This is a genomic window from Limnothrix sp. FACHB-1083 (genome assembly GCF_014696485.1).
Lineage (GTDB): Bacteria > Cyanobacteriota > Cyanobacteriia > CACIAM-69d > CACIAM-69d > CACIAM-69d.
In genome coordinates, this window is sequence record NZ_JACJQD010000004.1 from 1 (window position 1) to 57671 (window position 57671).

47 protein-coding genes, 1 tRNA gene, 1 rRNA gene and 1 riboswitch (1 of these 50 running past the window's edge) are annotated in these 57671 nt (G+C 54.8%); of the genes, 27 read left to right on the forward strand and 22 right to left on the reverse strand.

What is annotated here, in order from left to right:
• The 10 genes from rrf to H6F46_RS06255 all read left to right on the forward strand — a co-directional run.
• Window positions 1-114: ribosomal RNA gene (gene rrf, locus H6F46_RS06210) — 5S ribosomal RNA — on the forward strand; the annotation flags it as partial.
• Between the two features lie 197 nt (window positions 115-311).
• Complete coding sequence (locus tag H6F46_RS06215) at window positions 312-1118, forward strand: ABC transporter permease (protein ID WP_190353983.1); 807 nt, start codon at window positions 312-314, stop codon at window positions 1116-1118.
• A 152-nt stretch (window positions 1119-1270) separates the two neighbouring features.
• Entirely contained in the window at window positions 1271-2707 is a 1437-nt protein-coding gene (locus H6F46_RS06220) for an ABC transporter ATP-binding protein (protein ID WP_099535212.1), read from the forward strand.
• Window positions 2708-2878: 171 nt separating this feature from the next.
• The gene (locus H6F46_RS06225; protein WP_255508926.1) at window positions 2879-3916 is read left to right on the forward strand and encodes a sulfotransferase; all 1038 of its coding nucleotides are present in this window, start codon (window positions 2879-2881) and stop codon (window positions 3914-3916) included.
• 12 nt (window positions 3917-3928) lie between these two features.
• Entirely contained in the window at window positions 3929-5047 is a 1119-nt protein-coding gene (locus H6F46_RS06230) for a glycosyltransferase family A protein (RefSeq protein ID WP_199291429.1), read from the forward strand.
• A 149-nt stretch (window positions 5048-5196) separates the two neighbouring features.
• Window positions 5197-5985: a sulfotransferase domain-containing protein gene (locus H6F46_RS06235; RefSeq protein WP_190353985.1), complete on the forward strand. Its 789-nt coding sequence runs from the start codon at window positions 5197-5199 to the stop codon at window positions 5983-5985.
• Window positions 5986-6115: 130 nt separating this feature from the next.
• Window positions 6116-7474, forward strand: a complete 1359-nt coding sequence (locus tag H6F46_RS06240; protein WP_190353986.1) for a four-carbon acid sugar kinase family protein — start codon at window positions 6116-6118, stop codon at window positions 7472-7474.
• A gap of 303 nt (window positions 7475-7777) precedes the next feature.
• Window positions 7778-9004 (forward strand): pentapeptide repeat-containing protein, encoded by a 1227-nt coding sequence (locus H6F46_RS06245; RefSeq protein WP_099535202.1) that lies wholly within the window; start codon window positions 7778-7780, stop codon window positions 9002-9004.
• Window positions 9005-9342: 338 nt separating this feature from the next.
• Window positions 9343-10806: an Asp-tRNA(Asn)/Glu-tRNA(Gln) amidotransferase subunit GatA gene (gatA, locus tag H6F46_RS06250; RefSeq protein WP_099535200.1), complete on the forward strand. Its 1464-nt coding sequence runs from the start codon at window positions 9343-9345 to the stop codon at window positions 10804-10806.
• 33 nt (window positions 10807-10839) lie between these two features.
• A complete protein-coding gene (locus H6F46_RS06255; protein ID WP_099535198.1) occupies window positions 10840-11628 on the forward strand; it encodes a sirohydrochlorin chelatase in 789 nt (262 codons plus the stop codon).
• 214 nt (window positions 11629-11842) lie between these two features.
• Here the strand turns inward: H6F46_RS06255 and tkt are convergent, their stop codons facing one another.
• Entirely contained in the window at window positions 11843-13852 is a 2010-nt protein-coding gene (tkt, locus tag H6F46_RS06260; RefSeq protein ID WP_190353987.1) for a transketolase, read from the reverse strand.
• A gap of 711 nt (window positions 13853-14563) precedes the next feature.
• Window positions 14564-14748, forward strand: a riboswitch (guanidine-I (ykkC/yxkD leader).
• 149 nt (window positions 14749-14897) lie between these two features.
• On the opposite strand from tkt, the gene H6F46_RS06265 reads away from it, so the two are divergent.
• The 6 genes from H6F46_RS06265 to H6F46_RS06290 all read left to right on the forward strand — a co-directional run bounded on the left by H6F46_RS06265 (window position 14898) and on the right by H6F46_RS06290 (window position 20758).
• The gene (locus tag H6F46_RS06265) at window positions 14898-16076 is read left to right on the forward strand and encodes an agmatinase family protein (RefSeq protein WP_190354194.1); all 1179 of its coding nucleotides are present in this window, start codon (window positions 14898-14900) and stop codon (window positions 16074-16076) included.
• Window positions 16077-16196: 120 nt separating this feature from the next.
• Entirely contained in the window at window positions 16197-16586 is a 390-nt protein-coding gene (gene hypA / locus H6F46_RS06270) for a hydrogenase maturation nickel metallochaperone HypA (protein WP_190353988.1), read from the forward strand.
• A 283-nt stretch (window positions 16587-16869) separates the two neighbouring features.
• Window positions 16870-17598, forward strand: coding sequence for a hydrogenase nickel incorporation protein HypB (hypB, locus tag H6F46_RS06275; RefSeq protein ID WP_190353989.1), 729 nt, complete (start codon window positions 16870-16872; stop codon window positions 17596-17598).
• A 231-nt stretch (window positions 17599-17829) separates the two neighbouring features.
• On the forward strand, window positions 17830-18876 hold the full coding sequence (locus H6F46_RS06280; RefSeq protein ID WP_190354195.1) for an ABC transporter substrate-binding protein: 1047 nt from the start codon (window positions 17830-17832) through the stop codon (window positions 18874-18876).
• A 70-nt stretch (window positions 18877-18946) separates the two neighbouring features.
• Window positions 18947-19804, forward strand: a complete 858-nt coding sequence (locus tag H6F46_RS06285; RefSeq protein WP_190353990.1) for an ABC transporter permease — start codon at window positions 18947-18949, stop codon at window positions 19802-19804.
• A 159-nt stretch (window positions 19805-19963) separates the two neighbouring features.
• Entirely contained in the window at window positions 19964-20758 is a 795-nt protein-coding gene (locus H6F46_RS06290) for an ABC transporter ATP-binding protein (protein ID WP_190353991.1), read from the forward strand.
• 93 nt (window positions 20759-20851) lie between these two features.
• Here the strand turns inward: H6F46_RS06290 and H6F46_RS06295 are convergent, their stop codons facing one another.
• The 9 genes from H6F46_RS06295 to H6F46_RS06335 form a co-directional block, all read right to left on the reverse strand.
• Window positions 20852-21025: a hypothetical protein gene (locus H6F46_RS06295; RefSeq protein WP_158234544.1), complete on the reverse strand. Its 174-nt coding sequence runs from the start codon at window positions 21023-21025 to the stop codon at window positions 20852-20854.
• Between the two features lie 245 nt (window positions 21026-21270).
• A complete protein-coding gene (locus H6F46_RS06300; protein WP_190353992.1) occupies window positions 21271-22314 on the reverse strand; it encodes a tRNA (5-methylaminomethyl-2-thiouridine)(34)-methyltransferase MnmD in 1044 nt (347 codons plus the stop codon).
• Between the two features lie 38 nt (window positions 22315-22352).
• Entirely contained in the window at window positions 22353-22715 is a 363-nt protein-coding gene (locus H6F46_RS06305) for a response regulator transcription factor (RefSeq protein WP_099535178.1), read from the reverse strand.
• 625 nt (window positions 22716-23340) lie between these two features.
• On the reverse strand, window positions 23341-24609 hold the full coding sequence (locus H6F46_RS06310) for a response regulator (RefSeq protein WP_190353993.1): 1269 nt from the start codon (window positions 24607-24609) through the stop codon (window positions 23341-23343).
• A gap of 224 nt (window positions 24610-24833) precedes the next feature.
• Window positions 24834-25376: a chemotaxis protein CheW gene (locus H6F46_RS06315; RefSeq protein WP_190353994.1), complete on the reverse strand. Its 543-nt coding sequence runs from the start codon at window positions 25374-25376 to the stop codon at window positions 24834-24836.
• 1185 nt (window positions 25377-26561) lie between these two features.
• Window positions 26562-27497: an ornithine carbamoyltransferase gene (gene argF, locus H6F46_RS06320; RefSeq protein WP_099535218.1), complete on the reverse strand. Its 936-nt coding sequence runs from the start codon at window positions 27495-27497 to the stop codon at window positions 26562-26564.
• A 288-nt stretch (window positions 27498-27785) separates the two neighbouring features.
• Window positions 27786-28277, reverse strand: a complete 492-nt coding sequence (locus H6F46_RS06325) for a Crp/Fnr family transcriptional regulator (protein ID WP_099535169.1) — start codon at window positions 28275-28277, stop codon at window positions 27786-27788.
• Between the two features lie 275 nt (window positions 28278-28552).
• On the reverse strand, window positions 28553-29218 hold the full coding sequence (locus tag H6F46_RS06330) for a HEAT repeat domain-containing protein (RefSeq protein ID WP_190353995.1): 666 nt from the start codon (window positions 29216-29218) through the stop codon (window positions 28553-28555).
• A 166-nt stretch (window positions 29219-29384) separates the two neighbouring features.
• Window positions 29385-29972, reverse strand: a complete 588-nt coding sequence (locus H6F46_RS06335; RefSeq protein ID WP_158234543.1) for a DUF3611 family protein — start codon at window positions 29970-29972, stop codon at window positions 29385-29387.
• A 172-nt stretch (window positions 29973-30144) separates the two neighbouring features.
• Here H6F46_RS06335 and H6F46_RS06340 point away from each other — a divergent pair, with 172 nt between their 5' ends.
• Entirely contained in the window at window positions 30145-30687 is a 543-nt protein-coding gene (locus H6F46_RS06340) for a cofactor assembly of complex C subunit B (protein WP_099535163.1), read from the forward strand.
• Between the two features lie 105 nt (window positions 30688-30792).
• On the opposite strand, the gene H6F46_RS06345 is transcribed toward H6F46_RS06340, so the two are convergent.
• The gene (locus tag H6F46_RS06345) at window positions 30793-32490 is read right to left on the reverse strand and encodes an AIPR family protein (protein ID WP_190353996.1); all 1698 of its coding nucleotides are present in this window, start codon (window positions 32488-32490) and stop codon (window positions 30793-30795) included.
• A gap of 105 nt (window positions 32491-32595) precedes the next feature.
• On the reverse strand, window positions 32596-35184 hold the full coding sequence (gene leuS, locus H6F46_RS06350; protein ID WP_190353997.1) for a leucine--tRNA ligase: 2589 nt from the start codon (window positions 35182-35184) through the stop codon (window positions 32596-32598).
• Window positions 35185-35264: 80 nt separating this feature from the next.
• On the opposite strand from leuS, the gene H6F46_RS06355 reads away from it, so the two are divergent.
• Window positions 35265-35759 carry a Uma2 family endonuclease gene (locus tag H6F46_RS06355; protein WP_242027815.1) on the forward strand — a complete coding sequence of 165 codons (495 nt, stop codon included), beginning with the start codon at window positions 35265-35267 and terminating at the stop codon, window positions 35757-35759.
• Between the two features lie 57 nt (window positions 35760-35816).
• Here the strand turns inward: H6F46_RS06355 and H6F46_RS06360 are convergent, their stop codons facing one another.
• On the reverse strand, window positions 35817-36632 hold the full coding sequence (locus tag H6F46_RS06360) for a glucose 1-dehydrogenase (protein ID WP_190353999.1): 816 nt from the start codon (window positions 36630-36632) through the stop codon (window positions 35817-35819).
• Window positions 36633-36913: 281 nt separating this feature from the next.
• Here H6F46_RS06360 and H6F46_RS06365 point away from each other — a divergent pair, with 281 nt between their 5' ends.
• Entirely contained in the window at window positions 36914-37543 is a 630-nt protein-coding gene (locus tag H6F46_RS06365) for a Uma2 family endonuclease (RefSeq protein WP_190354000.1), read from the forward strand.
• Between the two features lie 27 nt (window positions 37544-37570).
• Here the strand turns inward: H6F46_RS06365 and crtH are convergent, their stop codons facing one another.
• Window positions 37571-39127 (reverse strand): carotenoid isomerase, encoded by a 1557-nt coding sequence (gene crtH / locus H6F46_RS06370; RefSeq protein WP_190354196.1) that lies wholly within the window; start codon window positions 39125-39127, stop codon window positions 37571-37573.
• A gap of 826 nt (window positions 39128-39953) precedes the next feature.
• On the opposite strand from crtH, the gene upp reads away from it, so the two are divergent.
• The 6 genes from upp to H6F46_RS19790 all read left to right on the forward strand — a co-directional run bounded on the left by upp (window position 39954) and on the right by H6F46_RS19790 (window position 47330).
• Window positions 39954-40607: a uracil phosphoribosyltransferase gene (gene upp, locus H6F46_RS06375; RefSeq protein ID WP_099535149.1), complete on the forward strand. Its 654-nt coding sequence runs from the start codon at window positions 39954-39956 to the stop codon at window positions 40605-40607.
• A 216-nt stretch (window positions 40608-40823) separates the two neighbouring features.
• Complete coding sequence (locus tag H6F46_RS06380; RefSeq protein ID WP_190354001.1) at window positions 40824-41180, forward strand: hypothetical protein; 357 nt, start codon at window positions 40824-40826, stop codon at window positions 41178-41180.
• Between the two features lie 228 nt (window positions 41181-41408).
• Window positions 41409-41482 (forward strand) — tRNA-Pro (locus H6F46_RS06385).
• Window positions 41483-41730: 248 nt separating this feature from the next.
• The gene (gene folP / locus H6F46_RS06390; protein WP_190354002.1) at window positions 41731-42684 is read left to right on the forward strand and encodes a dihydropteroate synthase; all 954 of its coding nucleotides are present in this window, start codon (window positions 41731-41733) and stop codon (window positions 42682-42684) included.
• Window positions 42685-42740: 56 nt separating this feature from the next.
• Window positions 42741-44855 (forward strand): pentapeptide repeat-containing protein, encoded by a 2115-nt coding sequence (locus tag H6F46_RS06395; RefSeq protein WP_190354003.1) that lies wholly within the window; start codon window positions 42741-42743, stop codon window positions 44853-44855.
• Window positions 44856-45074: 219 nt separating this feature from the next.
• Complete coding sequence (locus tag H6F46_RS19790) at window positions 45075-47330, forward strand: Piwi domain-containing protein (RefSeq protein ID WP_190354004.1); 2256 nt, start codon at window positions 45075-45077, stop codon at window positions 47328-47330.
• Between the two features lie 74 nt (window positions 47331-47404).
• On the opposite strand, the gene H6F46_RS06405 is transcribed toward H6F46_RS19790, so the two are convergent.
• The 8 genes from H6F46_RS06405 to H6F46_RS06440 all read right to left on the reverse strand — a co-directional run bounded on the left by H6F46_RS06405 (window position 47405) and on the right by H6F46_RS06440 (window position 56302).
• Window positions 47405-47956 (reverse strand): Uma2 family endonuclease, encoded by a 552-nt coding sequence (locus H6F46_RS06405; RefSeq protein ID WP_190354005.1) that lies wholly within the window; start codon window positions 47954-47956, stop codon window positions 47405-47407.
• Between the two features lie 115 nt (window positions 47957-48071).
• Window positions 48072-48623, reverse strand: a complete 552-nt coding sequence (locus tag H6F46_RS06410; protein ID WP_190354006.1) for a Uma2 family endonuclease — start codon at window positions 48621-48623, stop codon at window positions 48072-48074.
• A 284-nt stretch (window positions 48624-48907) separates the two neighbouring features.
• Window positions 48908-49210: a 30S ribosomal protein S14 gene (rpsN, locus tag H6F46_RS06415; protein WP_099531687.1), complete on the reverse strand. Its 303-nt coding sequence runs from the start codon at window positions 49208-49210 to the stop codon at window positions 48908-48910.
• Between the two features lie 207 nt (window positions 49211-49417).
• Window positions 49418-52111, reverse strand: coding sequence for a glycosyltransferase family 39 protein (locus H6F46_RS06420; RefSeq protein WP_190354007.1), 2694 nt, complete (start codon window positions 52109-52111; stop codon window positions 49418-49420).
• Window positions 52112-52272: 161 nt separating this feature from the next.
• Entirely contained in the window at window positions 52273-52494 is a 222-nt protein-coding gene (locus tag H6F46_RS06425; RefSeq protein ID WP_099531689.1) for a hypothetical protein, read from the reverse strand.
• Between the two features lie 226 nt (window positions 52495-52720).
• Window positions 52721-53833: a polysaccharide deacetylase family protein gene (locus tag H6F46_RS06430; protein ID WP_190354008.1), complete on the reverse strand. Its 1113-nt coding sequence runs from the start codon at window positions 53831-53833 to the stop codon at window positions 52721-52723.
• 779 nt (window positions 53834-54612) lie between these two features.
• A complete protein-coding gene (locus tag H6F46_RS06435; RefSeq protein ID WP_242027817.1) occupies window positions 54613-55842 on the reverse strand; it encodes a cysteine desulfurase family protein in 1230 nt (409 codons plus the stop codon).
• On the reverse strand, window positions 55835-56302 hold the full coding sequence (locus tag H6F46_RS06440) for an MgtC/SapB family protein (RefSeq protein ID WP_099531692.1): 468 nt from the start codon (window positions 56300-56302) through the stop codon (window positions 55835-55837). The genes H6F46_RS06435 and H6F46_RS06440 overlap by 8 nt, the downstream gene beginning before the upstream one ends.
• 339 nt (window positions 56303-56641) lie before the next feature.
• On the opposite strand from H6F46_RS06440, the gene folK reads away from it, so the two are divergent.
• Entirely contained in the window at window positions 56642-57208 is a 567-nt protein-coding gene (folK, locus tag H6F46_RS06445) for a 2-amino-4-hydroxy-6-hydroxymethyldihydropteridine diphosphokinase (RefSeq protein ID WP_190354009.1), read from the forward strand.
• A 19-nt stretch (window positions 57209-57227) separates the two neighbouring features.
• On the forward strand, window positions 57228-57671 hold the 5' portion of the coding sequence (locus H6F46_RS06450; RefSeq protein WP_099531695.1) for an NUDIX hydrolase. It continues 111 nt past the right edge of the window; 444 of the gene's 555 nt are visible here — the first part of the coding sequence; it begins with the start codon at window positions 57228-57230; its stop codon lies beyond the right edge, outside the window.

The following is a 57671-nucleotide window of genomic DNA, read 5'->3' on the forward strand; positions in this document are numbered from 1 at the left end:
GGTGTCAATGGTGCAGTGGTCCCACGCCGATCCATCCCGAACTCGGTTGTGAAACGCTGTTACGGCGACGATAGTTGGGGGGTAGCCCCCTGCGAAAATAGCTCGATGCCAGGTTAATAATTGAAGAGAGGGGAGGGGGGGTCTAGATAATGCTCTAGAACCCCTTCCCCTTTTTTCGCGCTGTTTAATGAATGGTGAGATTTGACCAATTTTGAGAATTTCTTGGTTCTCTTTAATAAGAAAATAAACTGAGCTAGTCTGTACCGTAGGCTGTAGCAGTCCCGGTCTGTGTTGTTCAGAGATGATTGATAATGTTATTACTCAGCGATCAGCAAGTTAAGCAATTGGGGTTGTTGCGTGCTCTAGTTGTTCGAGACTTGGAGGCTAAATATAAAGGATCAAGTTTGGGAAATTTGTGGACGATCGCCCATCAAATTTCCCAAATTTTTATTTATACCTATGTTTTTTCAATTGTTCTCAAAGTTAAGCTCAATCTCGTTGGAGTTGATTCAAATAGCTTTACGTTTGGTCTATGGCTCTACGCGGGACTATTGCCTTGGACTGCGATTACGAATGCCCTTGTTCAAGCGTCTACGGTTGTTTTAACCCAACCGAATCTAGTTAAGAAGGTTGTTTTTCCTTTGGGGTTATTACCCCTTGTTCCTGTACTATCTGCATTTATGGAGAGTCTTGCAGGGTTTCTGCTTTTGGTGGCGATGTTAGCAGTAAGTCACCAGGAACTACAGTTAACTTTAATTTTGATGCCGTTGATTTGGATTCCACAACTATTGCTGACGATCGGGCTGAGTTATTTGGTTGCTGGCTTAACGGTTTTTATTCGAGATTTAGCGCAGTCTTTACTGGTTGTGCTGAGTATGCTGTTTTATTTGACCCCAATTGTTTATCCACTCTCAGCTGTGCCGGTTGAGTGGCGTGATTGGTTGTTGTGGCTGAATCCGGCTGCGGTAGTCGTTGAAATTTACCGAGAGCTGGCGATTGTAGGGCAAATCACGCACTGGGGAGAATGGCTGGCAACGGTTGGCTATTCGCTCGTGGCTTATGTTGTGGGGCGTTGGGTTTATCGCCGGTTGCGGCCAGGTTTTGCGGATGTGCTTTAGGAGACGCTGGATCCGACCGGGTGAATGCATCAATGCTGAGTAGTTTCTGCTAAGGTGTTTGGAACCTGCAAATTCGCGGTTTACCGGATCTGTGTCGCGGCGCGAAGATCTGGTAACTATCCTTGGTTGGAGTCTGACCGTCCTTAGCCCTAATGAACGATATTGTTATTTCGCTTCAGAGTGTTTCCAAGTCGTTTCAGCGGTATGCGAAGCCGGTCGATCGCCTAAAGGAGTTGCTGTTACCAAATCGTCAGCAAGCGAATGCGTTTTGGGCGGTTAAAGATCTTAACCTTGAGGTTCCCCGAGGACAAACCTTAGGTATTGTGGGCCGAAATGGCTCTGGGAAAAGTACAACCTTACAGATGGTTGTGGGAACGTTGCAGCCCTCCAGTGGTTCTGTGCAAGTGCAGGGGCGAATTTCCGCACTTTTGGAGTTAGGAAGTGGCTTTAACCCAGAATTTACGGGTCGGCAAAATGTATTTTTCAATGCCCAAATGTTGGGTCTGTCACGCCGAGAAGTAGAGGCAAAGTTTGACCAAATCGCTGCATTTGCGGATATCGGTGAATTTTTAGATGAGCCAGTCAAAACTTACTCGAGTGGCATGTTTGTACGGCTAGCATTTGCCGTTGCCATTCATTCGGATCCTGATATTTTGGTGGTTGACGAAGCTCTCTCGGTAGGAGATGAGGCTTTTCAGCGAAAGTGTTTTGCGAAGATTCATGCAGTGCGAGATGCAGGAGGAACGATTCTCTTTGTTTCTCATGGAGCATCGACAATTATTGAGTTGTGCGATCGCGCTATCTTGCTGGATCGCGGTGAATTGCTATTAGATGGTAATCCGAAATTAGTTGTTGATAAGTATCAAAAACTTAGCTACGCTCCACCCAATAAAGCTCAGGAGCTACGAGAAGAAATTCGGCGCTTAAACGGCTCAGAAGCTAATGTTTTTAGCCACAAAGAACTGACCATTATTGAAAGCATGGCAGCTTCAACGGATCTACTGCAACCGGTTGCGCCCCGGACTCCGCAGAAGCACCTGGGAACAACTCGGCTTAAGGCCTACTTTGATGCTCAGATGCAGCCGCCACAGACAATCGCCTATATTTCTCGGGGCGCGAAGATTCAGGATCCAAAAATTACAACTTTAAATGGCGAGGTGGTGAACTATCTTGTTGGTCGGGATGAGTATCTGTACACTTACACCGTGAAATTTGAGCAAGATGTGACGCAAGTGCGCTTCGGAATGCTCATTAAAACTGTGAGCGGCTTGGAGTTAGGTGGCGCATCGTTGGTGGGGCGTAACTTTGCGATCGAGCAGGTGAAAGCTGGCTCGGTTGCCAAGGTCAAATTTCGATTTAAGTGCCTGTTAAATGCAGGTGCTTACTTTATGAATGCTGGAGTTTCTGGAACAATTGATGGGCATTTTGGTTATTTAGATCGCTGGATTGATGCGGCCATGTTTAAGGTGCAGGTGGAAGATTTTTCCCATGCTAGTGGCATTATTGATTGGGTAGTGGATCCTGATGTGACGGTTTATGCGGGGCCTGCATCTGCCGTGACATTGCCGCTCAAGGCTTCAGAACCGTGAGAGTTTTGAAGGTTTAATTGGTTTAAGGATTGACATTTTTCTGAATCATTTAACCCATGGGGTAATTTGCATCCTACTGGAAGCACTGCCATCGTTTTTTTGATTCATCTGTTGATTTATTTGTTAATGGTTATGGCTCATTCGGGATCTGAAAATTTACTGCCCAGTAACATGCCGCTGATTGTGGCAGGAATGCATCGATCGGGCACTTCTCTGATGACGGCGGTAGTGGGAGCGCTCGGTGTAGATTTGGGCGATCGCCTGTTAGATGGCGATATTCATAATGCCAAGGGCTATTTTGAGGATGTTGATTTCCTAGAATTTCAACGCCGAATTTTGCAGGAGCGATCGCCTGCGAATGATCTGGGTTGGCCAGATTGGGGCTGGACGGAAAGCGAGCAGCTCAATTTACAAAATCTGGATGCTTATCTGCCGGATGCTAAAGCTTTAATTGCCAGTCGATCGAGTCAAGGATTGTGGGGATGGAAAGACCCAAGAACAACGCTGCTCTTAGATTTTTGGGCTGATTTATTGCCCAATGCTCGCTATCTGCTGGTGTATCGATTCCCTTGGGATGTGGCAGATTCAGTGTTGCGAGTTAATCATCCAACATTTGTGGCAAACCCCGATTATGCGCTACGAAGTTGGTATGTTTATAATCGATCGCTCCTGCGCTTTTATGAAAAACATCAAGACCAAAGTTTACTGATTAATGTCAACGCTTTTTTAGAAAACCCAGAAACTGGGCTAAAGCTACTACAAACTAAGCTGAACTTAGCTATTCAAGCAGATCAAGCTGAACCCGAAGTTCTTTCTCAAATTTTTGACCCTAAACTGTTTGCAAGCTTGGGTTGGGATTACCCGCTGGTGCGATCGCTCTATACAATTGCGCCGCGATACTTTTCACTCTTAAAAGCCTTAGATCAAGCAGCAGATCTATCCAGTTCTATGCCGGATTGGGTCACTGTTGCGCCCAGTATTGATGACAATCCACCGATTTATGACGGTGTACCGCCAGAACGTGCTGTGTTGGCCCTGCATGGTTGCTTGATTCAGAATAATTTTCGCCATCAACAGGAAATGCATCAACTATCTCAGCAGTTTGCGGAAAAACTAGATCAGACGCAAGCGCAGCTCAAAACGGTTGAGCAATCTAAAGGTTGGCGGATGCAGCAAGCTTTGAAACGTCTGAAAGCCAAGTTTGTGTAGGGCGATTAGATCATGAACTCAGGTATGCCTCAACAGGAATTTGTGATTCCTACGGTTGTTGAAAAGCCAGTGCTGTTATCTGTGGTGATTCCCTGCTACAACCATGGCGAATTTCTGAATGAGGCGATCGCCAGTGTGGAAAGCTGTGGCGGGAGTCATTGGGAAATTATTGTTGTGAATGATGGCTCAACGGATCTACTGACTCTTGAGCAACTCTCAGTTCTTAAAGCTCAGGGCTATCAAGTTATTGACCAGGAAAACCAGGGTTTATCGGCAGCCAGAAACTGTGGAATTCGAGCAGCAAAAGGTTGTTATATTTTGCCCTTGGATGCGGACAATTGTGTCAAGCTTCCATACCTGACTCGGGCGATCGAACTGTTAGAGCAACATCCAGACGTGGGTGTTGTTTATGGCAACCTAGAGCGATTTGGAGCCGAATCTGGGTTGGTACAAGTGCCTCGATTTTCAGTGGATTTGCTGCTGCGAGGTAATGCGATCGATGCCTGTGCGGTGTTTCGTCGCTCAATCTGGTCAGACATTGGCGGTTATGACTCCAAAATTCCCGATCAATTGGGCTATGAAGACTGGGATTTTTGGCTTAGTATTGCTGAACGGGGCTGGCAGTTTTTGCACTTGGAAGCGGTGGGGTTTGCCTATCGTTGTCGCCCGGCTTCGATGGTCAGCGGTTGTAATATTCCCGAGCAACGATCGCGCCTGTTTGAATATATTTGTGCCAAACATGCCAAGCTTTACGCAACACATTTTCCAGCGGTATTTGCGGGCAAGGAGGCGGAAAGACTAGCGGCGGTGATTGAGTGTGAGCGGCTGCAAAATGATTTGTTGGATGCTCAAGAGGCGTTAACCCTAGAGCGCGATCGACTGCAACAGTTGCACGATCGCCAAGTCAGTCACCTGGCTGAGTTAGCTGAGTTGCGACAATCGCAATCGTTTCTGAAAGCAGAACTCGATCGCCTGCTTGTACATTGTGCGGCTCAGTCAGAGCAAATTCAAGCGCAACAAATGCAACTTCAGCAAATGTCTACCACCCTCGAATCAACCCGAACAACGGCACAAATGTCCTGGTGGCGGCGGCTCAAAAGACGGCTTAAGCGTGGTCTAATGCTTAACTAGTTTTGGGTTGGTTTTTGATCAATTTTTGACCAATCAATTCTTTGAAGAGTCTATTCATTAACTCAAAGCCGGTTGCCAGGTTAAAATCAGAAAAATTCCTAACTTATCAACCATTTCAGTCACAAGTAGTTTCAAGAAACTAGTTTAGTATGAAGCCTAGCTTTTTAATTATTGGTGTGCAAAAGGGAGGAACCACTTCTCTTTATCAATATTTGCTGCAACATCCTCAAATTCAATCGGCAGCAACTAAAGAAGTCCATTTCTTCGATTTGCAGTGGAACCAGGGAATTGATTGGTATCTGCAACAGTTTCCTGCCAATTCAGAACCTCATGAAATGACTGGTGAAGCCAGTCCCTACTATATTTTTCATCCTTTGGTGGCTCAACGGGCTTGGGAATTTGATCCAAGCTTAAAAATTATTGTTCTATTACGAAATCCAGCTGATCGCGCCCTGTCCCACTACTACCATGAGGTGCGGTGGCAGTTTGAATCTTTAGACTTGGAAGCGGCTTTGAATGCGGAATCGGAGCGCTTGGCTGGCGAAGCTGATCGTTTTCTATCTGATCCAGCCTATCAAAGCTATGCCTATCAGCATTACAGCTATGTGGCTCGGGGACGCTACGCCGAGCAGCTCGAACCTTGGCGATCGCGCTTCGGATCTGATCAACTGCTGATTCTGAACAGTGAAAAATTCTACCAACATCCCCAAGGAACTCTGGCGCGAGTTGTGCAATTCTTAGGATTACCAGCCCATGAATTTTCAGGATTTACTAAATATAATGCCGGTGACTATCCCACTCCGGATCTCGTAATTTATGAGCGCCTTAAATCACGATTCCTTGAAGCCAATCAAGATCTCAAGCATTACCTAAAGCAGCATTTCCCAGAAACTTGGCAAGCTGAGTTTGCTAATCAATCAGATTGGTTAATTGAATAAGACCCATTAAAAGCTAATCACCAGCTCAGAAATTTAAGCTCTAGCATCATCTTGCTGCAAAGCGTGATTTTCAGGACTATTGCAGGCAAAATAGAAAGGTTGTCTTGCGATTTTCCCTGAGCGAACCGCAATGTCTAGCGCCTCTCCCTCTGACCAGACCAAAGCGCCCAAAATAATTGTTTTGGACGATGACCCAACGGGATCCCAGACGGTTCATAGTTGCTTGCTGTTAATGCGTTGGGATGTGGAAACCCTTTGTTTGGGGTTGGAGGATGCGTCGCCAATTGTATTTGTGCTGACTAATACGCGGGCTTTGACGGCGGAGGCGGCCGACGCGGTGACGCGGGAGGTTTGTCGTAATTTGAAGCAGGCGATCGCCCAAGTGGCGCTGACGGATTGGCTGGTGGTGAGTCGATCGGACTCAACCCTGCGTGGCCACTACCCCGTGGAGACTGACGCGATCGCGGAGGAGTTGGGGCCCTTTGATGCTCATTTCCTGGTGCCGGCCTTTTTTGAAGGGGGTCGCGTCACCCGCGACAGTGTGCACTATCTGAAGGTGAACGGTGTGGATACCCCCGTCCACGAGACGGAATTTGCCCGCGATTCGGTGTTTGGTTATCGCCACAGCTACTTGCCGGATTACGTGGCGGAAAAGACGGCGGGGCGCATTCCCTCAGACCAGGTGGAGCGGTTTCAATTGGCCGATTTGCGCGGCGACCGGCTGACCCTGGAGCAACGACTGCAAGCCTTGACCGGGAATCGATGCTGCGTGGTGGATGGGGAAGTGCAGGCCGATTTAAATCAATTTGCGGCGGCCCTGTTGTCTCAGGCAAGCCAGGGGAAGCGATTCCTGTTTCGATCGGCCGCTAGCATCCTGACGGCTTTGGCGGCCCTGCCACCCCAGCCGGTGGCCGCTGAAGCGATGGCCCAGTATGTCCGAGACGGGCGATCGGGAGTGGCGATTGTGGGTTCCCATGTGCGCAAAACCACCGAACAGCTTCAGCAATTGCTGGCGGAGCCGGGGGTGGTGGGCATTGAAGTGCCCGTGGCAGAACTGCAAGGGCCCGATCGCGCTGCCATTGCCGCTAGCCTGTGCGATCGCGCGTTGACAGAGGTGCAGCGGGTGCGTGCTGATGGTAAAACACCTGTGATCTACACCAGCCGCCAGGAGCTGACCTTTGAGACGGTGGACATTCGCTTGGAATTCGGGCAAGCGGTCTCAGCCCTGCTGATGGCGATCGAGCGGGGACTGCCGGAGGATATTGGTTACCTCATTAGCAAAGGGGGCATTACCTCCAACGACACCCTCAGCGACGGTTTAGCCTTGCGATCGGCTCGACTGCTAGGCCAGATCTTGCCCGGTGTTTCCGTCGTCAGAACCGCCGACCATCATCCCCAGTTTCCGAACTTGCCTGTGGTTTTATTCCCGGGCAATGTGGGCGATGCCAATGCGCTGGCATTGGTCTATCGCCGTCTCAGCCAAATTTAGTGCAATTTCTCGGTCTGAGCGATTGCTTTTCAATCACAGTTCAGTAACTGCTCAGTGACTACTCAGTGACTACTCAGGTGCTGTTCGGCTTTTGCCCGATCGGTTGCGCTAGCCCAAATTTCCTCGCCCATGACTGGCGATTGAAGGGGCCCGACCCACCAACAACGCATCGGAGCACTGAAGTACAACAGAAAAAGAATCAGGAGGTTTAAATTTGCCTCAAAACCCTGAAATTTCTTTGAAATCCCCCGATCCCATCCTTTTGCAATTGCCATCGACGATGATCCGACTGAGGAGGACACCTTGACTGACAATCCACGGCTTGCCCTGATTGAACGGATCGCCACCGCGAGACGTGAGTGGCGCTGGGCTAATTCTGAGCTGGTGCATTTGGAAAAAGGGGTGAACGCTTGGAACCACTGGCGCTCTCGTCAGTCGGAGGCGAAACCCGACCTCAGTGGCATTGATCTGCGCGGTGTGGATCTCAAGGGGGTGAACCTGAGCCATGCCAAGCTAATTCGGGCAGATCTCTCGGGGGCGGACTTAACCGGGGCCAACCTGACCGGGGCGGATTTGGGCCAAGCAAACTTGACCCGGGCCAATTTGCAGGGAGCGATCTTGGTCGATACGGATTTGATTTGGGCCAAGTTGGTGGAAACCAATTTGCGCAAGGCTGATTTGCGGCGATCGAAGCCGATCGAAGCGGAATTTATCGGGGCTGACCTCAGCGAAGCGAGCTTGGCCGATGCCAAACTCAGCCGCGCCAGTTTTATGGATGCGGTACTTTGCCGGACGGATTTCAGTCGATCAAAGTTGCTGGAAGCCAACTTTAGCGATGCCATCTTGGCCCAGTGCAGTTTTGCCGATGCCATTTTGATTGGGGCGGATCTGTGGCGTGCCCAGTTAACCGGCGCGAATCTGACCAGTGCGACCTTGACGGGAGCCAAGCTGAATAAGGCTGATTTCACCCGGGCGAATCTGTCTTCGGCGGATTTGACGGAGGTGGAAGCAAGGGGCGCAAGGTTCATGGGAACGGTGCTGACGGGGGCTTGCATCCAAGGCTGGGAAATTGATTCTGAAACGTCCCTCAGTGACGCGGTTTGCGATTATCTGTACCTGACGAGGGGCGATCGCCTGCCGGAAGGAACCCGATCGTTCATGCCCGGCGAGTTTGAGCAAACGGTTCGCAACGAGCTGATGGCGATCGAGTGGACTTTCCCCCAGGGAATTGACTGGTCTGCTTTTGTGAGTGCCTGTCAATCCGTGAGTGCGGTGAATCCCGACTTACAGTTGGGCTTGCAGTCTTTTGAGCAGCGGGCCAGTGGAGAGCTGGTTGTGCGGCTGGATGCCACGGGGGCGCGCGATCGGGCGGCGGTGTTCCAGCAACTGCGCACGGCCTATCAGGCGGCCCTGCCTTCTCCCAAGCCTTCCGCCAAGGGAGCACCCCCGGAACAGGAACCCAGTTGCCATAGCCTTTGGGCGATCGCTCAAACCCTGTCGCGGGTGCAGCATCTGCCCATGGTTCCCTAGGGGCGAGGTTCCCTAGGGGCGAGATCGGGGCGATCGATCCCTGGTTGCCCACCTCCCCAGGGCCGAAATGGAGAAACCACCCTCAGAACCCCCTTTGGGGCCAGGGGGTTCAACAATGGTTTGGTATCCTAGAGACGGCCATCTGTGCAGTCGTCCTATTTTTTCCATCGATTATTGTCAGAATGTTGCCCAGCGGATCTTGTTAACCTCCTAATCAGATCTGGTTTATGGCGCAATTGATGACCCAAATTGATGCAATTGGGCGCTGTGCCGCTTGCCTAATCCATCCGAAAGCCTGAGAATTTTGCAGCCTTTCTACGCATCCTGAAGCATTCCCAATGGCATCCATCCGCGAGCTACACCAACAACTCGTTCGCAAAGAGCGCTCGGCCGTCGAGATCGCCCGCGAAGCGCTTGACCACATTGCCCAGACCGAGCCACGGGTGAAGAGTTTCTTGACCCTCACGGCTGATTTGGCCCTGGAGCAAGCCCAGCGTGTGGATGCCAAAATTGCAGCGGGCGAGTCGATCGGCCCCCTAGCTGGCATCCCGATCGCCATCAAAGACAACATGTGTACGCGCGGCATTCGCACCACCTGCGCGTCCAAAATGTTGGATAACTTTGTGCCGCCCTACGAATCCACCGTGACCCAAAAGCTCTTCGATGCGGGCGCGGTGATGGTCGGCAAGACCAATCTGGACGAGTTTGCCATGGGCAGCTCCACAGAAAACTCCGCTTTCCAAGTGACAGCGAACCCCTGGGACTTGGAGCGTGTGCCCGGTGGTTCCTCCGGTGGGTCGGCGGCGGCCGTTGCAGCAGGCCAATGTCTGGTCTCGATCGGTTCTGATACCGGTGGCTCGATCCGTCAGCCCGCTGCCTTCTGTGGAGTGGTTGGCCTGAAACCCACCTATGGCCTGGTGTCCCGCTATGGGCTGGTGGCCTTTGCCTCTTCGCTGGATCAAGTCGGGCCCTTTGGGCGATCGGTGGAAGATACGGCCCTGCTTTTGGGGACGATCGCGGGGTATGACCCCAAAGATTCCACCAGCTTGAATGTGCCGATTCCCAACTATGCCAAAAGCCTGCTTCCGGATTTCCGCCCCAAGAGCAAGCTAAAGGTAGGGGTGATTCAAGAAACCTTCGGTGCTGGCCTGGACGCGGAAGTGGAAAAGGCCGTTGAAGATGCCCTGAAGGTGCTTCAGGAGCTGGGTGCTGAAATTGAGGTGGTCTCCTGCCCCCGATTCCGCTACGGGCTGCCAACCTACTACATCATTGCGCCGTCGGAAGCTTCAGCGAACCTGGCGCGTTATGACGGGGTGAAGTATGGTTTCCGGGCCCCCGGCGAGAACCTGCTCGAGATGTATGAAAAAACCCGCGCCGCCGGATTTGGCTCCGAGGTCAAACGACGGATTGCGATCGGGACCTATGCCCTGTCAGCGGGTTACTACGATGCCTATTACCTGCGGGCCCAAAAGGTGCGCACCCTGATTAAGCAAGACTTTGAGCGAGCTTTTGCAAGGGTGGATGTGCTGATTTCGCCCACGGCCCCAACCACGGCCTTCAAGGCGGGTGAAAAGACTGATGATCCGGTGTCCATGTACCTGTCGGATTTGATGACAATTCCGGTGAACTTGGCCGGCTTGCCTGCCCTGAGCTTGCCCTGTGGTTTTGATCGCAACGGGATGCCGATCGGGATGCAAATCATTGGCGATGTGCTGCGGGAAGATTTGGTGCTGGAAGTGGCCCATGCTTATGAACAGGCAACTCACTGGCATGTGAAACGACCGGAGATCGCCCCCGACTAATGACGCTTCGTTTAGCGGTTTTCGACAGACTCCATGGGCTATCCCCGATCGATTAACGATCCTTCGCGACCGGTTTTGCGTGCTGTGGTGTTAGTAGCCCATGGCAGTCGCGATCATCGTCCCCGTCAAGCGGTGGAGTTGTTGGCGAGTCGGCTTTCGGCAACGCTGGCGGCGGCCAACGTGCGATCGATTGTGGCTGTGGCCCAGTTGGAGGGGGCTAGCACGCCGCTGCATCAGCAGTTAGTGGGGTTCGCCCAACGTGCGCGATCGGCCGGGGCGGTGCGGGTGGAAATCATTCCCCTCTTTTTGTCGATGGGAGTCCATGCCACGGTGGATGTCCCCGAGGAAGTGGCCTTGGCAACCCAGAGCATGGGGCCCCAATGGGGCGATCGATGGCAGCTCTATCCTCCCCTGGGCGTATGGCCCGGCTTAGATCGGGTCATGACGGAGGAGTGGCGCAAGGTTGCGGTGGAGTTGCCGCGCCGGGCTTGGGTGCTGGTGGCCCATGGCAGCCGGAATCCGCTGGGCAATCAATTGGTGGAACAGTTGGCGGAGCAACTGGGCCTCACGCTGGCTTACTGGGCGATCGCCCCAACGCTGCTCGATCGGCTCACGGAGTTTGCTGCTGCCGGCCACCGGGCGATCGGCATCTTTCCCTATTTCCTGTTTGCCGGTAGTCTCACCGATGCCTTATTTGAGCAGGTATATAGCTGGCAGCGCGATCACACCGATGTGGATGTGCAATGGCTGGAGCCGATCGGCCCGGCGGCCTCCTTGGTTCGGCTCATGGCCAGTCAGTTGCTCGACGACCTCAACGACTGAACGCTTTTCTTGGGAAAGCAATTCCTTGAGAAACAAAGTCCAAGCAACCAAAAACAAGACCAAAACGCGAAAAACAAAATCGGGCTAGCCACAAAGACTAACCCGATTGTTTGTTCAAAAAATAAATTGTCGAACGAGATTCAGTGGTCTGCCGGGTCACAAGGGGCCGTGACCCCTTGCAACCGAACATCCAAGCTGAGTGTTGGTGCGGGGATTAGCCGAGCAGGGCCTTAGCCTTGTCCAACACGTTCTCGACGGTGAAGCCGAACTTCTCCATCAACACGCCACCGGGAGCCGAAGCGCCAAAGGTGTCCGTCCCGATCGAAGCGCCGGCCGAACCCACGTAGCGGGCCCAACCGAAGGTCGTGCCAGCTTCCACCGACAACCGCTTGGTGACGGCAGCGGGCAGCACCGATTCCTTGTATTCGGCGCTTTGCTCGTCGAACAGTTCCATGCAGGGCATCGACACCACGCGCACCTTGTGGCCGGCAGCGGTCAGTTGCTCGGCGGCGGCGACGCAGAGGCTGACTTCCGAACCAGTACCGATCAGGATCAGTTCGGGCGTGCCTTCGCAATCGGCGATCACGTAAGCACCTTGGGCCACCTTGTCAGCGCTGGAACCGGCCAGGTTGGGCAGGTTTTGGCGAGTCAGGGCCAGGGCACTGGGACGCTTGCGGTTAGCCACGGCCACCTTGTAAGCACCGGAGGTTTCCGTGCCGTCGGCGGGGCGCAGGGTCAGCATGTTGGGGATGATCCGCAACGAGGCGATCGTCTCCACCGGTTGGTGGGTCGGGCCATCTTCACCCAGGGCGATCGAGTCGTGGGTCAACACGTAGATCACACCGGCTTCCGCCAGGGCCGACAGACGCATTGCGCCGCGCATGTAGTCGGCGAACACCAGGAAGGTGGCGCAGTAGGGAATCAAGCCCGAGTTGTGCAGGGCGATGCCGTTGCAGATGGCGGCCATGCCGTGCTCGCGCACCCCAAAGCGGACGTTACGGTTTTCGTAAGCGCCCTTTTGGAAGTCGCCGGAGCACTTCAGCTCGGTCAGGTTGGAGTGGGTCAAGTCCGCCGAACCGCCGATCAATTCAGGCAGTTTGGGGGCGATCGCATTCAGGCAGATTTCCGAATGCTTCCGGGTTGCTACCGCCTTGTCAGCGGGGGTGTAGGTGGGCAGATCCGCATCCCAACCTTGGGGCAGTTCACCGCGCAGCAACCGCTCAAATTCAGCGGCATCGGCGGCGTACTGGGTCTTGTATTGGGCGAAGATGCTGTTCCACTCGGCTTCCAGGCTGGCACCGGTTTCGATCGCTTTCTTCGTCCAACCCTCGGCCACTTCGGCGGGCACTTCAAACTCGCCGTAGCTCCAACCCAAGCTTTCGCGGGTCAGCTTCACTTCGTCGGGGCCCAGCGCCGCACCGTGTACGCCAGCGGTGTTGGCTTTGTTGGGCGAACCGTAGCCGATCGTGGTGGTGACCTTGATCAGGGTCGGCTTGTCGGTGACGGCCTTGGCTTCTTCGATCGCCTTCGCGATCGCGGCCAAATCCGTGTTGCCGTTGGTCACGTGGATCGTGTGCCAGCCGTAGGCTTCAAAGCGCTTGCTGACATCTTCGGTAAAGGAAATATCCGTGTTACCGTCGATCGAAATGTGGTTGTCGTCGTACAGCGCGATCAGCTTGCCCAAGCCCCAGTGGCCAGCCAAGGAGCAAGCTTCACCGGACACGCCTTCCATGTTGCAGCCATCGCCCAGGATCACGTAGGTGTAGTGATCGACGATCTTGGCATCGGGCTTGTTGAATTTGGCAGCCAAGTGGGCTTCCGCAGCGGCCAAGCCCACAGCGTTACAAATCCCTTGACCCAGGGGGCCGGTGGTAACTTCCACGCCGGGGGTTTCGAAGTTCTCGGGGTGGCCGGGCGTGCGCGATCCCCACTGACGGAAATTTTTGATGTCTTCAATGGTCACGCTGTCATAGCCCGTCAGATGTAGCAGCGCATACTGCAACATACAGCCGTGGCCAGCCGACAATACGAAGCGATCACGGTTAAACCAGTTCGGATTCTTGGGATTGAAACGGAGGAACTGATTCCACAGCACATAGGCCATGGGAGCCGCGCCCATCGGCAGACCGGGGTGACCCGAGTTCGCCTTCTGAACGGCATCGATCGCCAAAAAGCGAATGGCATTAATAGACAGTTCGTCGAGGGATTGGGTAGCGACAGCCATACTTGCTCGAACTCGTTCGACTGGAGAAGGTGAGTGGGGGACAGCGATCGGCGCGCGCCGCGATCTCAAGAAACAGCTAAATCCCGGGGTGTAGAGCGCGCGTCGCAGTAGGCAGATGGACTACGACCGCCCGAGTTAGCCCCTACACTATCTCACCAGAGGGGAATGGGAGCAAGCAGACCGTGGAATTGCTACATGGGGAAGTCTTTGGGAGCCTGAGTGGGGCCCCGGAGTGATTAAAAAAGGTGTGATGACGGGGCGATCGGGACGGAAATTGACCCAGGCAGCGGGCGATCGACCAATTGATTAACCCGCTCAATTAACCCGCGAATTTTCTAACCCGCGAATTTTCATTAATTTGCATTGGTTAACCGACGCTTATGACCGGTGCTTAAGCTGCGCCGTGCCTAAGCCGCCTTGGGGAAGCACTCAAGAACGTCTTCATGGCCGATCGCTTCAGTGGGTGAGGCTGTGGGTGGATGGATCGGGAGGGGAGCTGATGGATTTGACGATGGATTTAGCGTTGAGGAGGAGGGTGGTGGGCCATGATTTTTCATGCAGCGAGATGATTCTTAATTGACTGGTAACCTTTGTTGTCATTTTGAGTTGTTATTTTGAGTTGCGATCGGGTTAGTTAATTTGCATCCCGTAGTGGGGGATACAACTTTTGGGTTGGCTTTTGCCTAGGGTATGTTTGAGGGTAAGCTAAACATACATGGCTTCTAGGGTTCCGGCAGCTTCCAGGTAATTCCAAAAGAATTTCAGAGTGCTGTGACTGGTCCGAGAGAAGCAAGCTGATGGCTCAGTGGCGTGACCAGTGGATTTATCCCCAATTCTCTGGCCTTGAAAACCAGCTTTGAGCATCAGCTACACGGCGGGATAAAAGCCCGGGAGGTCAAAGGCACATCGCGTGGATTGCCTGGAACCCCCGGGCTTTGTAGTTCGGATTTTCGGGAAGTTCGCGCAGGTGACCTCAGCCGAATGGAGCGATCGATTCGGCCCCATTTCCGTAGTCATTTGCAAACCCAAACCCCCATCGCGATCGATGAATATTTTTGAACGTCCCAACTATCAGGGTGGCGAATCCGAAGCAAAACGTGCCTTGGATTTAGAAGCTCGGCTGCCCATGACCGGCTGGCAGCAGGAAGTAGATCAGGCCCTGCGGTTTGGTTTGGAAGCCGCCGACAGCATCAAAGACCGGACAATTTCGACCTTTTCTCGGGGAGAATTGCCGCACTATGCTGGAATTAATACCTTCATGAAAGCGCCCTATCTGGAAGATGTGAACCAGGTGGGAAATTATGACGTGGCCATTGTGGGCGTGCCCCACGATTCCGGCACAACCTATCGCCCCGGAACGCGGTTTGGACCCCAAGGAATTCGGCGCATTTCGGCTCTTTACACGCCCTACAACTTTGAGCTGGGCATTGATTTGCGGGAACAAATTACCCTCTGTGATGTGGGGGATATTTTCACAATTCCCGCCAACAATGAGAAGTCTTTTGATCAGATTTCTAAGGGAATTGCCCACATTTTTGCATCGGGCGCGTTCCCGATTATTTTGGGTGGTGACCACTCGATCGGCTATCCCACAGTGCGGGGCGTTTGTCGCCATTTGGGGGACAAAAAAGTGGGCATTATCCACTTCGATCGCCATGTGGATACCCAAGAAACCGACCTCGATGAGCGGATGCACACCTGTCCTTGGTTCCACGCCACCAACATTCAGAATGCGCCGGCCAAGAACCTGGTGCAGTTGGGCATTGGCGGTTGGCAAGTGCCGCGCCAAGGCGTGAAGGTTTGTCGAGAACGGGCCACCAACATTCTGACCGTGACGGATATCACGGAGATTGGGCTAGACGCGGCGGTGGATTTTGCCTTGGAACGCGCCTTGGACGGCACCGATTGCGTTTATATCAGCTTCGATATTGATTGCATTGATGCGGGGTTTGTGCCGGGAACGGGCTGGCCGGAGCCGGGCGGGTTGCTGCCTCGGGAGGCGTTGTATCTACTGTCGCGGATTATTCGCCAAGCGCCGATCTGTGGCTTGGAGGTGGTGGAGGTGTCGCCGCCCTACGATATCAGCGACATGACTTCCCTGATGGCAACGCGGGTGATTTGCGATGCGATGGCGAATTTGGTGCTGTCGGGACAATTGCCGCGCCGGGAAAAGCCGTCCTATATCCATGAGGAAGCGCAGATTTTTGAGGATGGCTGGTCTTAGTGGCCCTTTAGTGGCCCTGACGTTTTTGGGGATTGGTCATGAACCTCAGATATCTCGCCCAGTACCTGATATCTCAACCCAGTGCCAGACCTCTAACCCAGTTAAGGAATAGGTGCGCCCATGCATGAAGTCGATATGACCCGATCGCTCGTGTTGACGTTGCGGGATTGGTGGGAGTCCCAGCCCGATCGCCCGCAAATTTCGCGGGTACATCTGCGGGTGGGAGATTTCACCTGCGTGGAACCAGCGGGGCTAGTGTTTGCCTTCGATGCTTATCGAGAAGGGACATTTCTGGCGGCGGCGGAGTTGGTGGTTGAGTCGGTGCCGCTGGTGGCCTTTTGCCACACTTGCCAAGCGGAATATCGGCCGGAGGTGGGGTTGCACTACGCCTGTCCCACTTGTGACGCACCGATGGAGGACATTCGATCGGGTCGGGAGCTGAAAATTTCCCACATCGAATACCAGAACGCTCATCAGGAAACCCAAACTGATCGCTGGGCTGCGGCCTAGTGGCGTTGCCGAGGGGAGCGCTGCGGTGGCGGTGGCGGATCCCCTCCAGAGGGACGGCATTGAAACGGCTGATCCCAATTTGGTTTAACGCCAATCCACCCTGAGCGGCCGTTTCTGGCGATCTCGAATGCTGGCTATTGCTAGGTCTGGCTATTTTTGGGCGATCGGGCTTTTGATCCTGATTATTGGTTTTCCTTTTCATTGCCTGATTTCTTGCCTGATTTCTTGCCATTTTTTTGTTTTGCTGTCGTTTTGCTGTTGCTTGCCCTAGGAGTTGATCGCCATGCACCAAACCTTTGACGCGGCCTTGGAAATGAACCTGCTGCACGCGAACCAGGCGGGGGCAGACCACAACCGCGAGCATTTTGACGAGTGGGGAATCACTTGCCTGAATGTGATGAGCAGCCCCGGAGCAGGGAAAACCTCCCTGTTGGAGGCGACCCTGAGCGCGTTGCAATCGGAGTTGGCGATCGCGGTCATTGAAGGGGACATGACCACGGAACTGGATGCCGATCGACTGCGGCGGTGTGGCGTGCCGGTGGTGGCGATCAATACGGGGCGATCGTGCCATCTGGATGCGCGGATGGTCTCTGGGGGCATTCATCAGCTCAAGACGTTGGTGGATCCCCAAACGATCGATTTGGTCGTGGTGGAAAACGTTGGCAACTTGGTTTGCCCCGCCGAATTTGAGGTGGGGGAACATGCCAAGGTGGCGCTCCTGAGCGTCACGGAGGGAGAAGACAAGCCCCTGAAATATCCGGTGATGTTTCGGGAGGCCGACTGCTTGCTGATCACCAAAACGGATTTGGCCCCCTATTTGGAGGTGGATCTCGATCAAATCATGGCCAACGTGCGGCAAATCAACCCAGAGGTGGCAATTTTCCCGGTTAGCGCCAAAACCGGCGAAGGGTTAGCCGATTGGTTGAACTGGGTGCGCCAGGCCACGGGGCGATCGATCCAGCCGGCCACGACTCAACCGGGCGATCGGGTCGCCACCCTGGCCACCGTCTAAAACCTTGCAGGGCAGTTCTTCGGAATTGCCCTGTGTTTTTTGGAGGGTTAAGGATTGAGGCAATCTCGTTTGCTCAACTTCTGGCTCTGGAGCCGATGGCCTTGAGTTCCCTTGTTTTAAGTCCCCTGGTTTTGAATTTCTCATCTTTTTGTCCATTCACGAAAACTGTCCATTCACGAAAATCCTCCTGAAAGCCCCTGAAAGCCTATGAATGCCCTCAAGCTGAATGCCCTGAAACGTCGTCGATTGCTCAGTTGGTTGGGCTGTTTTTTGGCCGCCCTGTTTCTGTCCATTAGCTGTGCGCCCGCGCCTGACTCCGGTGGCAGTCCCAACGGCACTCCCGGCAGCACCACCGCCCCGATCGTCCGAATGGGTTTTAGCGTTTGGCCCGGTTGGGTTCCTTGGCAGGTGACCCAAGAAGCCAAAATCTTCGATCAAAATCAAGTCAATGTGGATTTGAAATGGTTTGACGGCTATTTAGATTCAATTAACGCCCTGAATGCGGGGCAGTTGGATGCCAATGCCCAAACCCTGAACGACACGATTAGTTCTTTGGCCGCTGGGGCCGATCAGGTGATTGTTTTAACCAATGACAACTCCACGGGCAATGACAAAATTATTGTCAGTGCTGAGATTAAAACAATTGCTGATTTGAAAGGAAAACGGGTTGCCGTTGAAGAAGGAACCGTTGACCATTTCCTATTGCTATTGGGCTTGAAAAAAGCCGGCTTGGCCCCGGAAGATATTCAAATTCAGCCGTTGGAAACTGGCGCGGCGGCGGCGGCTTTTGTGGCCGGTCAGGTGGATGCGGTGGGCGTTTTTGCACCCTTCACCACGAAGGCTTTGGAGCGACCCGGCAGCCGTGAACTCTTCAGTTCTCGAGACTTCCCGGGAGCCATTTCCGATCACCTGGCAGTTAGCCGCAAGCTGGTGGATGAGCAACCGGCGGCTGTGCAAGCTTTGGTGGATAGTTGGTTTGCCACGCTGGATTACATTAAGCAAAATCCCGAAAAATCCTACAGCATCATGGCCCAACGGGCGGGAGTTTCCGTTGAGGAATATCGGGAATATGAAGCGGGAACCAAGATCTTTACCCTGGAGGACAATTTGAAGGCCTTCCAGCCGGGAAATGATCGCTCTTCGTTGGTGTTTGCTGCCCAAGAAATTTCGGACTTTTTAACCAGTTCTGGATTGGCAAAATCGAAGCCGAATCTGAACAAACTCTTTGACGATCGCTTCGTGAAGGCCTACGCCGCCAAACGCCAACCGGCAACCTAGGGCGAGCCTGTCATCTGCTGCCCGATCGCTCCTTTCATGGCCCTGCAAACTCACCCTCTTTCCTCAGACCATGACTTCCCATGTGCCCATTCCCCACAATCCGCCCCTAGTGCGCGATCCGGGGCCCGCTCGGATGCTGCGCCCCAGCACCTTTTGGACGATCGCCGATCCGATTCCGTCCCGGCTCAGTTGGTTGTTGATGGGGTTGTCGATCGGGGTGCCCTTGGTGCTGTGGTGGCTGCTGGCCAGCACGGGCTGGGTGCGGCCCCTGTTTTTGCCCTCTCCGGCCCAAGTGGTGGGGGCGATCGGGCAGCTTTGGAACAGCGGTGCATTGCCTAAGGATATTCAATTTAGTTTGATGCGGATTTTGGGTGGGTTTGCCCTGGCCACGGTGATTGCAATCCCCCTGGGCACGTTGATGGGCACATTCGCCAGCATTCGATCGCTCCTGGAGCCGATCGTGGGCATTGTTCGCTACATGCCCGCCACCGCCTTCATTCCGTTGTTGATTTTGTATTTTGGCCTCGGAGAAGTGCCCAAAATTCTCTTGGTTTTTATTGGCACACTCTTTTTCAATACCTTGATGGTGATGGACTCGGTGAAGTTTGTCCCCAAGGAAATGATTGAAGCCACCTATACCTTGGGCGGCAACCGATTACAGGTTCTCTTTCAAGTCATTTTTCCTTACATCACCCCCGGAATCATCGATACCTGCCGGGTGAATATGGCGGCGGCTTGGAACTTGGTGATTGTGTCGGAACTGGTGGCGGCTACGGAGGGCTTGGGGCGGCGAATTAGCGTGGCTCAACGCTTTCTGAAAACCGACGAGATTTTTGCGGGCTTGATTGTAATTGGTTTAATTGGCTTGGCGATCGATATTTTGTTTCGGATGTTTTTGCGCTTTTCCTGTCGATGGGCGGTGAAATAATCCCACAGATGAAAAAACAGTCATCCCTCGATCAAGCTAATTTGAACTGAGCGCAGAATCAATGGGCACAGTAATCGCTCGATCGAATTGATTGGAATTGATTGGAATTGAACGCGAAATTCATGAGCACGGGATCAATGAGTACGGAATCAATGAGCAATGCATCTAGAAGTCAAGCATTTGTATAAGCAATTTGCCACCCGTCGCGGCCCGGTGGTCGCTCTCAAAGATATTAATTTGCATGTGGAAACGGGTGAATTTGTCTGTGCGGTGGGTGCGTCCGGATCGGGAAAATCCACCATGCTGCGAATTGTGGCGGGGCTGGAGCAGCCCACGGCGGGGGATGTGTTGGTGGATGGGCAACCGGTGACGGGGCCGGGAGCCGATCGGGGCATGGTGTTCCAAAGCTACACGCTCTACCCCTGGATGACCGTTGAGGAAAATATTGGTTTTGGGTTGAAGTTGCAGGGGGCCCCGATCGCCGATCGCTACGAACAGTCCCGGTACTACATGGATGTGGTGGGATTGTTGCCCTTTGCCAAGGCCCTGCCCAAAGAGTTGTCCGGTGGGATGAAACAGCGGGTGGCGATCGCCCGGGCCCTGGCTTCCCAGCCAAAAATTCTGCTGATGGATGAACCCTTTGGGGCGCTGGATGTGCAAACCCGCGAGTCGATGCAGGGTTTTCTGCTGGAACTGTGGCGCAATACGGGCACTACTATTTTGACCATCACCCACGACGTGGAAGAGGCGGTGTTTCTGTCGCAGCGGGTCTATGTGATGAGTGCGCGGCCGGGCACGATTCGCCGAGAATTATCGATCGAGCTACCGGCGGAACGGGACGAGGCCCTGCGGCGATCGAGCGCTTTTCAGGACTATCGCTACCAAATTTTGGATCTGTTGCGACAGACGGAATCCACCGCTCCAGAACTGACGGCCCCACCTCAGTCGGCCTAGGTTTTAGGCGACGGGGTGCGCTCTGGGCTAATTAATCCCAAAATTTGGGTAGATTTGGGCCGGTTTGGGCAGATTTCGGCCACCGCGCCATGTTCAAGACTCATCCACAATCCGAAAGCCCAGGATGCCCATGCCTAAAACCCCAACAAAGTAAACCATGACCGCCAGCACCGGACTCAGCTCCCACAGGAAATGCGTCAAGGCATAAAGCAGCGGAGTGAGCAGCAGCAGCGCCAAGAAAATTTCAGGAAGCTTCAAATAATCCATAGACCAGATCGTTACCTATCGTCGCAACGTCGTTCAACCAGACTAATGCAACTCTGTGGCGGATCAGGATTTCCGCACGGGTGTTGTTCGATTGTGCCAGTGGTTCTCTGGGGCTTGAGCGGGCTGGCGGTGAACTGATGGGTTAAATAACTGATGGGTTAAATGATTTTGGATATTTGGTGCAGTGCCTGGTGCGATGAATGCCTGGTGTGATTAATGCTTGGTGTGATTAATGCTTGGCGTGATTAATGCTTGGCGCGACAATCGCCAAACCAGCGACGCTTCCAGCGGGATGTGGGTTCAAGGGGCGATCGCGCCTGTTCTTGGTTTTTGCGATCGAGGATCGTTGCCGCATCGTCGGTCAAGTGGGGATCGCGGTAGGGAACGGCGGCCTTGGTTTGCAAATGTTCTTGTTCTTGGGCTGAAAGGGGCGGTAAATCTAAGGGCACAAAGGCCGCCACAGTTCCCGGCCAGCGCCGGCCAAAGGGAACCGTAGCCCCCAATTGCAACCCCGCTGCCAACAGGGCCGATCGCACCGCCGCCGCGCAGGAATAGGTGGCCAAGCGGCCGTCGGGAGCCAAGCAGCGGCTCACCATTCCCAAAAATTCCACCGTCCACAGTTGCGGACAGCGGGGCGGTGAGAAGGGATCCAAAAACACCGCATCTGCCCGGAAGCTCCGATCGAGGACGGGCCGTAAGGTTTGCCGCGCATCCCCCCACAGCAGTTGCCCGCGAAATTGGGGGGTTGGCGATGGGCTGGTGATTAATTCCGGGGTGATTAATTCCGGGGTGCTGAATTTTGGAGTGACAGAGGCCGGAGCCGGCCAAGCAGCTTGCCCCTGTTCTGCCAGATCGGTCAGCAATTGGGCGATCGCCCCGAGGATGGGTTCCGCCAACCCCAACGCTGCCCCAGCCGATCGCGCCGTGGCCAACAGGTAAGGCAAAGCCGCCCTTGTGGCCACGGGATCCAGTTCCAGGCCCACCCACTCCACCGCACAGGCCGGATTGAGGGCCCAGAGGGCGGTGAGGGCGGCCGCCGTGTTGTAGCCCAAGCCATAGCAGACATCCAGAATCCGAATCACCGGTTGACTGGTTGCCCGTTGGGGTAAATGGGTGGGTTCCACAAACTTACTCAGCGCCTCTTGCCAGGCCCCTTGGCGGCTGTGGAAGGTTTCGCCAAACCGCTCTGAGCGAAAGGTCACAGACCCGTCCGCTGTGGGTTCGATCGACAAATTGCCATTTTCAGCCGAAACCCAATCGATCGCCCCTTCAACCACCCTGGAATTCATCCTGCTCGATTACCAATTTCGCAAGTCAACGCAATCCGCTAGGGCACAAAGCGCCGCACCGTTTGCATCAGCTCATCTGGATCGACTGGCTTTCGTAAATAGGCATTGGCCCCCAACATCGTGCCCCAGGTTTTGTCTACGTCCGTTCCCTTTGTGGAACAAATCACAACGGGAATGCTTTTGGTGGCTTCGCTTTGCTTCAGTTGCCGACAAATTTCAAAGCCACTTTGACCGGGCAAAATCACATCGAGAACAATCAAGGCGGGCTTTTGGGTGTCCAAAACCTTCTGGGCTTCTTCCCCGCTGCCCACGGCCACCACCGTCAAACCAGCGTCTTGCAGATATCGAATCATCACGCCGCGATCGGTCGGGCTATCTTCAACAACCAAAATCGTTTGCATAGGGAGAAGGCTGAGAGGAGGAGTTTGAAAGGATGATGCTTCGTTAACTTGGAGTCAACCCTGAGCGTCAACTCCGAGTCAATTCGTCGTCAACTTGGGGCTGACTTGGGGCTAACTTTGGGCTAACGCTGGACTAATTCTGAGTCAATTTTCGGTCAATGCTGAGTCGAAAAACAGAGCCAATCCAACAGAGTAAACAGCGGTGAACAGAATAGATAGACTAAGCAGAAAAGCATCAGTCAAGCAGCAAATTTGAATTGCTAACGCTTGAATGGCGATCGACCCAATAATGATCGACCCTCATCCCAATTGGAGAGCAAATCTCCATCGTGCATTCTAAGCGTTTACTGCGAGGGGTCAAGGGATTGATTCACGATGGAAACCTGAGTCATTTCATGTCCCAGAATGGGGCGAGAATCGCGAACCTTCTGCCTTCTCAGGCATCGGAAATTGCTTGGCGGTGGAGTCAGCATGGGACATGGGGGGCGAAACAACAGCAAAAATCGAGGGGGATGGGGGCGAGACCGTGCCAAATCGGCTCAAAAACTTCAAAAAACAGAGATTTCAGGCATCAATCGACCAAAAGCGCTGAAAAGCGAGCTTTTTGGCTCCAAACGAGCAATTTTTAGCCCGTTTTGGGGTTCAAGCTGGCAGCCGTTGCCCCAGCGGGACTATTCACCGGAGCGGTGGCGGCGCTCAGATATTTTTGAATCAGGGTCAAAATTTTTTCGGTTTCAACGGGTTTGCTGACAAAATCCGTGGCTCCCACCACTTTGGCCCTGACGCGATCGATGATGCCGTCACTGCCGGTCAAGATGGCGATCGGGATATCCCGAAACAGGGCCACCCGCCGAATTTGGGCACAAATTTCGTAGCCATTGGCCACGGGCATAATCAAATCCAGAAAGATCAGTTTGGGCTTGCGCTCCAGCAGCACCGTGAGCGCCTGGGTGGAATCCTGGATGCAAAGGGGAACATAGCCTGCCTGTTCAATGATTTGGCTCATGGCTGCGCAAACCTGGGGGCTGTCGTCAATGCAGGCGACGGTGGCGGCGGTGGCGGTGGTGGCAGCGGCGGGGGTGGGGACTGTTTGGCGGCGATCGCTCGATCGACCGTTGCCCTCTGCTCCCGGCGTGGGAAGCACCACCAAGGATGGCAAATCCTCGATCGGGTGCAGATCAATGATGTTGCGGCGAATGTAGGGAACCAGCGATCGGGTAATGGTGGGCACGTCCTTCCGCATCAGCACCGCCAGATCGCGGACGGTGCGTTGGCCATCGATCGCCAAGGCCAGTTTTTGATAAACCTCCGGGGCCAACCGTTCCCGCAACTGATCCGTGCTGCGAATGGCCAAGGCCCAGTCGGGATGAAAATCGCCCAGTTGGGCTTCTTGCCAAGCAGCCCAGGCCTGGGCCGCTTCCGTAATTGCCGCATGGCTTTTCACCGTCACCGAAGCCATCTTCAGCACGTCCAGAGGGTCGTAGGGCACTTCGGTTCCCACTTGCACCGCGCCGCCGGTTTGCCAAAGCAAATCAAACACCGCCTCGGCAATCACCCCATTCACCACCTGGCAAAACAGTTCCTGGGACAGAACACGGCGGTGCAACAACACCATCAACAGACTGTAGTTTTGGGCCGCAAAAGCATCCCCTTCCCGCAGTGCAAAGCGCTTTTGTTTGATGCTGGGACAGACGGCCTGCAACAGGCGCAGGGTGCGGCGGTTATCGCTTTTGCCGTCATCGACCCAAAACAAACGACCGAGACAGAAAAAGAATGACCAACGCTGTTGATTGCCTTTGGTGGGAACTAGGGTGATTTGACCGGTGAACTGTTGCTGTCGGTATCGATCGAGCGATTCATTCAGGGTGTTGGGGGTCGCATCGTCTGGAGTCATGGTCAAAGTTGGGGTTGGCGGGCCAAGCGCACAGGGGCGATGTTATGGAAGAGTCATGCGGTTATGGTTGGTCTCATGCACCCGATCGAAATTGACGATCAGAATCGAAATTATAAAAATTATCGAAAATTAACGATTCCGATGGTCAAAATTGACGATCACGATTGATTCCACGATCGAGCAATGAATTGAGCTGGCGTTTGCCGGTCTGGTTTGCTGATGTCTCAACTGACTGAGCCTGGGGAGCTGGAAGCTGTTGTGCCCATGACGGCGTTGGCTTGGTCGAGGGCCTGGGGCAGGCTGAGCAAGAAGAGGGTGCGTGGGGTGGTGTCTGGAGACAGCACGACGGCACATTGGGCCAAGTGAGCCAGGGGCGATCGCTCAAAGCGGGCCGGCAACGGCAGCACCTGATCGCGCGGCAGATCGATCGAGTCCGGTGGCGAATCCGTGGGCAGTCCACAGAGCGTGTTTCCCGATCGAGCAATCACGAGAAATTGGCCCATGCCCTTGGGCGATCGTTCCGGACAATCCAGCAGCAGAGCCAAGTCCAGCACCTGAATAAGCTGACTGTCGATGTAGACCAAGCCCGATCGACTCCAATCACCATTGTCCAGCGGCGGACAGTGCGTCACCTTCAGCACCACCGCCATCGGCAGCGCGAACTCATATCCACCGGAGCGAAAGCAAATGGCCCGGATGGTGGGTAACTCTCGGGCACGGGAGCGGCCGGAAGCCGCCGTGGGCCCCGTCAAATTAGTTGACAGCATCGTTCCGTTCTTCTCCGTTGCGCCATCGCCTTGGGGTCTAAAGACTCGATCGCCCAGTGGTCAACCCTCATCACCCGTCGCCCGATCGAGATTCCAAAGGAATCATGATCGATTGCGGCTTGGGCGATTGGTTGGATTGATCACGATCTTGACCAACGATTAGGAAATCCACCGCTGGCCCTCTCAAGTCAGGCAATCTTGAGGTAACCGATCCTGTCAGTGATGTTTAATCATTCACCCTACTTTTACCCTACCCAAAACAGCAATCAATTGAATCGCCTTTTGAGATAGAAATTTGCCAGTCCCTAGCCCTTCCTGGGCAGCTTGGGTTAAACCAGGAATCGCTCGCATTTGACCAGAATCTTGGCGTGAATGGGTTGACTGGTGAGCGCTTGGGATGGATCAGACTCCTACCGCGAACTGTTGAGAAAAGTCTGCGTAGTTTGATGTATGCAATGATGCCAACTTGACCATAATTCACCGAAAAACCAAGAAAGGCACATGCAAAACCAGACCTAAATGCTCAAAGGTAAAGTTTTGAAAATTGCAATGCACCCCAAAGCAAAATCGGCTGTGATGAATTATTGTGGCTGATTTTTTGGGCTGATCTCCTTGGAATTTTCCGCAACCATTTCTCCTCACTTTCGTAGTTGATTTGAATCGGTCAGCATCAACCGGCATCAACTGGGAGTAGCTTGGAGCGGTTTGGATTGATTTTTGCCTGATTCGGGCGAGTTTGTCAGAGCAAGCGATGAGCCTTTAAGTCCATTCTAGGCAGATTCTTGATCGAGATACAAGCACCGAGAACCGCGACAGAATCATGGCAAAATTTCAAAAAACCGTTGAAGATTGCACAAAATCAGCCAATAGTAACCGTATGGCTCCCTGAACCGCTGGGGAGAGGCCAGGGCAGCGCAGGACGAGGCTGGCGGTGCGGCCTCGTGATCGGCTCCAGGGCGATCGAGTGGGGCTGGGCTGGTCATCTCCGAGATTATTTCTGAATTTTAAGTATTAAAAATAACGTTAACTTTCTCCGGGCTGAGTCCTGTGAGGAAGGCGATCGATCCAGGGAATTAACCCAGGCGATCGACCCAGGCGATCGGGTGAGGCGATCGGGTGAGGCGGTTAATCCGCGATGAGTCCACGGGGCTGCACCCCAACCGATCGGCCTCAGGATGTCATTTCCTAGGCATCGGGGCCCAAAATGCTGACCAACAGGGCTTTTTGCACATGCAGCCGATTTTCAGCCTGATCCCAAACCCGGGATTGAGATCCCTCGATCGCCCCATCGGTGATTTCCTCGCCCCGGTGCGCGGGTAAGCAATGGAGCACGATCGCCTCCGGATCCGCCTTGGCCAGCAAATCTTCATTGAGCTGATAGGGAGCAAATAGGCTCTTGCGGGCTTCCGCTTCGTCTTCTTGGCCCATGCTGGCCCACACATCGGTGTAGAGCATTTGGGCCCCGGCCGCCGCCGCGATCGGATCCGTGGTGACCACAACACTGGCGCGATCACCCGCCAACTCGATCGCCCGCTGCACCATTTGTCCATTGGGTTCATAGCCCGGCGGCGTGGCAATCCGCACATTCACCCCCGCCATAGCACAGGCCATCATCAAGGAATGGGCCACATTGTTGCCATCACCCACATAGGTCACCGTCAGGCCCGCCAAAGTGCCAAAGGCCTCCTGCACCGTCAGCAAATCTGCCAAGGCCTGACAAGGGTGGGCCAAATCGCTGAGGGCATTAATGACCGGCACGCCGGAATAATCCCGGAAGGTTTCCAAGTCCGCTTGGTCAAAGGTGCGAATGGCCATCACATCCAAGTAGCGCCCCAGCACCCGCGCCGTATCCTCCAGGGGTTCCCCTCGGCTCACTTGGGTCACCATCGGGTTCAGGTCAATCACTTGGCCGCCCAGTTGATACATCGCCACCGTGAAGCTAACGCGGGTGCGGGTTGAAGCTTTGGAAAACAACAGACCAAGCACTTTGTTGCAAATGGGCGTGATCGTCCCAGCTTTGAGCTGCGCTGCCAGAGACAGCAACGCTTGTAGTTCATCGCGATCGATATCCGCCAGACTCAGGAAACTGCGCCCTTTAAGTTGTGCTGGGATGGCATCCATAAAACGATATTCCCAAGAAATTTGGAGTTGGGTGATGGGGCTTGGTACGGGGCTGTTGTGATGGGGCGATCGGGCCAGGGCAAGCAGCCAACAGCCCAGGAGCCACGGCCAACCCAAGGGGCTGGCTCCTGCTGTGCCGTCGCCAAAGGCTAGTCTCCCGATCGAGCCGCGTCCCGGAAAGCTCCAATCCTACTACTAGGCGTTGGTGGAAACAGCGTCGAAATGCACTGCTTTTGGGGGCTGTCATCTGAAATATGGACTGCGATCGCCTGTTTTGCGATTGCCGGTTTAAAGAAAACTCCATTCGCCAAAGAGATTGTGGGTTGTGCTTTGGATCTCCGCTTGGTGACCATAAAAGTCCACAACCTTTTGGGTCATGTGGGCGGCCCGCTCAGCAATGGTGGAAGCCAAATGGAGGGTGACGATGGCACAGGCCGCATCGCCGCCATAGAGCCGGGCCCGCAACGTGTTGAACCCAATGGCGATCGCGGAAACGTCCGTGGCCGTGGTCACATTGGCGGAACTCAGCTCGCCACTGAAAAAACTAATTTCGCCCAAAATCGTGGGAGCCGACAGCACATTCAGTTCCCGCTCACCCAAGTCAGTGTTTAAGGTGATGCGAACCTGACCGCTGGATAGGAAGAAGATGTGGCTGCCGGGTTTCCCCTGGTGAATGATGGTGCGATCGGCTGGGATGGTTCCCGACTGGCAGGAGGAGAGAAATCGCTGAAACTGCTCAGCGGTCAGGTCTCGGAATGCAGGAAAATCGCGAAAATTCATCTTCGCTCACTCGGCGGCCCCTGAAGATTTCCCATAGTCTATCCCGGGGGCTAAAGGGGCAAGGCTACGGTTGCGACCGTTCAATTGAGTGGTTTTTGACCCGCAGCCTGTGGATGGGCCAATGGGCCTGTGGGTTGCGGGTCGTTAACTCGCTAGTTAATTTGCTAGTTAACTCATGGATGGTTAACGGTTGGTTGTTAACTCATAGATGGTTAACGAGTGGTGATTAACGGTTGGTGGTTAACGGGTTGCTAACGAAACGATCGCGTGCTGGGTCAGCCCTTGGCCGCCAACTGCTCGATCGCCCATTGGGCCCGCAGCCGCACCACGAGATCCGTATCAGCAGTCGCCCGATCGCGTAACAAACCTAACACGCGATCGCCCAGCGTCGGTTGCGATTGCGCCAGCCCCTCCAGCCCCGCGATCGCCGCATAGCGCACCACCCACTCCAAGTCCGTTGCATTCACCGTCAAGACCGCCAACACCCGATCGCGTGCCATCGGCACTTGCTCCGCTGCCATTCGTGCCCAACGCAACGCCCCCAACCCTTGGGCCGCCGCCCGCCGCACGCTGGGGGCAAAATCCGTTTCAGCCGCCGCCAACAACAGTTCCAAAGCCCGAGGGTCGGCAATTTGGGCCAGCGCTCGCAAGGCCCAAGCCCGCGCCGTGTAGTTATAGCCATCCACCTGGGCCAAAATTGGTTCCACCGCCGTTTCCCCCAGGGCCACCAGCCCTTCCACCGCTGCCACCGCCGCTCCGGGGTTGTTGTATCCCAGCACGGCCATCAGGGTAGGAATCGCCGCCGGATCCTGGGCCGCCGCGAGCGATCGCACCGCGCCAACCATCTTGGCCACCGAGTCCGCCTCATCCACCGCCCGGATGAGTTGCGACAGATCAGGAGACAAATCCGAAGACAGCTCAGGGGAAGGGGCGATCGACATGGGTATAGCTCCGTTGGAATTGAGTAACTGTTGTTTTGAGTAACTGTTTTTTAAAAATTGGGATTTTTTGAAAGTGGGATTTTTGAAAATTGGCTTTGAAATCAACAATTTGAAATCAACAAAGAGCCAATGGGGACGTTTTCAAGCCCCTTTCAGGGCGCTCGCCTCAATCGCCGCTTGACCCAGCCTTGCTGATGCGATCGATTAGCCAAAGATTGGCCGTCAAATTGCAAAAATGGGCAAACATCCCGTGCGTGTTTCCCAACACCACAAACACATCCAACGCTTGAATAAAGCGACTCGGATCCACAAAACCCAAATTAAACGGACTGCTTTGCATCAATAGCTTATTCGTGAGCTGGCCCGTCACGGCCTCCGCCCCCACCAGCGCCAACCCCAGACCAAACAGATTAATCAAAACCCCCAGCCGGAGCCGCTTGAGGGTATCGGCTTTGGATGGTCGGGCGTTTTTTGGGGCCTGGAGCCGCCGCGCATGTTGCGTGTTGGTGAAGGTGTAATAGATGCTGGCCAGCAAAGTCAGCATCGCCACCACGGCCACCGCCAACCCTCCGATCGAACCCGGGCCCGGCCCCACCGGAACTGCACCGGGCGTGGGGCTGGTGCGCGCAAACAGCATGGGCGTGGTCAGCAACAGCAGAATACTGCCGATCACCCCAAGAAAAATTTGGATCCAAAAGCTGATGGTGCTGGTGCGACCCATCAGGCGGGCAATGCGTTCAACTTGGCTAACCACGGTGGGCTGGGAGCGGACACGACTGATCACCTTAACATGCTCGATCGCGCGGCCCCGAGTCCGATATGCTGATGGGAGCTGGGTTTGTAACTAATTGTTGCAGTTGTTGCCAGAAACGCCACCAGCCCAGCACCTTCCTCATCCCCCATCGCCCCACATCCCGTCACTCGCCATGTCCAACGATGTCGTTGTCTCGTCCACGCTGTTCTTGACGGTGTTGATGTTAATCGGCCTGGTCTTCTTCATCCGCGCTTCCGCCAAAGACCGCACGGAACTGGCTTGCTACATCCCCGAAACCATTCCGGAAACCGAACTGCGCGATCGGCTCCGAGGCTACTTCTCAGGGCGATCGTATCGCTTGGTGAATCGGGATGCAGACAACGATCGCGTCACCTTTGAAGGCCTGGTGGCCGCCAGTCCCACCCTTGCCATTTTCCTTAGCATCCTTGCGGCCGGCGGGTTGCTTTGTCTGGGACTCGTTTTGTCCATGACCATTCCCCAAATCCAGAACGCTGGATTAGCCCTAGTCCTCCTGGCCCCGGCTGCCGGTTGGTTCTATCAACGCAAAGCCCAGCGCACCGAACAAGTGCAATTGCAGCTCGAAACCAACGATCAAGGGGCGATCGCCCGGCTCTGGGTCAAAGCCCACCGCGACGAACTCATCGCCCTCGAAGCGTCCCTCGGCCTCGAACCCACCCGACCCGCCAGCCACTAACCCAATCATGCAAAGCTGGGCTGGTTGCTGGGCAGAGCCAAAGAAACGTTTGGGCAACACTCAGCAATCGTTAAGGATGCAATTAACAATCGACTGAAACCCAGTCTAAAAGTCGGCTAACTGACTAATCAGATCACCCCTCCGAAAGGTTGCAGACAATTGCTGCAAAGAGAGGGCGGAAGCTGAATAAAGACGGTGAATTGCATCCTCAATATTTTTGACACTGCGATCAAAATATTCGGATCCCTGATTTTGAATTAGCTCCTGTACTTTAAAAAAGTGCTGATGATTTAAATCATCCACTCGCTGTAGTTTCAAATCTTGTAAAAGATATTTCCCCATTTGCATGGCAATAAAACAAGAAGCATAACGCACAAAATCCGGGTCACTATTTGCCGGTTGGCGACGACGATGATCTGCAATCCTATACAGCAAAGTAGCACTTATAATCTGTGTGCCATTTAAGCTGCCAGTAAAAATTCGATTATAAAGTTTCCCAAAATGCTCACGAGTAGAAGATTTTGCCTGATGAGGGGCTTTTCTCCAAACAGCTAAAACGGCTGCGGCTGCTTCCGATGAAGTAATATCCTGCTGAGTTGGGCGCTCTGAGCTGCGTTTTCTTAAATAACGATAACCCAGTTGCGCAATATCCAGCTCTAATTGCGCTTGACGCTCATCATTTGCCTTCAGGTCTCTCAAATCAACCGGATTTTGGTTATTGGTAGCGAAGGTGATTTTCTGAACTAAATCAGTGTTGAAACTGGATAATTGATAAAGGCGAATCAAAATATAGGCATTCGCTGAGCGAGCCTGGTCGAGTGGTAGCTGTTGTTGTGCATTGACCCATGTTTTATAAATGGTCATGCAAGTTTGACCACCATTGATGATTTGTAGATTTTGAATCCGTACCTGATGATCGCTGCCTTGTAGAGTGTTGTATTCAAACTTGTCGCAAATCAGCGTCAGACCATTGTTATAGAAATAGAGATAGTTGGCGTTGGTTTCAATGGTTTGGCGAATGCCATCATTAACTCGATTATTTTGAAGCCCCAAATATCGGCGAATATTACGCTCAAATAACCGCTCTCCATGGCGATCGACCAAAGTGGCAATCTCGCTAATGGCGACTCGCCCCACTAAGATTCGGTTGAATTCAATATCCTCAACCAGAATTTTTCCCGAAAGCTGGAGCGTATCATTAACGGGCTTCTTGGATTGCTGTAATTTAATCAGGCGATCGGGGTTGAGGTGCTCCCACTCCACTTGATCACCAAATCCCGCAATTTGAATCAGGCGATCGGTCTGTTCATTCCATCGCAACCCGTTATTACAGGCGATCGCCCGTACTTGGGGAATATAGCCATCCCGAATCAGGCTTCTAATTTCTTCGACTTTAGCTTGGAGTCGGCGATTCAGGCTCTGATTTAAATTAATACTTGGATCAAATAAATACTGAATAGCATTAATTAAGCCCTTGATCCCTTCTTCGGGAAAATGGCTGGTTCCATCCAGTTTCTGTTTATATTTACCCTGGAACAGCGAAACCGTGAATTCGCCATCCTGCTCCTCAGAGGCATAGATCGCATCCACACCAAAATCTTGCCCCCCATCCACAATGCAATCAAGCGTGGCTAGGTCGTCAAGATCTAGGATTGATCGAACACATAGATGGATAAAGGCTAAGGATTTCAGTCGTCCTCGATCACCCTGTAAATTAAGATCGAGCTGTGCCTGCAACTCGGGTTTTAAGCGTTCTGCTAGGCTCTCGACCTGCTGATCAATAATCGAAGCCTTAATATCCATTGATCTTGACAAGACTTTGGATCAAACATTGTGGATCAAACAAAGATTGGATCGGACTCATTGCTTGATCCAATCTCTATTCAAACTCAAGCGGCTAGGCGATCGCTACACCACAAAATTCACCAGCTTGCCAGGGACGACGATCGCCTTTTTCACCTCCTGACCAGCAATGTGCTTTTGGGCCACATCGCTGTTGAGCGCGAGCTGTTCTAGGGTGTCCTTGTCGGTGCCTGCCGGAACTTGGATTGTGCCGCGCGTTTTGCCCTTGATTTGAATCACGATCGTCACCTCATCGGCAACCAAGGCAGATTCATCCAACGTGGGCCAAGTCGCCGCATGCACCGAGCCGGACTGCCCGATCGCCCCCCACAATTCTTCGGTTAAATGGGGCGCAAAGGGAGCCAGCAACAACACCAGGGTTTGGATCCCTTCCGCAAAAACCGGCGTAGTTTTGTTGACATAATCGTTCAGGGCGTTGCTGAGTTTCATCAACTCGGAAATCGCCGTGTTCAATTGATAGTCTTCGGCCAAATCTTCCGACACTTCCTTGATGGCGGTGTGGATGGCGCGGCGCAGGTCTTTTTCGGCTTTTGGATCGGGGGCGATCGCCTCGCCGGCCTGGGCTTCCAGGTAGTTGCTGACCAACCGCCACACGCGATTCAGGAAGCGGAATTGCCCTTCCACATCCGCATCGTCCCACTCCAAATCCTTTTCCGGCGGCGCTTTGAACAGCACAAACATCCGCGAGGTGTCCGCGCCGTATTTGGCCAACACGCCCTCGGGATCAACGCCGTTGTATTTGGACTTGGACATTTTTTCGTAGACCGACACCAGCGGATCGCCCGTGGCCGGGTCTTTCGGCTGGCTAGGATCGCTGAAGTCCACATCGGCCGGGGCGATGTATTTGCCCGTGGTCGGATTTTTGTAGGCCATGGCTTGCACCATGCCTTGGGTCAGCAGGCGGCTGAAGGGTTCATCGAAGTTCAGCAAGCCGCGATCGCGCAGCACTTTCGTGAAAAAGCGCGAATAGAGCAGGTGCAAAATCGCGTGCTCGATGCCGCCCACGTACTGATCGACCGGGGCCCAAGCGTTGGTTTTGGCCGGGTCGAAGGCGGCGGACTCGTTGCGGGCATCGGGATAGCGCAGGAAATACCAGGAGGAATCGATGAAGGTGTCCATGGTGTCCGTTTCCCGCTTGGCTGGCGTGCCGCAGGTGGGGCAGGGCACGTTTACCCAGTCGTCCAGCTTGGCCAGGGGCGAGGGGCCGCGCCCGGAAAACTGCACATTGCTGGGCAATTCCACCGGCAATTGGTCATCGGGTACGGGCACTGCGCCGCAGTTGGGGCAATGGACGATCGGGATCGGCACGCCCCAATAGCGCTGGCGGGAAATCAGCCAATCCCGCAGCCGGTATTGCACCTTGGCTTTGCCCCAGCCTTGGGCCTCAGCAAATTCGGTGATTTTGGCCTTGGCTTCGGGGGAAGGCGTGCTGTCAAATTGCCCCGAATTCACCAATACGCCCGTTTCCGTGTAAGCCGCCGTCAGGTCTGCGGCCTCGGCTGACGCGCCCGCTTCCGGCACAATCACCACCTTCAGGGGCAAGCCGTTGTTTTGGGCGAATTGGAAATCTCGCTGATCGTGGGTGGGCACGCCCATCACCGCGCCCGTGCCGTATTCGTAGAGCACGTAATCGGCAATCCAAATCGGAATTTCTTCGCCGGTAAAGGGATTCAGCGCCATGCCGCCCGTGGGGATGCCGCGCTTGGGTTTGTCGTCGGCGGTGCGATCGATCTCGCTTTGAGCGGAAATTTCCTGCACGAAGGCTGCCACGGCTGACTGGCGATCAGCCGTCGTCACTTGGGCCACCAAGGGATGCTCGGGAGCCAACACCACGTAGGTCACGCCATAGACCGTATCGGGGCGGGTGGTGAAGACAGTGATTTTGGTGTCGGCCAGGGCGGCATTGCCGACGATCGGGAAGTCCAGCAAGGCCCCGGTGGATTTGCCAATCCAGTTGGCCTGCATGGTTTTCACCCGTTCGGGCCAGCCGGTCAGCTTGTCCAAATCCGTCAGCAATTGTTCGGCGTAGTCGGTGATTTTGAAGAACCACTGACGCAGCAACCGTTTTTCGACCAACGCGCCCGATCGCCAGGATTTGCCCTCGCTGTCTACCTGTTCGTTGGCCAAAACGGTTTGGTCGATCGGGTCCCAATTCACCGTGGCTTCCTTTTGGTAAGCCAACCCGGCGGCGAAAAATTGCAAGAAAATCCACTGAGTCCAGCGGTAATAGTCTGGGCGGCAGGTGGCCACTTCCCGCTCCCAGTCGTAGGAGAGGCCCAAGCGCTGAAGCTGACCCTTCATTTGGGCGATGTTTTGCTCCGTCCAAACGGCAGGATGCACGCCCCGATCGATCGCCGCGTTCTCAGCGGGCAAGCCAAAGGCATCCCAGCCCATTGGGTGCAGCACCTGGTAGCCCTGCATCCGTCGCACCCGGGCGATCGCATCGGTGATCGAATAGTTGCGGACATGGCCCATGTGCAAATTCCCTGAGGGATAGGGGAACATGGACAGGGCGTAAAACTTTTTGTGCTCCTGGGAGCGATCGGCTAGGTCAGGCGTGCGATCGGTGTTTTGCTCGGCCCAAACGGCTTGCCACTTTGCTTCGATTTCGTTGGGGTTATAGCGAGCGTCCACGGCGATCGATCCTCCTGAGGTCAACGGTTGGCGGTTTTATAATGTATCGCATTGATTGTCCCACAAGGCTTCCCGACCTGATGGACTCGCAGGATCGTTGCAGTGATACGGACAAGTTGGGCGCAAAAGATAGCTACCGAGCGATTGTGCTGAGTTCAGCTTTATTGACGGTGGTGGCGGCTCAAAAGTTGGGCGCGTTGTTTGATTCCAGCACCGTCTTCACGATGAAAAATGGCAACAAGCGATCGCCCGATATTTCTTTCTTTGCCAAGGAGCGGCTTCAGGGATTAGATGACTTACCGATCGGGTTCTTGGAGGGTGCACCGGATCTGGTGGTTGAAATTCTCTCGCCGACCAATACGATCGAGGAAATTGACGAAAAACTCATTGAATATTTTGAGAATGGTGCTCGGCTGATCTGGGTGATTAATCCGCGTCAAAATCATGTGTTGGTATATCGATCGGCAACGGAACCCGATCGCCTTTTGAAATTGACCGATCAATTAGACGGCGAAGAAATTATTCCTGGATTTTCGTTGCCCGTTTCCCAGCTTTTTCAGTCCCGTTCTTTTTAGGGTTCACGGCTATTTTTGATGCTGCAATGCATCTTGCGAGCGTTGTACTTGCCCCTCTCAGCTATCAGAATCGGCCGCCGGAGCTGCAGCGGAACCCGCCAGAATCCCCCCGTCAATATTGATTTCAGAACCTGTCATATAAGCCGCTTCATCCGATGCGAGCAATACGGCCACGGCTGCCACTTCTGCGGGCATGCCAAAGCGTTTGAGGGGGCAATCACTCACAAAGGATTGCATCCGCGCCGCGCGATCGGGCCCGTCACCCAACATGGGTTCCCACATGGGGGTCAAAATGGCTGCGGGATGAATAGAATTGCAGCGAATATTCAAACCCTGTTCAGCACAATAGAGGGCGACCGATTTGGTGTGATTGCGAATGGCGGCTTTAGACGATGCATAGGCCGCGGCACCGGGAATTCCCACTAAGCCCGATCGCGATGAAATATTGATGATTGATCCTGACCCGCGCGATCGCATGGTTTGAATTGCATATTTGCAGCCTAAGAATGTGCCATCAAGGTTGGTTTGATGAACGGCGCGCCAATCTTCAAGGGTGGCATGCTCGGGATCGTGGGCCACAATGCCCTCTTCAAAGCCTGTAATCCCAGCATTATTCACAACAATATCGAGACTGCCTTTTTCGGCAGTAATTTGGGCGCAGACCTGTTGCCAATCGGATTCTTCTCGCACATCAAGATGGCAATACTGAGCACCTGCCCCAATCGAGCTGGCCACCTGTTGACCCAGCACATCATTGAGGTCTGTAACCAATACAAAAGCACCTTCATCCGCAAACGCTCGGGCGATCGCCTCGCCAATACCCCGAGCCGCTCCGGTGATCAGCGCAATTTTTCCTTGGAGTCGTTCTCTCATAGACAAATGGCAACAGGTAATTGAGCGCTGAATGGTCAAGTTTAGTTATTCAGCACTCGGTTTACGGATAGAGATCGCTGTTGAGCTTCAAGATCTTAGTATATGGTTTTATAAGATATACGTTGGCCCCGCAATTGCATGCTAGCGTGTTGATGAGTAATAAAATTTAAGCAACGATTAAGATGGTCTTGAGGCTATCTGAGCCAATTAAATAGCAAAAAGATTATTTCCAAATTCTTTGATGGTTTCCCAGCTTTTCAAGCTCGCCACTTCTAGGGTCTATGACGATTTGGGTAGCTGATGACTTATTTGCTCTGCCTCAGGCTGGACGATCGGATCAGCGGTTGCTGATGCCGGGAATCAGTTGGCAGCGCTATAGCCATTGGCTCGATCATCTGGGGGATGAATCGGGCTTACGGCTGTTGTATTTGGATGGGATTCTAGAAGTTTTTATGCCATCGCCAGAGCATGAATTAATCAAAAAGGCGATCGCCCGATTGCTGGAACGCTATGCCGAAGAAGTGGAAATTGACCTTCATGCCTATGGTTCCACAACGTTTCGGCAATCATCGAAGGCGGCGGGCTTAGAACCCGATGAATGCTATTGCGTTGGGATCCTGAAAGCCCAGCCGGATTTGGCAGTGGAGGTTAACCTCACCAGTGGTGGGCTAGACAAATTAGCGATCTATCGGGCGATCGGGGTGCCAGAGGTCTTGATTTGGCAAGATCAGCAACTCACGCTCTATAACCTGCGGGGGGATGAGATCCAAATTGCTGATCGCAGCGAATTTTTTCCCGCTTTGGAAATTTCGCAGTTGGCACAATTTGTTCAGCCCCAAAATCAACCGGCGGCGATTAAAGCCTTTGTGAATTGGGTGCGATCGGGAACTGAGAACCCAAGGGCAAATTAGCGCCAGGGAATGGATTGGGTTTGGACTTTAAACCAAGCCCAGGTCGGCCGCCACTCGGTGAGCACAGGCGAACCCGGAGAAAGCCACCGCGTTGAGACCTTGGCCGGGAAAAGTGCTGTCGCCCACACAATAGAGATTTTTAACGGCGGTGCGGTTAAAGGGCATGGTGAGCAAGCCGGGAAGCTTGCGCCGGGGGATGGGCCCATAGGAACCATCCACTCGGCCCAGGAAGCGGCGGTGGGTGCGTGGAGTGCCAATTTCGATGTAGTCGATCGCCGCGTCTAACTGGGGAATGATCGGGGCGAGGCGATCGCACAGTTCTTGTGCTCTTTGTTCCTTTTGAGTTTGGTAGTCTTCGGGGCTGAGATTGAGCCAATCGCTGATCCAGCAAGGGGTAAACACATGCAGGATGTGGTGATTGGGCGGGGCCAAGTCTGGATCGAGCAGGGTGGGAATTGATACAAATACCGTGCCGTAGGCGGCTTCCATCTGTTCCCAATCCTTGACTAGGATGTGGTGGCAGTCTGTGCCAGCGGGCAGGGCATCGGCGCGCACACCCATGTGGATGCTGAGGAAGCTGGGGGATTTTTGATAGCGTTCTTGCCAACGATCTTCGTCTAGGGGTTGATCCCGATCGAGCAGTTGGCCGAAGGTATCCCAGCGGGTGGCGTTGGAAATCACCCGTTTGGCCCGCAACAGTTCGCCCGAAGCGAGCTTCACACCCACGGCGCGGCCCCCTTCCGTCATAATTTGGGTTACCCGTGCTTTGTATTGAATTCGGCCGCCGTGGGTTTCCAGCCCAGCCACTAGCTTTTGGGCAATTTGACCCACGCCGCCTTTGGGATAGTTAATGCCGCCGTAGTGGCGATCGCTGAAAACCATGCCTGCGTTGATGGCTGGGGTGAGATCCGCCGGAACCACTGACCAGCAGTAGCATTCAATGTCTATAAATTTCAGTAGTTCCGGATCGCTGATGTAGCGTCGGGCGATCGCCCCGACATTTTGGGGTAAATATTTCACCAAGCCCAAACAGGCCAAGGGATTTTGGAAAAAGACCCGCATGAGGTAGCGCAGTTCTTCGAGCGACAGCAGCTCCATCGCATTCAGACAGTTAAAGATCGTCCAGCACTCGTCATAAAACTGGCGAATGCCTTGGCGCTCGTGGGGGAATCGATCGCCCAATTCCTGCAAAAACTGTTCGTAGTCCCGATGTACTTTCACTTCCAACTGGTTGGGAAGGTGATAGTGAATTTGCACGGGGTCAGGAATGGTTTCGATCGTTTGGCCCACCGCTGCCAGAGCGCGGGTTAGCAAGTTGGTTGTGCCCTGTTGCCCAAAGCCAAAAATCATCGATGCGCCCACGTCGAAGCGGTAGCCCTCGCGCTCAAAATAGCCAGCGCTGCCGCCAGGGATGAGGTAGCGCTCTAACACCAGCACCTTGGCTCCCTTGGCGGCCAATTGGGTGGCCGTGACCAATCCGCCAATGCCGGAACCAATGACGATCGCATCCCAATCACGGGGCAATGGGTCGGTTTGCAGGGCGGTGGTGGTCGGGGCGATCGAGGGCTTATCCACGGCGGTCATGGCGACGGAAAGGGCGAAACAGCAACGGCAAGGCCCAGGGGCGCGGCCATGTTTGAGTGTAGCGTTCTCGTTGCGCGGCTCCAACCCGATCGCCCAGAGATGCCGCTGCTGCTGGTTTTCCCGGGTCGATCGGGCAATAGGTTCAAAGCAATCACCCAAAGCGATCCATTACCCAAAGTGATTAATCACCCAATCCATTACCCAAAGCGAAGGCTCTGCTGAATTGCTGGGCGTTCGAGGATTCTGATCATTCAACACCGGAGGCCGATCGGGGCGTTGCCTCTGGGGCATTGTGGAGCCGATCGTGGTTGGGGTGTGCCAACGGTTTTTCAGGATTTATTGCAAGAGTTTATCGATCAAGGTGCAACCCGAATCGCCGGGCTGGGTTGAAGTGATGGGGGCGATCGGGTCTCGGTCTTAACCGGAAAATAACCAAAAAAAAAGGACTAATCCGCAATTGCAGACTAGCCCCACCCGCCGTTTACTAGAGAGAAGAACACGCTCAATACAATAGCGGCTACTAAGAATCTTTGTCAACTCTCTTGCAAGATATTCTCATTAGAATTCTTTTCTGACCCCACGCACCCCGCGATCGCCCCGCAATCGCCCCACCACCGATCCTTGCTGGGTGTTGCTTGTATCGATCTCGTATCGATCTCGCGCAATCCAACCAGTACCCGGCAAGCCCGTCCCAACAACCGGGTAAAATCAACCTGAATCTGCCCGTCATCCTAAAATTTCCAGTCGCCGAATTGCGGCCCTTGGCCGTTGTCGGCAGCTTCAGGCCGGGTTGATGGCTCCTTAAACCTTTCCCTTCGCTCTTCCCATGCCGTTGCAACTTCGCGTTTACGTGCCACCCCATGCCCTCATTCAGCATTGGCTGGGTGTGGTGCGCGATGCCCAAACGCCGCCGACTTTGTTTCGCAGTGCGCTGACGGAGTTGGGGCGTTGGCTGGCCTATGAAGCGGTGCGCGAATGGTTGCCCACGGAAACGGCAGAGGTGGAAACGCCTTTGGGAACTTGTCCGGCAACGTTTATTTCGCCCGCCACTCCGATGGCTGTGGTGCCAATTTTGCGAGCAGGGTTGGCGTTGATGGAAGGGATTTTGCCCGTAGTGCCCTTGGCCAGTGTTTATCACTTGGGTTTGGTGCGCAATGAAGAAACCCTGGAGCCATCCTGCTATCTCAATCGGTTACCGGCCCAGTTTCCGGCGGAGGCGCGGGTGCTGATCTCAGAGCCAATGTTGGCAACGGGTGGGTCGATCGAGGCGGCCATGAAGGAATTGACCCAACGGGGCCTCACACCGGAGCAAATTCGGATTATTTCGATCGTGGCGGCTCCTCCGGCCTTGCAACGTCTGAATCAGCAATTCCCAGGCTTGGTGATTTACACGGCGGCGATCGATGAGTCCGTGAATGATCACGGCTGGATTGTGCCTGGGTTGGGCGATGCGGGCGATCGCGCCTTTGGAACCTTCTAGAGTGGTTTTCTTAGGGGGTTTTTCAGGGGTTTTTCAGGGGTTTTCGTCGCTTCAGCATCGGTCTCTGCCTTGTCTCATCGATCGCCTTGATTAGTTTGATAGGTCTGATCAACTTGCCGATCGCGATGAAGGCCATTCCCCGGATCATCATTCCCAGCATTACTTTCTGAGCATCATTTTCTAAGCACAAGCAACATTCTCAACGCAGGACGAGTTATGGCAAATCGAGAGGGTTTTGGTAGTGGATTTTTTTGGGGGGCCCTGTTGGGGGGCGCTGTGGGGGGCCTGGTGGGGGCTGCCCTGGCCTCGCGCAACTCCGATGAGGGACTGGAAGAGCTGACGGAAAAGGGCGATCGGGAAGGGGCCGAGCTGCCGCCGCGTCCCCGCCGTCGCCCCCGGTTGGCCGCCAGCGAAAGCAGTGAAGCCCGCATGGAAACGGCGCGCCAAGGCCTGGAGGACAAGATTGCCCAGTTGAATGACGCGATCGACGATGTGCGCCGTCAATTGGGTAGCCGGAATGGTCGTCCGGGCCCAGATGCAAGGGACAAGCCCCTCAAGCCCGAAGAGTCCTAGGGCCTGTCGTCCAATCGCCTGGAACTCTGATTCCACCGTTGGCAGATCGGAGGGGACAAGATGCTCAAGCCCCCTGTTACGACGATTGGGGCCTGGGCAATTCATCATTTCTGAGAACGCGCTGGCCCGGACTGGCCAGCTCGATCGACCGCCTTGGCCACTTTGGACACAGAAATTTAACCAGGGCCCTTGGCAAATCAAATAAACATGCTATAGTAACTGGGCTATCGGGGCGTAGCGCAGCTTGGTAGCGCACCACTTTGGGGTAGTGGGGGTCGTGGGTTCGAATCCCGCCGCTCCGATTTGCAAACAGTTTCCATGAAAACTCTTCAGCATGAACTGTTTTGCGAAAGTCCGAAAACCCCGATCTGAGAGCCATTCCACTCCCAGATGACTAACAGTCCACAAGGTAAAAGGTAGCGATCTTCGCTGCCTTTTTTGTTGGGCAGTTGGTGTTGGGTTGCGGTCAAGGTTGAGCATGTTTTGACCGGGTGGATATGTGGGCCGGGCGGATTCCGGCTTGATGATTTTTTGACCCATTCGGTTGGTTATGGATGTGCCCTTGTCTTCCGGTGCTTTGACCCCTTGGATTTTGCGCGATCGCCCTTGGACTTGGGGCGATCGCACCTACTTGATGGGGGTGCTGAATGTCACGCCCGACAGTTTTAGCGATGGGGGGCAGTTTGACCAACTGGAAACGGCGATCGCCCAGGCCCAGCAACTGGCGGCTGACGGGGCCGATTGGTTAGACATTGGCGGAGAATCGACGCGCCCCGATGCCCAGCCGGTTTCTGCCCAGGAAGAGATCGATCGGGTTGTGCCGGTAATTGCGGCCCTGCGGCGGGGGTGGCGGGACTTTGCGCCGTTGGATTTGCCCATTTCGATCGACACAACCAAAGCGATCGTGGCCCGCGCGGCGATCGTGGCGGGAGCCGATGTGGTGAATGATGTGTCTGGGGGCTTGTATGACCCGGAACTGCTGCCCACGGTGGCAACCTTGGGTGTGCCGGTGATTTTGATGCATTTGCGCGGCACACCTCAAACCATGCAGCAGCTTACGGATTACAGTGATTTTGCGGGCCAGAGTGGGTCGGGTGAGTTGCCTGGTCAACACTTGCCCGATGTGGTGATTGCCGTGCGATCGAGCTTGGCGGAACGGGTGGCGGCGGCGATCGAGGCGGGGATTCCGGCGGCCCAAATTGCGATCGATCCGGGCATTGGCTTTGCCAAAACCGCTGAACAAAACCTTGCCCTCCTGCGGCATTTGCCCAGCTTGCGATCGCTCGGTCACCCCCTTTTGGTGGGCCCCTCCCGCAAGAGCTTCATTGGCAAAATTCTGGAGCAACCGGATCCGAAACAGCGGGTTTGGGGAACCGGGGCGGCCTGTGCGGCCTGTGTGGCCGGCGGGGCCGACTGGGTGCGGGTGCATGATATTCAGCAAATGCGCGACGTGGTGCGAGTGGCAGACGCGATATGGCGTGGGTGGCAATTGGGCGAGGGATAGGATTTCAGCAATGGTTTAACCGCTGGCGGATCTGGGGGGTTGGGATCTGCTGGGTTTTGGCGATCGGGTGTGGGTGGCTGTGGGCAGCCAGTCCTGCGCAGGCGGCTTCGGTCGATCGCCCGGCCTTGACCCTGGAGGTTTTGCGCGATCGCCTGGAACATCCCCAACTGTTGGATGGCAAGCCCGCGATCGACCTTAGCCAGAGTGCGATCGACCTGCGCAGCGACAATGGCAACTTTCGGGAAGCCTTTTATCAACAGGTCGCCAGCAAGTTGCAACAGGAACGCCTGGGCCTCGACTTGCGCGGATCCAGCATCCAGGGCGATTTGGATTTGGCTCGGTTGGGCCTGCGTGCGCCGCTCTATGGCAAGGCCCTGTCGCCCTTGCTGACCCCCACGGAACAGGAACAACTGGGGCGCGATCGACTGCGACTCTTGCACCTCAGCCGATTGTCTCGATCGCTGTTGCTCGATGAAGGTAGCCCCCTGGATTGGCAAATTTCCGTCTTTCGCGGCCCGATCGTCCTTGAAGGTCTGCAAATTAGTGGTTCCCTGCGCCTAGCCAACACCTATTTTTTGGAACCGGTGGAAGCCAGGGGCCTGAGCCTGGGCGGAGCCTTGGTGGGTTCCCTCAGCCGCTTTAGCCAAGGGGCCCGCTTTTCCGGTTTAGTGGCCCAAAGTGCCCAGTTCCGGAACAGCCTATTCACGGGCGAAGCGCGGTTCGATGGGGCTAAATTTGCCGGAAATGCTAGCTTTCAGTCCAGCACCTTTGAGCGGGGAGCCAATTTTTATCGATCGCAATTTCAGGCGATCGCCAACTTCAGCAAAAGCCATTGGAATGGCAGCGCCGACCTCACCCAAGCCGACTGGCAAGGCGAAGTGCGGTTTGATGGGGCCAGTTTTGCCAGTTCCTTTTATGCGATCGACAGCCTATTCCACGGCGAAAGCTCCTTTCGGAATGCGCGGTTTGCCAAACCCCTGAACCTACGCGGGGCCACCATTCTGGACGAAGCCGACTTCACCAGCGCCAGCTTTGCCCCCGGAGCCTATATCAACGTGTCCGGGCTGGACTTTGACAGCGACCAAGCAAAACTAATTGGCTCCCCCGGGGAAATTGGGCGCATTTTGTCAGTACCGGTTTTGCAGGGCAATGAAACGGTTTTGCGAACCCTGGTGCGGAACTTTCGGCGGGTGGAACAGATTGCTGATGCCAACCAAGTGGATTACACCCTGTTTAAATTGCGGCTCAAGACCCTGCAACAGCGGCTCACGGGGGTGAACCTGAACGCGGCCAAGCCAGCGGTGTTGGTGTCGATCGGGTTTTCGCCCACCCAAGCCCAGGCGATCGCCCAAGCCCGCGATCGGCAACCCCTGCGCACCGTGGCGGAAATGCTGTCGATCGAGGGCGTTGACCTGGCAACCTATGTGAAAGTGCGCGATCGGGTCACGGCCGATCGCACCAGCACCCCCCTCTCCTGGGGCACGATCGCCCTGCAATGGCTGGGAACCAACCTGTTGATTTTGCTGAGTCGGGCTGGCACCAGCGCCGGCCTCGTGTTGGGGGTAGGGTTGGTGGCTATGACCTTTTTCGCCCTTTGGTTTTGGTTGGTCGATCGGCTTCGCAAGTTGCGCCCCCAACCGATCGTGCCCACCTGGCCCGAAACCCTCTGGATGGGCGGCAGCGCCGGACTGTTGTTCAGCCTGGGTTTAGCAACCATTTTCCAAACCAGCGATCGACCTTGGTGGACGCTGGCCAGCATTGCCATCTCGATCGGCCCCGTCCCGCTCGCCCTGCTGATCAAGCTCTATTGGCGCGGCCGGTTCCATGACCTGATGGATGTGAGCTACTTTGTGGAAAATGGTGAAATTCGGCAAGTGCAACTCCCGATCGCCCGTTTACCCCTCATGCCGCGCTATCACTTCTTTCGGGAACGATTCATGCCTCTCCTTTGGAATCGGCGTTGGGCCTGGCTGAATTATTACGACCTCAGCGCCATCAATCTTTTTCGGATTGGGTTTAGCGATGTGCGGATGCGAGATGAGCATTTACCCGCCGAAATTTCACTGGTAGTTTGGTATCAATGGACTTTGGGCTTAATGTATATTGGTCTGCTTTTGTGGACGCTTTCCCGAACTATTCCGGGGCTGAATTTACTCATTTATTTTGGTTAGTTTATATTGATTGACTTTGGCTGATTTTTGTTGATTAGATTAGATGAATATTTAGGCTAATTGAATCGGATTAATTGAATTCTATTGATAACGACTTAATGGCGATCGGGGGCGTGGGGTTGCATTGTTTCATAATAACCTTTGAATGAATTTCAAGGTGCTTTAAAACAAAATGCTTTAAGTGATATAATTCATGCGTTAATTATAGCCGCTTCAATTGTGGATATTCGAGAACTCAGCTTTCAATCGCGTAAGCCCCTTGGCGCTGTACCTGCCCGGCGCGATCGACTGCGAATCGTCGGCAGTGCCACCCCGATCGACACCCTCTACTCTCTCGCAAGATTCTGCAAATTTCGGCTCAATCAGTGGGTGACCAACGATCAATCCAGCCTCGCCCTGATTTCCGAAGACCGGGGACAGGCTGCGAACTTATTAGCCTGTTTGCGGCAGTTTTGCGAAACCTCCTCAGAACCTTTGGAAATTGAGATCCTCAAGAGCGAGGCGATCGATCTGAGCGAACCCAGATATCAGAACTGGCTGTTTCAACTCTGTAATTATCGGTTGTGCAGCATTTTCAAAACCATTAATCCCCATAGCGCCAAGAAAGTTCAAGAAACTCGCAAACGGATTTATTCTAACGAACCGCCGATGCAAATTCGGGATCCCCAAGGCCGAATCATTGCCGAAGCGAGACGATATTTAACCTTTGATTTTTGGCAAAACTCGGCGAGATTTCTCTTCCTAACCTTGCACTTTCGGAATGAATATCAATCCATTGGCACGATCGACCAATTCGATTGGCAGCAGTTTCCACCCAAACAGCGCCTGATTCATACTTACGATGGCAAAAGTTGCCAATTTCTGGGTGTTGCACCGATCACCATTGGTCAACCCCTCGCAGAATTAGGCAACCAAAGCCTATTGGACTATCACCGCGATCGGCAAAATCTGCCCCCAGAATTGGCCGCACAACTGGATCCCAATCAACCCGCCGTTGCAGTGGGCTATCCGCCTCGCTACCAACCGTTTCATCATTTACCGCAACTATTAAAACGAATCTATGCCCGTGAAGATCTACCCAGCAAATCGCTGAACCATTGCATTTTGCCACTGGCTAAGCGTCGGGAATTAATGCAAAAGACCATCGACCTTTTAAACAAACGAGAATTTATTTGTGGCGATCGAATTGAATTTGATCCCCACCCTTGGCAGCCCGATCGCCTCACTCAATTGACCGCTGGCTCCATGGCCAAAAACCTATCCTTTGGAGCAGATCCACAACAGCCCGATCGACCAATCCTCGTAGACGAAGCTTGGCGTGGTTGGAAGCAACGTGCCCTTCACCAAAAACCAGCAGAAATTCGGACACAAGTGCTGTATCCCCAAGCCTGGGAAGCAGAGGTGAAAAAGTATATGGCAGCCTTAAAAAGTCGGTTCCAAGAATTTGGAATTACACTCACGAGGGCTGGCGATCTACGTCCCTACGATCCGCAAAATTCCCTCTCCCTACGTCAGGTTTGCCAGAACTTGCCCGTGAATGCTGATGACCTAATTTTTGCTTTTGTCCCCAACGGAGCAGACCCAATTTACAACGCCCAAGTTAACCCCTACTTCACCTTAAAAAGAATCCTCAATCAACAGAGTTACTGTTCGCAAATGGTGACGCGCGAAACCATGCGCCAAATCAACAATGATGGGCGCGATCAAAACGTGGTATTCGGCATTCTGGCGAAACTTGGCTATGCTCCCTGGCAGTTGCACCAAATGCCGGGTACTGCCCAAGCTTTTGTGGGGCTAGATTTGGGCCGCAAAGAGGAACGGACGATCGGGGCTTCTGCCTTTGTGGTCAACCGCCAAGGCCAGGCGATCGGCTGGTCAAGCGCCTCCATGCAGCGGGGCGAAACCTTCAGCGAAACCAGCCTGCGCAATATTTTGCTCGACTTATTTGGTGCATTCACTGAGCAAAGCGGTGAACCCCTGCGCCACGTGGTAATTCATCGCGATGGAACCATCAAAAACAGCGAATTAGCCACCCTGCAAGCCCTAGAAGCCGAATTGCGACCCCATGGGTTGGAGCAATTGGAGGTGGTGGAAGTGGTGAAGGATGTGTTGGCGCGGGCGGCGGTGCGGGCGATCGACCCCAACACCAACCAAGAACAGTGGCAAAACCCCGATCGAGGTTGGGCTTGGGTTCACAACGATCATGAGGCGATCGTCCTCACAACCGGTGCTAAACAGGCCAAAGTTGCCCCCAACGCCAGTCCCCAGCCCCTTTTGGTGCGTCGCCGCCACGGCCAAACGGACATCCTGACGATCGCTGCCCAAATCTATTGGCTCAGCGAAATGCACATCGGCAGCACCCAAGTGATTCGCCTGCCGATTACCACTTACTACGCCGATCGGATCGCCGAAGTTGCCCTCAAGGATCGCCTTCCAGCCGATGTGCGCTGCGAACGCCGCCTCTATTTTGTTTAGGTTTGTTTTTCGTTTAGGTTTGTTTCGGGAATATCAACCCATTCAAAGTCATTGGGGCCTGACCCAAACTAACACTAATCCAAGCCTCGATAGAGTTGCTCAAGGGGGAAGGTTAAATTAATACTTTGAAGCGTAATTTGATCCCCTGTTCCATAGATCACCGTTGTCCAAGTGTTGTCCGGTTGGCGGCGGCGGCATTCCACCCAGTGCTGATCCTGATCAATGAGAACGTATTCCTCTAGGTCTGGGATTTGCCGATAATCCTCGAACTTTTGACCCAGATCAAAGGCTCGCGTGCTTTGGGATAGGACTTCGACGATCAATTTTGGGTGGCGTTTGATGTAGCGGTCGGCGCGATCGCGGGGATCGCAGGTCACGAAGGCATCAGGGTAATAGTAAAACTCATCTGCGTAGCTGACTTTGACATCACCGTTGTAGAAGCGGCAGTCAGTATCGCCGAGATGGAGGTTGATCGCGCTGAGGAGATTAATGGCAATTCGGGCGTGACTGTCGCTGCCGCCTGCCATCGCGTAGACGAGGCCGCGACGGTATTCGTGGCGGGTGGAACTATCGCGTTCAATGATCAGGTATTCATCAGGATTGATGTAGTTTGGAATGGCGATCATGACAGCCTATAGAGTTGTTGTGGTGTTCGGCGTGGGCGATCGAGTGGAGTTTGGGAGTGTTGGGTTGGAGGTGGCGATCGGGGATTTGTATGGGGGTGTGAGTGTCTTGTGATGATTAGTCGAGATCAAGATAGAGTTCGGCAACATCAAGTTCAAGACCGATGCTGCTCAAGGTGACGCGATCGCCATTTTTGTAGACGGTGGTTGCCCATGTATTGTCGGGTTGGCGACGGCGGCATTCCACTTGCTGAGTGTCTTGGGAGATGAGGACGTATTCTTCGAGGCTTTCGAGCTGCTGGTAGTCGGTAAATTTAAGGTTACGGTCAAAGTCTTTGGTGCTGTCTGAAAGAACCTCGGCAATCAGTTTGGGATAGCGTTTGATGGTGCGATTTTCGCGATCGCGTGGGTCACAGGTAACGAAGAGATCTGGGTAGTAGTAGAATTCGTCGCGGTAGTTGACTTTGACATCGCCGTTGTAAAGACGGCAGGCTGTGCCTCGAAGGTGAAAGTTAATCAAACTGAGGAGATTAATGGCAATTCGGGCGTGACTGTCGCTGCCGCCTGCCATGGCGTAGACAAGACCGCGACGGTATTCATGGCGGGTATTGCTATTGCAATCAAGCAGTAGGTATTCGTCAGGATCGATGTGGTTTGGAATAGCGATCATGGCAGCCTGTAGAGTCGTTGTGGTGTTCGGCGTGGGCGATCGGGTGGTGTTTGAAAGTATTGGGACGGCAGTGGCGATCGGAGATTTATGCCGAGGAAAAAATATTTGAAATTAGCGATCACAGTCTCAATTAAAGGCTGATGCTATTTTGATTCTGACTGATCAAAAACCAAAAGCACGTCGATCGGGTGGATCGGCGTGCTTTTGTGAAAACGGGATGGACTTCGGCAAGAAGCCCTAAAACGGTGCGGTAATGGTACTGCTGATGCTGGCCAGTTCGTGGCTTACCAGCTCGACTTGACCACACCGGGCAGCAAGCCTTGGTGAGCCATTTCGCGCAGAGCATTCCGGCACAGACCAAAATCGCGGTAGTAGCCACGGGGACGGCCAGTTAACCAGCAGCGGTTTTGGTGGCGGTTCCGGGCGCTGTTGCGGGGCAGGCGCTGAATTTGGCGATGCAGGGCCAGCTTTTCCATCGGATCCTGGGCGGATTCAAACTGCGCCTTCAGATCGGCACGCTTGGCGGCATATTTAGCAATCAGGCGATCGCGCTTCTTTTCGCGCTCGACCATGGACTTTTTAGCCATTGCGGTGTTTCTGCTTGTTGACTAAGGGTTGGACTGTCGAAACTCGACAGGGGCTAATGCTTGAGACCGCTGGACTGCACAGCCCTAAACAGATGCTGGGTCTTGGCGGCAAAAAAGGGTATAAGCAAGCATCCTATTGTACGGCAAGGCGACCGATCGCGATCAACGGGTCATGATCAACAGGTTGCAATCAACTGATGGGCGGGACTAACCCGATCGGGGGTGGTGGCCTTGGGTGGCGGCCGGCTCCAGGGACTGACCGATCCGCAACTCCGCGATCGCCCGGCCCAGTTCCCAGCGTTGGGCATGGGCCACGGCTTTTAGGTAGTGGAATTCGGGCACTCGGGGAGCCAAGGCTAAGGCTTGTTGGATGGCGGGCCAGGCGGCATCGGTTTGAAATTCATACAGCCGCACCACGGCCAAGTAGGCCTGGGCCCAAGGGTTGCGTGGTTCCGCTTGGGTGATTTGCTCGAAGGTGGCGATCGCGCCGCTGGTGTTTTGATCCAACACTTGGGCCAAGCCGAGGGCATAGCGCCAACCGAGTCGATCAGGCTGTTGACTGAGGCGATAACGGAGGGTCAGTTCCGCTTGGGCCACGTAGGTTTGATTGGGATTGTATTGGTTAATCCGGCCAATGGTGTTGAACACGGATTCCAAGCCCGATCGCCCCGATCGCAATTGCAATCCCAGCAGCCGCAGTTGGGCCACGCCGTCCAGTTCGGGGGCCGGTTGGGCCGGGGCGGCCGGGTCAATCACCACGGTGGCCTCTGTGGGAATCGCGATCGGCTGGGCCCGATCGCCCAATTGGGGATCGTTGGGCAACAAACTCGCCCAAAGACGATACCGACCGGGGGCCAAGTCCGGCGGCAAGACCATGGCCGATCGATCCCAAACCTCCCAGGCCTGGCCGGTGGACGGGGGAAGAGGGGTCATTAACCGGCCGCGACCAATGGCCCGATCGTCAATCCAACCGGTGCGACCCGCCGGGCGATCGGGCGTGGGTTCCCGCTGCCAGGTCAACAGGGCCAAGCCCCCTTGCAGTTGGGCCGCCGGGCCCTGCCAACGATAGGTGACCGGCGCAACTTGGCCCGGGGGCAGCCGCTCCGGCAGTTGGGCCATGAGCTTCAAGGGAGCCGGATTGGCCAAGGGGGCGACCGTCACCGATGGGGATCGCCGCTGCCAAAGTTGCCATTCGGAATCCGCCGCCACGGGCCAATGTTCCACCAACTGCAACTCGGAACTTTGGCGCAGGGTCTGGCTGGTGGCCGCTTGGGCTTCCCGCCGTCGTCGGCCGCGCATCGATCCCTGGTCACCGGTTTTCAGCAAATACCAATCGAGCGATCGGGCATCTTGGGCCACGGCTTGCGGATCAGTGCCCACCTGCCGGCCATAAACCTGAAAATTTCGGGCGGCTCCAAAGAAGTTGAGGTTGTGTTGATTCAGTTCGGCGGTGGAGGGCAACACACCCACGGTGGATTGCAGATAGGGTGCGCGATCGATCACAGCCTGCACCACTTGGGCATGGGGCAAGGCGGGCCCCCATTGCACCACCCGCATTGGCCCGGGAACCAAGGGAGCCACCCCGGCGGCCGTGGGTGGCAACCAACTGAGCACCGACAGCAACACCGTCAGCCCCAACAGGCTCCACCGCACCCGCGCTCCCCAAACCAACCAGCCTCGGGCCAAGACGATCGCCCCCACGGGCCAATAGGGCAAAACGTAGCGCCAGTCTTTGTTCACCAGCAAGGAACACAACAGATAGGCTCCGAGCCAAAAGCCGAGCGTCCAGAGCCACCCCCGGCGATCGCCCTTGGGGACTGGTGAACTGGGCCAGGGCCGACCGGGCCAGGCCAGTTGTTGTTGATATTTCAGAAAGGCCAAACAGCCCCCCGCGATCGCCAGGCCCAGCAGGGGCCAAGACAGATGTTGCGGAAAAAGCTTCAGGTAATAAATCCAAGCATCAAGGGTGTTGAGGGCCGGGTCACCCTCCACGATCGCGGAATCCACCGTGGCCCGCTTGCCGCCACTGAGCACAAAGAGCCAATTTGCCTGATACCAAGGAGCCGCTACGATCCAGGCGATCCCCAGGGCCAACAGGCCTTGGGTGACCCGTTCCCAGCGCGATCGCCAGAGGGCAACGGCCAGCAATCCCGCCCAGGGCAACCCCAAAAAGAAAACCACCGGTTGCTTGGTCAGCAGCCCAGCTCCCAACAACAGCCCCAGCCCGATCGCCCACAGCCACTGGGCTAAACGTCCGCGCCAGGGGCCCAACCGGCCCCCCGTTGCCCAAAACACCAGGGCCGCAAAGGCCACCGTTACCACAGTCACCAAGGGGAATTCGGTGAGATAGTCCAGCCGCACGCGCCACAGACCGGGCATCACACTACACAGCAGGGCGGCCCACCAGCCCGTGGTGCGATCGAACAATCGCCGCCCGATCGCATAAACCGACCCCAGCAACAGCAGCGAACAGGCGGAATTCAACGCCGTCGCAGCATCGGCCGTGGGGCCAAACAGCCATAAAAACGGCACGGTGATGATGGCCACCAGGGGCGGCACTTTGGGGGAGAGTCGCCAAAAATCCACCCACCAGGAACCAGACAACCACTGGGGATCCCGCAGGGCATCGGCGTAGGTCAGGGCCGCCGTTAGATATTCCGCTTGATCCCAGGCGGGGGCTGATTGGTCGATCGCGAACCAAGCCCGATCGACCAACAACACCAACAGCCACAGACCCAGCAGCTTGGCCCAATCGGTCTGCCACCTACCCTGCCACCTACCCTGCCACCAGCTTTGCCAATGGTTTGGATGGAACCAGTGGTGAAACCTGTGAATTCTGAACCCGTGAACCTTGAACCCGCTGCCTAGTTGGCCGGCGCGATCGCCCAAATCTTGACCCATGCTCAAAATGCTCTCCCAAAACCAAAGGCAGGGGATGATCAGCCGATCCCCTGCCCCCATCGGCGGGCCCAACGCAGTACCCGATGGACTTTCTCTGTCCCATGTTCGATCGTCGTTGGTTGACCCGCCACTTCCGTTCTCAGTTTTATATCCGTGCTCGATTATCCTTCCGGCATCGGATTATATTCATCACTTGGCTCAGTGGCCCCGATCGCCCCTTGATCTTGGTTAATGCAACCTCCCCGATCGGCTACAAATTTACAAACTCGGCTCCAGAGACGCGCCCTCGTGCCTGGGCTGCCATAGGAAAACAGCACTCGATCACCCAGCGGATTCATTTCAATCCGCACACCGCAAGTCGAGCAAGTCTGCACATTAGCCATAGGGGATCTCCTCGCGCCAAAATCTGGCATAGGGCGGCACTCGTGAACCGATCCCCAAGGCAATTGTCGGGGATCGGCACAAGTTCCATACACCATAGCGCGCCAATTTAATTTGGCAATTGGCCTAGGCAAATCACTCGATTTGGGGAACCTAGACTCTATTTGGCACTTGGCCCAGGCAAATCAGCCGATTCGGGGAACACAGCAGCAACGACTTCAGCGGTTCCTACAGCGGTAAATCCATGGTGGAATTGGGGGCATTCATGGGAGCGTTGACCGTTGGGTCGATCGCCCCGGGCCCAGGGTTAGCCGGTTGCGTTGCGGTCGCTGTTGGTTGGGGCTTGGCCGTGGCTCGGGTGCTGGCGGAGCGGCTGGCTTGGGCCCGCAGTTGCAAGAGTTCCGGCATGGTGACGAAGCGGTAACCCTGGGCTTTCAGTTGCCGAATGATGATGGGCAAGGCTGCCACCGTGTTGTGTCGATCGCCCCCGCCATCATGCATCAGCACAATATCGCCCGGGTGCATGGTTCGCATCACCCGATCGACAATGGTGGCCGCCGAAGGTCTGCGCCAATCGCCCGTATCCGTGCCCCACAGAACCGTGGCGTATCCATGACCTTGGGCGTAGGTATCCATCCCATTATTCAAAACGCCACCCGGCGGCCGATAGAGGCGAGCCACCTGGCCGGTTTTGGCTTGGATAATGGCGGCGGTTTGGTCAATTTCACGAGCCGCCGCCGCCGGAGCATGGCGATGGTAACCATGGGACCAGGTGTGATTCGCAATCACGTGACCTTCCCGGGCCACGCGCTGCCCGATCGTCGGGAAGGCCTGGAACATGCGACCAATCACAAAGAACGTGGCCTTCACGTCTTCCTGTTTCAAAATGTCCAGCACCTGATCGGTGTAACGGGGGGCTGGCCCATCGTCAAAGGTCAACGCCACGACCTTCTCACCACTGGCCAGGCGTTGATCCCGCACCAGTTTGCCCACAAAAGCTTGGGGCAAATTCCCCAAAGCCATCAAAATTTCCTGCTCTTGGCTGGTCACTTGCTGGCGAAAGTTACCAATGCTGCGATCGAGTGCCTCACCTAGGGAAAGGGGCGGAGCCGACTGAGAGGCCACGGCGGAATTGTCCAAGGCGGTTTTCAGCGAAGCATTGTTGGTCGTCCAGGCATAGCTGCCTCCCAACACCGCCGCACAGGTCACCAACGCCAACAGCCACCATCGCCAAGAAAACCGCGATCGCTGATTGAAGTTTTGCCCCACCTTACTGGAACGATAGCCACGGGCGGCTTGGGATCGCGAAGAGCCAGATCGTTTAGAAAACAGCCGAGTCATAGGGGCAACAGGAAGAGCCGGAAGGGTAGGGATAGCGGTTGAGAAAACATCGCGGAGCAACGGAACTAACCGACAGACTCACGATGAATGAGGCAAGTTGAGGGTTGATGCGGTCAGGGGACGTGAGCAATAGGTATCGGTGGTTATCAGTTGCTAAAAATTAAGGGTTCTAAATCCATAGAATTGGATGATGAATAGAACGAAATTCCGTTTAGTTCAAGAAAAGTTTTTGAAGGTGAAACTGCAATGGTGTGAAAAATGACATGAAGAACAGCAAAATTCAGACAAAATTAGAAATTTGACCAACTCCTAAGCATTTTGAATGGGTTATTTAGAGGCAAATATTTAGGGTGCATGGGAATGCTACTTCGCCTTTCAGCAAACTCCCCATCAGTTTTACCCGATCGCGCCGGTTATGCCACCTTGATTGCATAACCCGATCGCTCGGTGCTGAAAACCGGATTGTTCATGGAGATTTTGAACAACGGCTTTGAACAGCGGCTTTGAACAGCGGTTTGGAATAGCCGGGGGCGGGGTGAGCGATGATTGCGGCCTTGGCACGATACAGCGCAAGGTAGCAGAAATTTTGGAAATTGAGGGGGAAATTCTGTCCCTAGCGCAAAATACCGTGGCCGACCGCCATGGACTGGCTAGATTTTTGACTCAGCGCCTGGTTAATGCCGGATCAAGGCTTGGTCAAAGGCTTGGTCAATGGTTAACGGGGGCGTTAAACGAGGGGTGGCCCATTTGGGATGCGTTTTGAATCTGTGGAAGAGCCTTCACGTTAGGGTTCCAGCGTTGCGGCGAATCTGTTCGATCGCCCCAATTAACCGAGTCGCGACTCGATCGATTGTGGCGAAGTCATGGAAGCGACCCAACCCAAACCGCAGCGTTGTGGTCAGGGGGCCAGCCGACTGCCCGAGCGCCTTGAGCACATGGGATTGGCGGCCGGTTTCCGATTGGCAAGCGGAGCCAGAAGAGACAGCGGCGATCGACTGGATGGCTTTCAAAACCGCTCCGTTGGGCAAGCCCTCGATCGTGACGTTCAAGTTACCCGGCAGGCGGAGGCTGGGGTGGCCGTTGAGTTCCAGGGCCAAACCCGGCGCGGTGGCAAAGTAGGTTTGCAATCGCTCCCACAGCCGATCACGCAGCATTTGCAGTTGTTCTGCTTCAGTGGCCGGGTGCTCCATTGCCAGCTCGATCGCCCGGCCAAACCCAACAATTTGCGACACGGGCAAAGTTCCCGCCCGCAGCCCCCGTTCCTGGCCGCCGCCGTGTAATTGGGGAGCCAAGGCCACGCGGGAGTTGCCCCGCCGCACGTACAGGGCCCCAATGCCCTTGGGCCCATAAACCTTGTGAGCCGTCAGGGACATGAGATCGATCGACTGGGTTTGTACATCAAGGGGTACTTTCCCGATCGCCTGGGCCGCATCCGTGTGAAACAGCACGCCCCGATCGCGACAGAGGGCCCCAATTTGCTCGATCGGCTGCAAAACACCGATCTCATTATTCGCCACCATCACCGACACCAGCACCGTTTCCGGCCGCATGGCCTGGACCAGGGCCTCCAGATCCAACAAACCCAGGCGATCGACCGGCAAAACCGTCACCTCAAACCCCAGGGACTGCAAATAGCGACAGGGATCCAGCACCGCCGAATGCTCCGTGGCCACCGTAATCAAGTGCCGCCCTTTGTTGAGATAGGCCTCGGCCACGCCCTTGATGGCCAGATTGTTGGCTTCCGTTGCACCGCTGGTGAACAAAATTTCCTCAGGGCTGGCGTTGATCGCCGCAGCCAAAGTAGCCCGGGATCGATCGACCGCGGCCGCCGCGGCCCAACCGTAGGCATGGTTGCTGCCTGCGTTGCCAAAATAGTCCGTTAAAAAAGGCCACATGGCCTCCGCCACTCGGGGATCGATCGGGGTCGTGGCATGACAATCTAGATAAACCAAATTCGCCATCTTGGGCCAGGCGGCTTTGGCAAGTGGGAGCTGCTGTAGTTTAGTCATCGTCCATAATTGCGTTCATATCAAAATTGCGAGTTAAACGCCGCTCCACCCCATTCAAGCGCAAGACTAGGAAAGCCATCAGGGCCCCCAGGGTGGCCACCCCTAGCAAGCCGCAGCCCGCCGCGAACCCCAATCCGGCTGAGACCCAAATGGCTGCTGCTGAGGTCAATCCCTTCACCTTCTCTTCGCTGCGTTTGGTGCGTAAAATTTCCCCCGCGCCCAAGAAACCCACCCCGGTGGCCACACCTTGGGCCGATCGACTGATGGCATCAATATTCGCCCCCATTTCCGCCGGAATGATGGCAAACAGGGCAGCCCCCAAACTCACCAGCATATGAGTGCGCATTCCGGCGGGCTTGTGTCGCAACTGGCGATCGATCCCAATGGCTCCCCCCACAAACAGAGCCAGCCCTAAACGAATCAACAAATGGAACCAGGAGGGATCGGGGGGAAGATTCATCAGAAGTTGAGGAGAAGTTCAGAATCGGCGGTATTTTAAGGAGCGGTTTGGCGGTGACCGTTTGGCAACGGCCCGGGGCGGGGCCATAGGGCTAATCAAGGGCGAATTAACAGGCAGCGAATGACGGAAACGATGGCGCAATTCACGGGCGATCGGGCAGCGGACGATGGGACAACTCCGACGGCAGCACCGACGACAGCACCAAGAGCAACACCCACAACAGTACCCACGACAACACCACTAACAGCGCCAGTCACGGCAAAAATAACGCCGCAGATGGAACCTTTGCCTTGCCCCCAGGACAGCGATTCGACTTCGGGGCAGAATTTGGCGGATTCCATGAATCTGGCACAGAGGGAGCCAGCGCATTCAATACCCACGTATTCAATACCCAAGCCTTCAACACCCAAGCATTCAGTATCCTGTGCGATCCCCTGTGCGATCGCCCTGGGGGGCAACTTGGGCGACGTGGCCGCCACCTTTGAGCGGGCCTTGGCGGCTTTGGATGCCACACCGGGAATTCAGGTCACGGGTCGATCTCGCTGGTATCGCAACCCGCCGATGGGCCCGCCCCAACCGGACTTTCTGAATGGTTGTGCCCTGTTGAAGGTCGCCCTTAGCCCAGAGGCCTTGCTCGATCGGCTACAAGCTCTGGAAAACGAGGCAGGGCGAGTGCGGACAGTGCATTGGGGGCCGCGCACCTTGGACTTGGATTTGTTGCTTTATGGCGATCGGGTGATGCAAACGCCTCGGCTACAAGTGCCCCATCCAGGATTGGACGATCGGGCATTTTTTGCGGTTCCCCTGGCGGAAATTGCCCCCGACTGGGTGGAACCGCTCACGGGCCGGGCGATCGCGCAAATCGTCCAAACGCTAGACTGTTCAGCAGTCATTCCCCTAGCCTAACTCACGATTCATCCGTCCTATGCCCCTTGGAACCGAACTCGCCCACAAACTCCGCGATCGCCTCACCTATCGTGGTCGCAAGTTTGCCTTTGAGGTTGCCCAATTGCGGTTACCCAACGGCGCAGAGGGGGAATGGGAATGTATTCGCCATCCCGGCGGGGCCTTGGCCGTGCCGGTCACGAACGATGGGCAACTGGTGTTGGTGCGGCAATATCGCTTCGCCATGCAAGGGCGCTTGTTAGAGTTTCCGGCTGGAACTGTGGAATTGGGTGAAGATCCGGCGGAAACCATTCGGCGGGAAATTGAAGAAGAAACGGGATATGCGGCCGCCACTTGGCATTGTTTGGGAGATTTCCCGATCGCCCCGGGCTATTCCGATGAGCTAATTTATGCCTTCTTGGCCACAGATTTGACCAAGCTAGAAAAACCACCGCTACAGGATGACGATGAAGATATTGAAGTA

Coding starts and splice junctions, on each gene's coding strand:
- H6F46_RS06215 (WP_190353983.1), top strand. CDS start 312: ATGTTATTACTCAGCGATCAGCAAGTTAAGCAATTGGGGTTGTTGCGT.
- H6F46_RS06220 (WP_099535212.1), top strand. CDS start 1,271: ATGAACGATATTGTTATTTCGCTTCAGAGTGTTTCCAAGTCGTTTCAG.
- H6F46_RS06225 (WP_255508926.1), top strand. CDS start 2,879: ATGCCGCTGATTGTGGCAGGAATGCATCGATCGGGCACTTCTCTGATG.
- H6F46_RS06230 (WP_199291429.1), top strand. CDS start 3,929: ATGAACTCAGGTATGCCTCAACAGGAATTTGTGATTCCTACGGTTGTT.
- H6F46_RS06235 (WP_190353985.1), top strand. CDS start 5,197: ATGAAGCCTAGCTTTTTAATTATTGGTGTGCAAAAGGGAGGAACCACT.
- H6F46_RS06240 (WP_190353986.1), top strand. CDS start 6,116: ATGTCTAGCGCCTCTCCCTCTGACCAGACCAAAGCGCCCAAAATAATT.
- gatA (WP_099535200.1), top strand. CDS start 9,343: ATGGCATCCATCCGCGAGCTACACCAACAACTCGTTCGCAAAGAGCGC.
- H6F46_RS06255 (WP_099535198.1), top strand. CDS start 10,840: ATGGGCTATCCCCGATCGATTAACGATCCTTCGCGACCGGTTTTGCGT.
- tkt (WP_190353987.1), bottom strand. CDS start 13,852: ATGGCTGTCGCTACCCAATCCCTCGACGAACTGTCTATTAATGCCATT.
- H6F46_RS06265 (WP_190354194.1), top strand. CDS start 14,898: ATGAATATTTTTGAACGTCCCAACTATCAGGGTGGCGAATCCGAAGCA.
- hypA (WP_190353988.1), top strand. CDS start 16,197: ATGCATGAAGTCGATATGACCCGATCGCTCGTGTTGACGTTGCGGGAT.
- hypB (WP_190353989.1), top strand. CDS start 16,870: ATGCACCAAACCTTTGACGCGGCCTTGGAAATGAACCTGCTGCACGCG.
- H6F46_RS06285 (WP_190353990.1), top strand. CDS start 18,947: ATGACTTCCCATGTGCCCATTCCCCACAATCCGCCCCTAGTGCGCGAT.
- H6F46_RS06290 (WP_190353991.1), top strand. CDS start 19,964: ATGCATCTAGAAGTCAAGCATTTGTATAAGCAATTTGCCACCCGTCGC.
- H6F46_RS06295 (WP_158234544.1), bottom strand. CDS start 21,025: ATGGATTATTTGAAGCTTCCTGAAATTTTCTTGGCGCTGCTGCTGCTC.
- H6F46_RS06300 (WP_190353992.1), bottom strand. CDS start 22,314: ATGAATTCCAGGGTGGTTGAAGGGGCGATCGATTGGGTTTCGGCTGAA.
- H6F46_RS06305 (WP_099535178.1), bottom strand. CDS start 22,715: ATGCAAACGATTTTGGTTGTTGAAGATAGCCCGACCGATCGCGGCGTG.
- H6F46_RS06310 (WP_190353993.1), bottom strand. CDS start 24,609: ATGACTCCAGACGATGCGACCCCCAACACCCTGAATGAATCGCTCGAT.
- H6F46_RS06315 (WP_190353994.1), bottom strand. CDS start 25,376: ATGCTGTCAACTAATTTGACGGGGCCCACGGCGGCTTCCGGCCGCTCC.
- argF (WP_099535218.1), bottom strand. CDS start 27,497: ATGGATGCCATCCCAGCACAACTTAAAGGGCGCAGTTTCCTGAGTCTG.
- H6F46_RS06325 (WP_099535169.1), bottom strand. CDS start 28,277: ATGAATTTTCGCGATTTTCCTGCATTCCGAGACCTGACCGCTGAGCAG.
- H6F46_RS06330 (WP_190353995.1), bottom strand. CDS start 29,218: ATGTCGATCGCCCCTTCCCCTGAGCTGTCTTCGGATTTGTCTCCTGAT.
- H6F46_RS06340 (WP_099535163.1), top strand. CDS start 30,145: ATGTCCAACGATGTCGTTGTCTCGTCCACGCTGTTCTTGACGGTGTTG.
- H6F46_RS06345 (WP_190353996.1), bottom strand. CDS start 32,490: ATGGATATTAAGGCTTCGATTATTGATCAGCAGGTCGAGAGCCTAGCA.
- H6F46_RS06355 (WP_242027815.1), top strand. CDS start 35,265: ATGGACTCGCAGGATCGTTGCAGTGATACGGACAAGTTGGGCGCAAAA.
- H6F46_RS06360 (WP_190353999.1), bottom strand. CDS start 36,632: ATGAGAGAACGACTCCAAGGAAAAATTGCGCTGATCACCGGAGCGGCT.
- H6F46_RS06365 (WP_190354000.1), top strand. CDS start 36,914: ATGACGATTTGGGTAGCTGATGACTTATTTGCTCTGCCTCAGGCTGGA.
- crtH (WP_190354196.1), bottom strand. CDS start 39,127: ATGACCGCCGTGGATAAGCCCTCGATCGCCCCGACCACCACCGCCCTG.
- upp (WP_099535149.1), top strand. CDS start 39,954: ATGCCGTTGCAACTTCGCGTTTACGTGCCACCCCATGCCCTCATTCAG.
- H6F46_RS06380 (WP_190354001.1), top strand. CDS start 40,824: ATGGCAAATCGAGAGGGTTTTGGTAGTGGATTTTTTTGGGGGGCCCTG.
- folP (WP_190354002.1), top strand. CDS start 41,731: ATGGATGTGCCCTTGTCTTCCGGTGCTTTGACCCCTTGGATTTTGCGC.
- H6F46_RS06405 (WP_190354005.1), bottom strand. CDS start 47,956: ATGATCGCCATTCCAAACTACATCAATCCTGATGAATACCTGATCATT.
- H6F46_RS06410 (WP_190354006.1), bottom strand. CDS start 48,623: ATGATCGCTATTCCAAACCACATCGATCCTGACGAATACCTACTGCTT.
- rpsN (WP_099531687.1), bottom strand. CDS start 49,210: ATGGCTAAAAAGTCCATGGTCGAGCGCGAAAAGAAGCGCGATCGCCTG.
- H6F46_RS06420 (WP_190354007.1), bottom strand. CDS start 52,111: ATGGGTCAAGATTTGGGCGATCGCGCCGGCCAACTAGGCAGCGGGTTC.
- H6F46_RS06425 (WP_099531689.1), bottom strand. CDS start 52,494: ATGGCTAATGTGCAGACTTGCTCGACTTGCGGTGTGCGGATTGAAATG.
- H6F46_RS06430 (WP_190354008.1), bottom strand. CDS start 53,833: ATGACTCGGCTGTTTTCTAAACGATCTGGCTCTTCGCGATCCCAAGCC.
- H6F46_RS06435 (WP_242027817.1), bottom strand. CDS start 55,842: ATGACTAAACTACAGCAGCTCCCACTTGCCAAAGCCGCCTGGCCCAAG.
- H6F46_RS06440 (WP_099531692.1), bottom strand. CDS start 56,302: ATGAATCTTCCCCCCGATCCCTCCTGGTTCCATTTGTTGATTCGTTTA.
- folK (WP_190354009.1), top strand. CDS start 56,642: ATGAATCTGGCACAGAGGGAGCCAGCGCATTCAATACCCACGTATTCA.